Annotated in this window: 67 protein-coding genes and 6 pseudogenes (1 of these 73 running past the window's edge); 65 read left to right on the plus strand and 8 right to left on the minus strand. The window is 33.6% G+C overall.

Features of this window, described 5'->3' with window-relative positions:
- The 15 genes from QO263_RS07995 to QO263_RS08065 all read left to right on the plus strand — a co-directional run.
- A protein-coding gene (locus tag QO263_RS07995; RefSeq protein ID WP_285628584.1) for an AAA family ATPase crosses the window boundary here: on the plus strand, positions 1 to 436 show its end. It extends 1,604 nt beyond the left edge of the window; only the last 436 of its 2,040 coding nucleotides appear in the window; its start codon lies beyond the left edge, outside the window; its stop codon occupies positions 434 to 436.
- Positions 437 to 469: 33 nt separating this feature from the next.
- Complete coding sequence (locus tag QO263_RS08000; protein WP_285628587.1) at positions 470 to 1,048, plus strand: helix-turn-helix domain-containing protein; 579 nt, start codon at positions 470 to 472, stop codon at positions 1,046 to 1,048.
- Positions 1,049 to 1,493: 445 nt separating this feature from the next.
- Positions 1,494 to 2,711 carry a macrolide efflux MFS transporter Mef(A) gene (mef(A), locus tag QO263_RS08005; RefSeq protein ID WP_285628589.1) on the plus strand — a complete coding sequence of 406 codons (1,218 nt, stop codon included), beginning with the start codon at positions 1,494 to 1,496 and terminating at the stop codon, positions 2,709 to 2,711.
- 19 nt (positions 2,712 to 2,730) lie between these two features.
- Positions 2,731 to 3,570 (plus strand): nucleotidyltransferase domain-containing protein, encoded by an 840-nt coding sequence (locus QO263_RS08010; protein ID WP_285628591.1) that lies wholly within the window; start codon positions 2,731 to 2,733, stop codon positions 3,568 to 3,570.
- Complete coding sequence (locus tag QO263_RS08015) at positions 3,567 to 4,202, plus strand: Vat family streptogramin A O-acetyltransferase (protein WP_130806157.1); 636 nt, start codon at positions 3,567 to 3,569, stop codon at positions 4,200 to 4,202. The genes QO263_RS08010 and QO263_RS08015 overlap by 4 nt, the downstream gene beginning before the upstream one ends.
- A gap of 12 nt (positions 4,203 to 4,214) precedes the next feature.
- Positions 4,215 to 4,709, plus strand: coding sequence for an HD domain-containing protein (locus QO263_RS08020; protein ID WP_285628593.1), 495 nt, complete (start codon positions 4,215 to 4,217; stop codon positions 4,707 to 4,709).
- A 348-nt stretch (positions 4,710 to 5,057) separates the two neighbouring features.
- Complete coding sequence (locus tag QO263_RS08025) at positions 5,058 to 5,528, plus strand: NUDIX hydrolase (RefSeq protein ID WP_285628595.1); 471 nt, start codon at positions 5,058 to 5,060, stop codon at positions 5,526 to 5,528.
- 655 nt (positions 5,529 to 6,183) lie between these two features.
- The gene (locus tag QO263_RS08030) at positions 6,184 to 6,657 is read left to right on the plus strand and encodes a helix-turn-helix domain-containing protein (protein WP_285628598.1); all 474 of its coding nucleotides are present in this window, start codon (positions 6,184 to 6,186) and stop codon (positions 6,655 to 6,657) included.
- Between the two features lie 196 nt (positions 6,658 to 6,853).
- Positions 6,854 to 8,002, plus strand: coding sequence for a YecA family protein (locus QO263_RS08035; RefSeq protein ID WP_285628601.1), 1,149 nt, complete (start codon positions 6,854 to 6,856; stop codon positions 8,000 to 8,002).
- A 396-nt stretch (positions 8,003 to 8,398) separates the two neighbouring features.
- Positions 8,399 to 8,566 carry a hypothetical protein gene (locus QO263_RS08040; protein ID WP_285628603.1) on the plus strand — a complete coding sequence of 56 codons (168 nt, stop codon included), beginning with the start codon at positions 8,399 to 8,401 and terminating at the stop codon, positions 8,564 to 8,566.
- A 66-nt stretch (positions 8,567 to 8,632) separates the two neighbouring features.
- Complete coding sequence (locus tag QO263_RS08045; RefSeq protein ID WP_502928706.1) at positions 8,633 to 9,172, plus strand: hypothetical protein; 540 nt, start codon at positions 8,633 to 8,635, stop codon at positions 9,170 to 9,172.
- A 123-nt stretch (positions 9,173 to 9,295) separates the two neighbouring features.
- The gene (locus QO263_RS08050; protein ID WP_285628606.1) at positions 9,296 to 9,460 is read left to right on the plus strand and encodes a hypothetical protein; all 165 of its coding nucleotides are present in this window, start codon (positions 9,296 to 9,298) and stop codon (positions 9,458 to 9,460) included.
- Entirely contained in the window at positions 9,423 to 9,737 is a 315-nt protein-coding gene (locus tag QO263_RS08055; RefSeq protein ID WP_285628608.1) for a hypothetical protein, read from the plus strand. The genes QO263_RS08050 and QO263_RS08055 overlap by 38 nt, the downstream gene beginning before the upstream one ends.
- Positions 9,738 to 10,846: 1,109 nt before the next feature.
- A complete protein-coding gene (locus QO263_RS08060; protein ID WP_285628612.1) occupies positions 10,847 to 11,887 on the plus strand; it encodes an FRG domain-containing protein in 1,041 nt (346 codons plus the stop codon).
- Between the two features lie 663 nt (positions 11,888 to 12,550).
- Positions 12,551 to 13,036, plus strand: a complete 486-nt coding sequence (locus QO263_RS08065) for a GNAT family N-acetyltransferase (protein ID WP_285628615.1) — start codon at positions 12,551 to 12,553, stop codon at positions 13,034 to 13,036.
- A gap of 127 nt (positions 13,037 to 13,163) precedes the next feature.
- On the opposite strand, the gene QO263_RS08070 is transcribed toward QO263_RS08065, so the two are convergent.
- Positions 13,164 to 14,105 (minus strand): IS982 family transposase, encoded by a 942-nt coding sequence (locus QO263_RS08070; RefSeq protein WP_285628618.1) that lies wholly within the window; start codon positions 14,103 to 14,105, stop codon positions 13,164 to 13,166.
- Positions 14,106 to 14,304: 199 nt separating this feature from the next.
- Between QO263_RS08070 and QO263_RS08075 the strand changes: the two genes are divergently transcribed.
- The 8 genes and pseudogenes from QO263_RS08075 (at position 14,305) to QO263_RS08105 (ending at position 19,125) form a co-directional block, all read left to right on the plus strand.
- Positions 14,305 to 14,637 carry a hypothetical protein gene (locus QO263_RS08075; RefSeq protein ID WP_285628621.1) on the plus strand — a complete coding sequence of 111 codons (333 nt, stop codon included), beginning with the start codon at positions 14,305 to 14,307 and terminating at the stop codon, positions 14,635 to 14,637.
- Positions 14,638 to 14,704: 67 nt separating this feature from the next.
- Positions 14,705 to 15,825, plus strand: a protein-coding gene (locus QO263_RS08080; protein WP_285628624.1) for an IS3 family transposase whose coding sequence is annotated in 2 segments (ribosomal slippage) — positions 14,705 to 14,954 and positions 14,954 to 15,825 — 1,122 coding nt in all. Because the reading frame shifts where the segments join, the coding sequence is not laid out codon by codon here.
- A 371-nt stretch (positions 15,826 to 16,196) separates the two neighbouring features.
- Positions 16,197 to 16,508, plus strand: a complete 312-nt coding sequence (locus tag QO263_RS08085; RefSeq protein WP_285628627.1) for a hypothetical protein — start codon at positions 16,197 to 16,199, stop codon at positions 16,506 to 16,508.
- 119 nt (positions 16,509 to 16,627) lie between these two features.
- A pseudogene (locus QO263_RS19005) lies at positions 16,628 to 17,101 on the plus strand (GNAT family N-acetyltransferase); the annotation flags it as partial.
- Positions 17,102 to 17,136: 35 nt separating this feature from the next.
- Positions 17,137 to 17,277 carry a hypothetical protein gene (locus QO263_RS08090; protein WP_285628630.1) on the plus strand — a complete coding sequence of 47 codons (141 nt, stop codon included), beginning with the start codon at positions 17,137 to 17,139 and terminating at the stop codon, positions 17,275 to 17,277.
- Positions 17,278 to 17,506: 229 nt separating this feature from the next.
- Positions 17,507 to 18,331, plus strand: a complete 825-nt coding sequence (locus QO263_RS08095) for a GNAT family N-acetyltransferase (RefSeq protein WP_285628633.1) — start codon at positions 17,507 to 17,509, stop codon at positions 18,329 to 18,331.
- A 310-nt stretch (positions 18,332 to 18,641) separates the two neighbouring features.
- Positions 18,642 to 18,839: a hypothetical protein gene (locus tag QO263_RS19140; protein WP_285629243.1), complete on the plus strand. Its 198-nt coding sequence runs from the start codon at positions 18,642 to 18,644 to the stop codon at positions 18,837 to 18,839.
- Positions 18,840 to 18,903: 64 nt separating this feature from the next.
- Entirely contained in the window at positions 18,904 to 19,125 is a 222-nt protein-coding gene (locus QO263_RS08105) for a phosphotransferase (RefSeq protein WP_285628635.1), read from the plus strand.
- Positions 19,126 to 20,499: 1,374 nt separating this feature from the next.
- Here the strand turns inward: QO263_RS08105 and QO263_RS08110 are convergent.
- On the minus strand, positions 20,500 to 21,042 hold the full coding sequence (locus QO263_RS08110; RefSeq protein WP_285628637.1) for a hypothetical protein: 543 nt from the start codon (positions 21,040 to 21,042) through the stop codon (positions 20,500 to 20,502).
- Positions 21,043 to 22,213: 1,171 nt separating this feature from the next.
- Between QO263_RS08110 and QO263_RS08120 the strand changes: the two genes are divergently transcribed.
- From QO263_RS08120 to QO263_RS08165, 10 genes and pseudogenes are all read left to right on the plus strand, one after another.
- On the plus strand, positions 22,214 to 22,864 hold the full coding sequence (locus QO263_RS08120) for a TetR/AcrR family transcriptional regulator (RefSeq protein WP_285628640.1): 651 nt from the start codon (positions 22,214 to 22,216) through the stop codon (positions 22,862 to 22,864).
- 122 nt (positions 22,865 to 22,986) lie between these two features.
- Complete coding sequence (locus tag QO263_RS08125; protein ID WP_285628642.1) at positions 22,987 to 23,505, plus strand: GrpB family protein; 519 nt, start codon at positions 22,987 to 22,989, stop codon at positions 23,503 to 23,505.
- Positions 23,506 to 23,638: 133 nt separating this feature from the next.
- Positions 23,639 to 24,112 (plus strand): GNAT family N-acetyltransferase, encoded by a 474-nt coding sequence (locus tag QO263_RS08130; protein ID WP_285628645.1) that lies wholly within the window; start codon positions 23,639 to 23,641, stop codon positions 24,110 to 24,112.
- A gap of 34 nt (positions 24,113 to 24,146) precedes the next feature.
- Positions 24,147 to 24,527 (plus strand): annotated as a pseudogene (locus QO263_RS08135) (LbetaH domain-containing protein); the annotation flags it as partial.
- Between the two features lie 34 nt (positions 24,528 to 24,561).
- On the plus strand, positions 24,562 to 24,690 hold the full coding sequence (locus tag QO263_RS08140) for a hypothetical protein (RefSeq protein ID WP_285628649.1): 129 nt from the start codon (positions 24,562 to 24,564) through the stop codon (positions 24,688 to 24,690).
- A gap of 222 nt (positions 24,691 to 24,912) precedes the next feature.
- The gene (locus QO263_RS08145; RefSeq protein ID WP_285629244.1) at positions 24,913 to 25,464 is read left to right on the plus strand and encodes an NAD(P)-dependent oxidoreductase; all 552 of its coding nucleotides are present in this window, start codon (positions 24,913 to 24,915) and stop codon (positions 25,462 to 25,464) included.
- 47 nt (positions 25,465 to 25,511) lie between these two features.
- Positions 25,512 to 25,646 (plus strand): annotated as a pseudogene (locus QO263_RS08150) (GNAT family N-acetyltransferase); the annotation flags it as partial.
- A 194-nt stretch (positions 25,647 to 25,840) separates the two neighbouring features.
- Positions 25,841 to 26,635 (plus strand): epoxyqueuosine reductase, encoded by a 795-nt coding sequence (locus tag QO263_RS08155; protein ID WP_285628652.1) that lies wholly within the window; start codon positions 25,841 to 25,843, stop codon positions 26,633 to 26,635.
- 37 nt (positions 26,636 to 26,672) lie between these two features.
- Positions 26,673 to 27,155: pseudogene (locus QO263_RS08160) on the plus strand (aminoglycoside adenylyltransferase domain-containing protein); the annotation flags it as partial.
- A gap of 84 nt (positions 27,156 to 27,239) precedes the next feature.
- Positions 27,240 to 27,392: a hypothetical protein gene (locus tag QO263_RS08165; RefSeq protein ID WP_285628653.1), complete on the plus strand. Its 153-nt coding sequence runs from the start codon at positions 27,240 to 27,242 to the stop codon at positions 27,390 to 27,392.
- Here the strand turns inward: QO263_RS08165 and QO263_RS08170 are convergent.
- Together QO263_RS08170 and QO263_RS08175 are read right to left on the minus strand one after the other, a co-directional pair.
- The gene (locus QO263_RS08170) at positions 27,383 to 27,913 is read right to left on the minus strand and encodes a transposase (RefSeq protein ID WP_285628655.1); all 531 of its coding nucleotides are present in this window, start codon (positions 27,911 to 27,913) and stop codon (positions 27,383 to 27,385) included. The genes QO263_RS08165 and QO263_RS08170 overlap by 10 nt on opposite strands.
- Positions 27,914 to 27,932: 19 nt before the next feature.
- The gene (locus QO263_RS08175) at positions 27,933 to 28,460 is read right to left on the minus strand and encodes a helix-turn-helix domain-containing protein (protein WP_285628658.1); all 528 of its coding nucleotides are present in this window, start codon (positions 28,458 to 28,460) and stop codon (positions 27,933 to 27,935) included.
- A 183-nt stretch (positions 28,461 to 28,643) separates the two neighbouring features.
- Here QO263_RS08175 and QO263_RS08180 point away from each other — a divergent pair, with 183 nt between their 5' ends.
- Together QO263_RS08180 and QO263_RS08185 are read left to right on the plus strand one after the other, a co-directional pair.
- Positions 28,644 to 28,793: a DUF3784 family protein gene (locus tag QO263_RS08180; RefSeq protein WP_285628661.1), complete on the plus strand. Its 150-nt coding sequence runs from the start codon at positions 28,644 to 28,646 to the stop codon at positions 28,791 to 28,793.
- Positions 28,786 to 29,505, plus strand: coding sequence for an ABC transporter transmembrane domain-containing protein (locus QO263_RS08185; protein WP_285628663.1), 720 nt, complete (start codon positions 28,786 to 28,788; stop codon positions 29,503 to 29,505). Before QO263_RS08180 ends, QO263_RS08185 begins: the two co-directional genes overlap by 8 nt.
- Before the next feature lie 298 nt (positions 29,506 to 29,803).
- On the opposite strand, the gene QO263_RS08190 is transcribed toward QO263_RS08185, so the two are convergent.
- Positions 29,804 to 30,373: an ATP-binding cassette domain-containing protein gene (locus QO263_RS08190; RefSeq protein WP_352169723.1), complete on the minus strand. Its 570-nt coding sequence runs from the start codon at positions 30,371 to 30,373 to the stop codon at positions 29,804 to 29,806.
- Positions 30,374 to 30,395: 22 nt separating this feature from the next.
- Between QO263_RS08190 and QO263_RS08195 the strand changes: the two genes are divergently transcribed.
- The 10 genes from QO263_RS08195 to QO263_RS19020 all read left to right on the plus strand — a co-directional run bounded on the left by QO263_RS08195 (position 30,396) and on the right by QO263_RS19020 (position 34,911).
- Positions 30,396 to 31,463: a DUF6994 family protein gene (locus QO263_RS08195; RefSeq protein WP_285628665.1), complete on the plus strand. Its 1,068-nt coding sequence runs from the start codon at positions 30,396 to 30,398 to the stop codon at positions 31,461 to 31,463.
- On the plus strand, positions 31,435 to 31,713 hold the full coding sequence (locus QO263_RS08200; protein WP_502928708.1) for a P-loop NTPase family protein: 279 nt from the start codon (positions 31,435 to 31,437) through the stop codon (positions 31,711 to 31,713). Before QO263_RS08195 ends, QO263_RS08200 begins: the two co-directional genes overlap by 29 nt.
- Positions 31,714 to 31,778: 65 nt before the next feature.
- Positions 31,779 to 32,402 (plus strand): hypothetical protein, encoded by a 624-nt coding sequence (locus QO263_RS08205; RefSeq protein WP_285628668.1) that lies wholly within the window; start codon positions 31,779 to 31,781, stop codon positions 32,400 to 32,402.
- Positions 32,403 to 32,837: 435 nt separating this feature from the next.
- Positions 32,838 to 33,023 carry a hypothetical protein gene (locus tag QO263_RS08210; protein ID WP_285628671.1) on the plus strand — a complete coding sequence of 62 codons (186 nt, stop codon included), beginning with the start codon at positions 32,838 to 32,840 and terminating at the stop codon, positions 33,021 to 33,023.
- Between the two features lie 29 nt (positions 33,024 to 33,052).
- Positions 33,053 to 33,256 carry a hypothetical protein gene (locus QO263_RS08215; protein WP_285628674.1) on the plus strand — a complete coding sequence of 68 codons (204 nt, stop codon included), beginning with the start codon at positions 33,053 to 33,055 and terminating at the stop codon, positions 33,254 to 33,256.
- Positions 33,257 to 33,393: 137 nt separating this feature from the next.
- Complete coding sequence (locus QO263_RS08220; protein WP_285628676.1) at positions 33,394 to 33,828, plus strand: hypothetical protein; 435 nt, start codon at positions 33,394 to 33,396, stop codon at positions 33,826 to 33,828.
- A 13-nt stretch (positions 33,829 to 33,841) separates the two neighbouring features.
- Positions 33,842 to 33,964 (plus strand): hypothetical protein, encoded by a 123-nt coding sequence (locus QO263_RS08225; RefSeq protein WP_285628678.1) that lies wholly within the window; start codon positions 33,842 to 33,844, stop codon positions 33,962 to 33,964.
- On the plus strand, positions 33,945 to 34,184 hold the full coding sequence (locus QO263_RS19010) for a DUF4872 domain-containing protein (RefSeq protein WP_352169605.1): 240 nt from the start codon (positions 33,945 to 33,947) through the stop codon (positions 34,182 to 34,184). The genes QO263_RS08225 and QO263_RS19010 overlap by 20 nt, the downstream gene beginning before the upstream one ends.
- A gap of 170 nt (positions 34,185 to 34,354) precedes the next feature.
- Positions 34,355 to 34,630, plus strand: a complete 276-nt coding sequence (locus QO263_RS19015) for a DUF3795 domain-containing protein (RefSeq protein WP_352169607.1) — start codon at positions 34,355 to 34,357, stop codon at positions 34,628 to 34,630.
- Between the two features lie 53 nt (positions 34,631 to 34,683).
- Positions 34,684 to 34,911 (plus strand): hypothetical protein, encoded by a 228-nt coding sequence (locus QO263_RS19020; protein ID WP_352169609.1) that lies wholly within the window; start codon positions 34,684 to 34,686, stop codon positions 34,909 to 34,911.
- Positions 34,912 to 35,138: 227 nt separating this feature from the next.
- Here QO263_RS19020 and QO263_RS08235 read toward each other — a convergent pair whose 3' ends face one another.
- Positions 35,139 to 36,464 carry an alpha/beta hydrolase family protein gene (locus tag QO263_RS08235; protein WP_285628680.1) on the minus strand — a complete coding sequence of 442 codons (1,326 nt, stop codon included), beginning with the start codon at positions 36,462 to 36,464 and terminating at the stop codon, positions 35,139 to 35,141.
- A gap of 143 nt (positions 36,465 to 36,607) precedes the next feature.
- On the opposite strand from QO263_RS08235, the gene QO263_RS08240 reads away from it, so the two are divergent.
- From QO263_RS08240 to QO263_RS19145, 5 genes and pseudogenes are all read left to right on the plus strand, one after another.
- Complete coding sequence (locus QO263_RS08240) at positions 36,608 to 37,192, plus strand: TetR/AcrR family transcriptional regulator (RefSeq protein WP_285628683.1); 585 nt, start codon at positions 36,608 to 36,610, stop codon at positions 37,190 to 37,192.
- Between the two features lie 215 nt (positions 37,193 to 37,407).
- Positions 37,408 to 37,863, plus strand: a complete 456-nt coding sequence (locus tag QO263_RS08245; protein WP_285628686.1) for a group II intron maturase-specific domain-containing protein — start codon at positions 37,408 to 37,410, stop codon at positions 37,861 to 37,863.
- 123 nt (positions 37,864 to 37,986) lie between these two features.
- Positions 37,987 to 38,199 carry a hypothetical protein gene (locus tag QO263_RS08250; RefSeq protein WP_285628689.1) on the plus strand — a complete coding sequence of 71 codons (213 nt, stop codon included), beginning with the start codon at positions 37,987 to 37,989 and terminating at the stop codon, positions 38,197 to 38,199.
- Positions 38,200 to 38,365: 166 nt separating this feature from the next.
- On the plus strand, positions 38,366 to 38,824 hold the full coding sequence (locus tag QO263_RS08255) for a helix-turn-helix domain-containing protein (RefSeq protein WP_285628692.1): 459 nt from the start codon (positions 38,366 to 38,368) through the stop codon (positions 38,822 to 38,824).
- Positions 38,817 to 39,755, plus strand: a pseudogene (locus QO263_RS19145) (HipA domain-containing protein). Before QO263_RS08255 ends, QO263_RS19145 begins: the two are co-directional and overlap by 8 nt.
- Positions 39,756 to 40,729: 974 nt before the next feature.
- Here QO263_RS19145 and QO263_RS08270 read toward each other — a convergent pair.
- Positions 40,730 to 41,167, minus strand: a complete 438-nt coding sequence (locus QO263_RS08270) for a GNAT family N-acetyltransferase (RefSeq protein ID WP_285628696.1) — start codon at positions 41,165 to 41,167, stop codon at positions 40,730 to 40,732.
- Between the two features lie 541 nt (positions 41,168 to 41,708).
- On the opposite strand from QO263_RS08270, the pseudogene QO263_RS08275 reads away from it, so the two are divergent.
- From QO263_RS08275 to QO263_RS08310, 8 genes and pseudogenes are all read left to right on the plus strand, one after another.
- Positions 41,709 to 42,288 (plus strand): annotated as a pseudogene (locus QO263_RS08275) (BRO-N domain-containing protein); the annotation flags it as partial.
- A 340-nt stretch (positions 42,289 to 42,628) separates the two neighbouring features.
- Positions 42,629 to 43,336: an S-layer homology domain-containing protein gene (locus QO263_RS08280; protein WP_285628700.1), complete on the plus strand. Its 708-nt coding sequence runs from the start codon at positions 42,629 to 42,631 to the stop codon at positions 43,334 to 43,336.
- Positions 43,337 to 43,501: 165 nt separating this feature from the next.
- Complete coding sequence (locus QO263_RS08285; protein ID WP_285628703.1) at positions 43,502 to 44,557, plus strand: helix-turn-helix domain-containing protein; 1,056 nt, start codon at positions 43,502 to 43,504, stop codon at positions 44,555 to 44,557.
- A 556-nt stretch (positions 44,558 to 45,113) separates the two neighbouring features.
- The gene (locus QO263_RS08290) at positions 45,114 to 45,632 is read left to right on the plus strand and encodes a hypothetical protein (protein ID WP_285628706.1); all 519 of its coding nucleotides are present in this window, start codon (positions 45,114 to 45,116) and stop codon (positions 45,630 to 45,632) included.
- Between the two features lie 849 nt (positions 45,633 to 46,481).
- Positions 46,482 to 47,591 (plus strand): TolB family protein, encoded by a 1,110-nt coding sequence (locus QO263_RS08295; RefSeq protein ID WP_285628709.1) that lies wholly within the window; start codon positions 46,482 to 46,484, stop codon positions 47,589 to 47,591.
- Between the two features lie 933 nt (positions 47,592 to 48,524).
- A complete protein-coding gene (locus QO263_RS08300) occupies positions 48,525 to 49,430 on the plus strand; it encodes a helix-turn-helix domain-containing protein (RefSeq protein WP_285628712.1) in 906 nt (301 codons plus the stop codon).
- A gap of 94 nt (positions 49,431 to 49,524) precedes the next feature.
- On the plus strand, positions 49,525 to 49,728 hold the full coding sequence (locus QO263_RS08305; RefSeq protein ID WP_285628715.1) for an N-6 DNA methylase: 204 nt from the start codon (positions 49,525 to 49,527) through the stop codon (positions 49,726 to 49,728).
- 29 nt (positions 49,729 to 49,757) lie between these two features.
- Positions 49,758 to 50,504 carry an SDR family NAD(P)-dependent oxidoreductase gene (locus tag QO263_RS08310; protein ID WP_285628718.1) on the plus strand — a complete coding sequence of 249 codons (747 nt, stop codon included), beginning with the start codon at positions 49,758 to 49,760 and terminating at the stop codon, positions 50,502 to 50,504.
- 499 nt (positions 50,505 to 51,003) lie between these two features.
- On the opposite strand, the gene QO263_RS08315 is transcribed toward QO263_RS08310, so the two are convergent.
- Positions 51,004 to 51,306, minus strand: a complete 303-nt coding sequence (locus QO263_RS08315; protein WP_285628721.1) for an LPS biosynthesis protein — start codon at positions 51,304 to 51,306, stop codon at positions 51,004 to 51,006.
- A 212-nt stretch (positions 51,307 to 51,518) separates the two neighbouring features.
- Here QO263_RS08315 and QO263_RS08320 point away from each other — a divergent pair, with 212 nt between their 5' ends.
- The 7 genes from QO263_RS08320 (at position 51,519) to QO263_RS08350 (ending at position 56,902) form a co-directional block, all read left to right on the plus strand.
- Positions 51,519 to 51,689 (plus strand): AbrB/MazE/SpoVT family DNA-binding domain-containing protein, encoded by a 171-nt coding sequence (locus QO263_RS08320; RefSeq protein ID WP_285629248.1) that lies wholly within the window; start codon positions 51,519 to 51,521, stop codon positions 51,687 to 51,689.
- On the plus strand, positions 51,679 to 52,335 hold the full coding sequence (locus QO263_RS08325) for a DUF998 domain-containing protein (protein ID WP_285628724.1): 657 nt from the start codon (positions 51,679 to 51,681) through the stop codon (positions 52,333 to 52,335). Before QO263_RS08320 ends, QO263_RS08325 begins: the two co-directional genes overlap by 11 nt.
- A gap of 60 nt (positions 52,336 to 52,395) precedes the next feature.
- Complete coding sequence (locus QO263_RS08330; protein WP_285629250.1) at positions 52,396 to 52,539, plus strand: cysteine-rich KTR domain-containing protein; 144 nt, start codon at positions 52,396 to 52,398, stop codon at positions 52,537 to 52,539.
- Between the two features lie 802 nt (positions 52,540 to 53,341).
- Positions 53,342 to 55,054, plus strand: coding sequence for a P-loop domain-containing protein (locus tag QO263_RS08335; RefSeq protein ID WP_285628727.1), 1,713 nt, complete (start codon positions 53,342 to 53,344; stop codon positions 55,052 to 55,054).
- Positions 55,055 to 55,103: 49 nt separating this feature from the next.
- Positions 55,104 to 55,334, plus strand: a complete 231-nt coding sequence (locus tag QO263_RS08340; protein ID WP_285628730.1) for a hypothetical protein — start codon at positions 55,104 to 55,106, stop codon at positions 55,332 to 55,334.
- 117 nt (positions 55,335 to 55,451) lie between these two features.
- The gene (locus QO263_RS08345; protein ID WP_285628733.1) at positions 55,452 to 55,958 is read left to right on the plus strand and encodes an AAA family ATPase; all 507 of its coding nucleotides are present in this window, start codon (positions 55,452 to 55,454) and stop codon (positions 55,956 to 55,958) included.
- Positions 55,959 to 56,125: 167 nt separating this feature from the next.
- Positions 56,126 to 56,902 carry a GNAT family N-acetyltransferase gene (locus QO263_RS08350; protein ID WP_285628736.1) on the plus strand — a complete coding sequence of 259 codons (777 nt, stop codon included), beginning with the start codon at positions 56,126 to 56,128 and terminating at the stop codon, positions 56,900 to 56,902.
- Positions 56,903 to 57,671 lie beyond the last annotated feature (769 nt).

Below are 57,671 nucleotides of genomic sequence, written 5' to 3' on the forward strand. Positions count from 1 at the left end.
GGTCTACGGGGATACAGCAGACCGCTCCAAGCTGGAGCAAATGTCTGTCTATTCCTATGTAGACTTTGAAAGCAAAGATGCAAATGAAAAATATGCTCTTATGAACATTCAGGCTCGCAGCAACAATCGGGATGGTATGGCATTGCGCATTATTTCCGATAGATTGCTTTATGCGCCCCAAAAATCCAAATTAATAATCAGCATCAGTGACGGGCAGCCTAAGGCTATGCCTGATTATTCAGGTGAAAAGGCAGCGTATGATATGAAAGATACTTTGCAGGAATTTAGGCGAAAAGGCATCCAGTTCCTAGCTGCAGCTATTGGACAGGATAAGGAGGCTATCCGAGAACTTTACGGTGCTGAAAACACACTGGATATAACCGATTTGAAGCAGCTTCCAGCAAGATTGGTACAAGTAATCGCAAGGTTCATGTAGTATGATATACTAAGCAGAAATGGAGGTGGTGGCATGGATTGTGTGAAAATAGGCAATTTAATTGCCAAGCTACGAAAGGAAAAAAACCTTACCCAGAGAAATATTGCAGATGCACTGGGTATTCAAAATAAAACTGTTTCAAAATGGGAATGTGGTTTAGGATGTCCTGACCTATCGCTGTGGCCAGAACTATCTACTATTTTGGGTGTTGATATGAAACAGATGATGGAGGGTGAAATCACATCAAATAAGCCGGATAGCGGCAATATTGATAAAGTACGTTTTTACGTCTGTCCTTCCTGTGGAAATATTTTGGTGAGCACAGGAAGTGCCTCTATCTTCTGCTGCGGAAGAAAGTTAGAACGTATCTTGCCTACTGTTGCAACTATTGCACCAAAAATCACGGTAGAGGAAATAGATACTGATTACTTTGTCACATTTGACCATCCAATGACCAAAGATCATTATCTTTCTTTTGTGGCCTATGTTAAAAGTGACAGAGTATTTCTAAATCGCTTGTACCCAGAACAAAGTCCAACTTGTAGGTTTCCTATAACTACCGGTGGCAAACTATTTGTTTATTGTATTAAGCATGGCTTATCGGTATATTAGGTAATCTATAATTAAATCAATATTATCTTCCTGGGATGTATATGTTTGTTGTACTGTCCGTGGCTTTTTTTCAATTTTAAACGTTGTTTAATACAACTTATTGTGTTAAAATATATGTTGATACAAATAAGAGTTTAGGAGGAACCGAAACTATGACAGCCTCAATGCGTTTAAGATAAGCTGGCAATAAAAAAAGCAGAATCTATCCCCGATGATAGGCTTTTTTGTTGTGCTTATTTATACGATATTGAGCATTCATTAGTTACGGTGAGATATAGACCATTTAACTATAGTCTTATTTAACTATGTCTTTAATATGAATGTTTCCAAATTGTATGTATGCAGACCAAAAGCCACATTGTGGATTTAGGCCTGCATTTTTTATTGCCTAGAATGCTATTCAAAATAGAAATTCAAGCAAAATAATATGCAGGAGATAATATAAATGGAAAAATACAACAATTGGAAACTTAAGTTTTATACAATATGGGCAGGGCAGGCAGTATCATTAATCACTAGTGCCATCCTGCAAATGGCGATCATTTTTTACCTTACAGAGAAAACAGGATCTGCGATGGTCTTGTCTATGGCTTCACTAGTAGGTTTTTTACCCTATGCGGTCTTTGGACCAGCCATTGGTGTATTAGTGGATCGTCATGATAGGAAGAAGATAATGATTGGTGCTGATTTAATTATCGCAGCAGCTGGGGCCGTGCTAGCTATTGTTGCATTGTATATGGAGTTACCTATCTGGATGGTTATGGTAGTATTGTTTATCCGCAGTGTTGGAACAGCTTTTCATACCCCTGCTCTCAATGCGGTTACGCCACTTTTAGTACCAGAAGAACAGCTTACGAAATGTGCAGGCTATAGTCAGTCTTTGCAGTCTATAAGCTATATTGCTAGTCCGGCGGTTGCAGCACTCTTATACTCCGTTTGGGAACTAAATGCTATTATTGCCATCGATGTATTGGGTGCTGTGATTGCATCTATTACGGTAGCAATTGTACGTATTCCTAAGCTGGGTGATCAAGTGCAAAGTTTGAAACCAAATTTCATAAGAGAAATGAAAGAAGGAATGGCTGTACTACGGCAAAATAAAGGATTATTTGCTTTATTACTCGTTGGAACATTATATATGTTTGTTTATATGCCCATAAATGCATTATATCCTTTAATCACTATGGAATATTTTAATGGTACACCGATGCATATTTCTATTACGGAGATTGCTTATGCCTCTGGTATGTTGATAGGGGGTCTATTATTAGGGTTATTTGGGAATTACCAAAAGCGAATCTTATTAATAACGGCATCAATTTTTATGATGGGGATAAGCTTAACCATTTCAGGATTACTTCCTCAAAGTGGATTTTTCATATTTGTAGTCTGCTGTGCAATAATGGGGCTTTCGGTTCCGTTTTACAGCGGTGTGCAAACAGCTCTTTTTCAGGAGAAAATTAAGCCTGAATATTTAGGACGTGTATTTTCTTTAACTGGAAGTATCATGTCTCTTGCTATGCCAATTGGGTTAATTCTTTCTGGATTCTTTGCAGATAGAATCGGTATAAACCATTGGTTTTTAATATCAGGTATTTTAATCATTTGCATTGCAATATTTTGCCCAATGATAACTGAGATTAGAAAATTAGATGCAAAATAAAATAAAGGAGTGTGTTCGTATGATAGATAATATTATTCAATCAGTGACAGAAAAATTATCCTCTTTGCCTTATATAGAAGGCATCGTATTAGGGGGTTCCCGTGCAAGAGGTACCCATACAGAGGATTCTGATATAGATATCGGAATCTATTACAAATCAGAATCATTTGACATTACAGCGATTAATCAAATTGCTACAGAGTTGGATGATGAGAATAGAAATAACCTTGTTGTACCTCCCGGAGCGTGGGGTGATTGGATTAATGGCGGCGGATGGTTAGTTATAAATGGGTATCATGTTGACTTGATTTTACGTGATATAAAACGGGTGGAACAAATAATCAAAGATACGGAGCAAGGAATTGTTACTGCTAATTATCAGACGGGGCATCCCCATGGATATATAAGTGCTATGTATCGAGGAGAATTAGCGATTAGCAAAATACTATATGCTAAGAATGAAAGCTTATGCGAATTAAAAAAGCAGGCAGAACGTTATCCAACCGCTTTGCAGAAGGGATTAACTGAATTTTTTATGTTTGAGGCAGGTTTCTCTTTAATGTTTGCTGAGAACAATATTGATAAAGACGATGTATCCTATGTTTGTGGACATTGCTTTCGAAGCATATCTTCCCTTAATCAAGTCTTGTTTGCAATAAATAAAGAATACTGTATAAATGAAAAAAAGGCTGTTAAGATGATTGAAGGTTTTAAGATCAAGCCAAGCGATTACAAGGAAAGGGTCGATAAGGTTATTTCCTTAATATCAACTGATGTAGATTGTACAAGAAAAGGAATAGAGATTCTTCAAAGACTAGTAAATGAGGTTAAATACCTGAAAGGAGACCATGTTCAATGACTGGACCAGATAAGAAAAAACTTTATCCTAACGAGAATATAAAGAGCGTTTGCTATATAAGTAATTTGCCTAAACGCCCTAATGTAGAAATTGGCGAATATACTTATTATAGTGATAACAAAAAGTCACCTGAGAAATTTTATGATAATATTGAGCATCATTATGAATTTCTGGGGGATAAACTGATAATAGGTAAGTTCTGTGCGATTGCAGAGGGTGTTAAGTTTATTATGAATGGAGCAAACCATAGAATGGATGGAATTACAACCTATCCCTTTAATATCTTTGGCTGTGGATGGGAAAAGGTTACTCCTACAATAGAACAACTTCCTTTTAAGGGAGATACTGTGATTGGTAATGATGTGTGGATAGGTCAAAATGTAACCATTATGCCAGGCGTTGTAATTGGTGATGGTGCGATTATTGCCGCTAATTCAACAGTAGTGAAAAGTGTTGAGCCATATACAATATATGGTGGGAATCCAGCTAAGTTTATCAAAAAACGCTTTAGTGACGAAAAGATTGAATTCTTGCTAAAGCTTCAATGGTGGAATTGGAGCGAAGAGGAAATATTTAATAATCTTGAAGAGCTAACATCAGATGTGGGATTAGAACAATTAATGGGAAAATAGGAGGGGCAATCAATGTATATGGAAAAAATTATTAAAGAGATGAAAGAAATCTTCAAAGAAATTCCTTTTGGAATTGACCATACTCTCAAGGTTTTACAAAATGCAGAAGAGATAATGAAAGGTGAAAATGTTGAAGCAGAAGAAAAAGAATTAATTAGTATTGTTGCTATACTACATGATATTGGTGCTGTTGAAGCACAAAAAAAGTATGGTTCAATAGATGGATCCTATCAGGAGATAGAGGGACCAACAGTAGCAAAAGATATATTAAAAAAAGTAGAATATGACAAAAATATTGATCGAATATGCTTTATAATAGGTAACCATCACACTCCTTCTAAAATTGATGGCCCTGATTTTCAGATACAATGGGAAGCAGATTTGCTTGAGAACTTAACGGTTATGGATAAAGAAAAGGAACAGCAAAAAATAAAAAGATGTATAGATGAGAATTTTAAAACGTCTACAGGAAAAAAGATAGCTTATGAACGTTTTATCATAGGTTAAAATTTTGCTATACAGATGTGCATGATGTAAAACTATTGTGTGAGGGATTTAATATTCCTGTTCCGAGTGAATACAAGTAACCAACAGATTCCGGTTTATATGAAAGAGCGCATTAAGTTTAATTGTGAAGTGTAATGGATATGTTCCCGTCTACCGATAGTCCCAAAAACACAGTAGATATGTTTCTGAGAACGGACATACACAAATGACATTCATTCTATCCTCTCAAGCCATTGCGAGGTGGTCTGCCTGTTGTCAAAAAAATAGTGTTGTGATTCTTGTATAATAGATTATTAATTGAGTAGAGATTTGTAAAGAGAGATAAATTCAAACTTGTGGAGGAGAGATATGATGCCAAGGGCAAAGTTTCAAATATTAGTAATACCATATGTTATACAAGATGAGCAAATTAAATATTGTATGTTTTTGAGGGCGGATATGGATGTTTGGCAATTTATTGCAGGTGGTGGAGAAGATGATGAAACTCCCATAGAAGCTGCGAAAAGAGAAGCTAATGAAGAGGCAAATATTGCGTATACAACTTCATATTATATGCTGGATACTTGTTGTAGTATTCCTGTTGAATGTTTCAGTGAAAATGATAGACAGCGATGGGGAGAGAAGTGTTTTGTTATTCCAGAATATTCTTTTGCAGTGAATGTAAATGGAGCAGACTTAAAATTATCACATGAACATATCAAACATGAATGGCTTGATTATGAATCATCAAGAAAATTGTTGAAATACGATAGTAATAAAACTGCCCTTGGTGAATTGAATACCAGAATTAAAAAAGGATTACTTGGTGAAAAGAAATAGCATAACAAATTTCTTTTAAATAATATACAAAGAGTAATAATAAAAATGTGATTTTGCGAATATGCAGAAATAATGATAGAGAGAGTAGTATTGACGATTATATAAGAGGTTTTAGTTATAATTATTTTTCCTAAAACGAAGATATTATATAAAGGAGTATAATATCTAATTTGGCAAACTCTTATTGATATTTAGCATGATTTGAATAGAAGAAAACAGGTTTAATTATAAAAGTTATTAGCATGGATTATATTCAGAAAATGGCCAGAAGCTGGATTTTAAAAAGTAACTTTATTAGAAACCTTTCCACTAAGGGGTTACTATATACATACAACATCTATATTGTCACCTCAAGGTATTGTAAGGTAGTAGTATTGATGACAAGAAAGTAAAGTTAAGTGTAGTAAAAAGGCTTGAAATAAATTTATATAATTTCACCTATATATACAGGTAGTGCTTTATGCAGAGTAACGGCGATTTGAATTTCAATAAGCGAAATAAAACCAGACAGCATGAAGTCTGTGATTATTGAAATCAGTGCTGAAATGAGCAATGACAGTGATTATGGCACTGAAAATGGTCAATGCAAGAGCTGCTTGCTTGATTGAGCGGCAGTGAGATACTATGATTAAAGAGAAAGCGGAGGTGTTATAAAATGGATTTTGGTGAACAGTTAAGAAAAATTCGAAAGGACAGAGGGTTGACCCAAGAACAGGTAGCTTCAAAATTAAATGTATCTAGGCAGGCTATCTCAAACTGGGAAAATAACAAAAATCTTCCAGATTTAGAAATGGTTGTGGAATTATCCATGGCGTTTGACCTTTCGCTCGACCAATTAATCTTAGGAGGAAAAGATATGAACAACATGACTGAAAAATTGATCAAAGACGGAAGCGAAACCCGAAGAGCAAAAATGAATTTGATTGCTATCATCATCGGTGCTGCACTGCTGTCCTTTGGTGTGGCTTGTATTCTGATAAAAGCAAACTCTGTGGAATACATCGATGCCGAAGGATTTCTGCACGAGAATTTCTTTTTACTGCCGATAGGATTCTTTTTTATATTTAGTGGACTAGTTACATTTGCAGTGACAGGAATCAAGGATATTATTACGAAGCTCAATAAATAAAAGAATGAGCCAAGGGGACAGGAAGAGAACACTTTTTCAGCGGTCTCGGACGGGAACCCTGGCTTTTCAAATGGAAGTCATCGCAAATGCATTAGTATAGTATGCGATAAAAGGTAATAAAACCATATATTACAGAATATGAAATGTCATTTAATAATAATCAGAAACATGAAATCATTAGATAAGAAGGATTGTTATGAATTCATTTTTAGAAATATCAGAAGAAATTCCATGTCAATGCGGGAGTGGAAAAAAATACGGCGATTGTTGTAAGAATAAAAGATTTAAAATTGGGACAAAAGATGATGACTTGGTAAAAGAAACTACCATAGACGAAGAAGTAATGAAAACTTTAGAAGAGATAAAAAAAATATTTTTTGAAGATTATGGTATAAATCCTGGAGAAAATGATTTTGTTGCTTGGAATATTCCTATTTATAATCATGATATGTTATTAGAAAATGTATATCTTTTTCGTGAATTAGGATTTCAGGAAAATCATATATATGCATATTATAAAAGCGATGGACTATTACCGTGTGATATAAATACTGATTTATTATCCCAAAGTGATATAGAAGAGTTTGAATCATTATGTAAAGAATATGATGAACTTTTAAATGAAGAGCTTGAGGGGCATATTAATAGCATCCAATATGTAATTAATTCAGATACATATATAAATGAACAAGTAGAATATGCATTAGAGGCAATAATATCTAGCCTAAATGACCTTATACGTAGACATAGTGGGACTAATTCTATACGTGAATATAAAATTACTACGGAAGCAGATTATTGCATTTTTTCTGCCCTTAAAACAGTTAGAACATTGCAAAGTATAAATAAACTGAGGGAAACCCATTTGCCGGAGTGTATCTATGCCTTAAGCCGTGGAATTTTTGAAAATTATATGTATATTTGCAATATTAATATGGACAGCAGTTTATTTAAAGATAAAATTTTACCAAAGGTAGATGAAGTTAATTACACCTTTGACCTACATCCAGATGGACGAATTAATTATAATAAGGTTATTAACAGAAAAACTAAAATAAAAACTCCTATAAGGATTATTATTAGTAATTTGAAGGATAATTTACCTTATGATGAAATTGATCCTTCGTTAATTGCGAGTCTTATAGCAATAATTTTAGCAACTCTTTTATTATCTAAAATTAGCCAAAATAGAGAGATACAAACTCAGTATACAAATGATGTTTTATATTTATGCAAGAATCTTAGTTATAAATTTATTAACTGCTTAGAAATTGCAAAATGTGATGAAGAACATACTAATGAAATTTTTGACTTATTGTTAGACCGATTAAAAGAGCAGTTTTGATCTGATTTATAGTGTTTCTTCACCAAATTTTAAAAAGAGAATCGTGTCAATGGTAACTAATATATTCGGTACAATGTATATACAGATTTTAATCATATTGTCACTATATTTCTAGATCATATAGAAGATATGTCAAGAGATAAAACATCTATAATAATGAATGATTGGGAAATTCACTTAATGAATTTTTACAATCTAGATAGAGAGAAAATCCTAGAAGTTAAAGTGTCTCGTAGGAAATGAAACGAAAAGTATTAAAGAAATATGATATTTACAATACTAGAAAATTAAAGATACTACCAGAAGATGAAATAGCAGTGAATTATCAATAATTGAAGAAAAATATTTAAAATAGTCTTGTATAAACATCAAGATAATATGAAAGGTGAATTTATTATGAATAGCTTATTATATTATAATGAAAGAGAGTTAGAGTTTATCAATGAAACAGAATTACAAAAAATTGTAAAGATTATAAAATTATTTATTGATGAAGCAGATAAAGATTTTAAACTATGTTTGAAAGATAGTATGTTTAGCTATCAATGGACAATTAATCTTTGAACAGAACATATTCTAGAACTTTCAAAGGAGGCAATTAATAATATAATTATTGGAAACTTTTTTTCATTGGGTTCCTTAAATAGAACTATAATTGAATGTTATGTATATAGTTATTGTATAAAGTATTTTAAAGAAGAAAAATTATGGGAAAGTTGGGTTGATTATAATATAAATAAAAAGTTAGGCGATAAACTTCCAGATAATTTAAATAAAGATAATATCAAAGTAATTTTCAATAAGATTAAAAGTTATAGCAATAGAAAAGGTGAGAATGAGTGGTTACGGGACGTGATTTCAAAACATAAAAATAAACGGATATCATTTAGAGATATTTGTGATTTAGTCCAATCTAAAGAGGAGAATAGCAAATATATTTATAAAAATTATCAGGAAATGTGTGATTACGTACATGGGACAGACATGACTATAAAATTATTTGATTTTACATTCTATGATAAATATTATCAACTGATTGTAATAATGTTTGAATACCTTTCTAAAAGCTTGTTAAGTTTATCTGATAATCAAGCATCAAAATTGAAACTAAAAAGTATTGCATATGAATTTTATGCTTTCATTTACCAAGGGATTTCCAGGTCTAAGTGACATCATTATTGTCATCTCAAGGTATACAGAAGTTGTAGTCCTGTTGCAGAAGAATTTAAATATAGGAAGATAATTATAATAGGTATTGTATTTATATAGGTATCTTGTTAAGTGGAGGTTAGTATGAAATATAAAGAAAAGATAGTTGTGTTTATTGATATACTTGGATTTAAACGCCTTGTAAATGATGAATCTAAATTTGATGATAGTGGTACTATCTTAAAACTACCCTACTTTATGAGCCAAGATGATGAAGCTAAAAGGTGTTATGATGACTTCTATTTCTGATAGTCTTGTATTTTCTATAGGATTGAAAGAACGAGGTGCTATTAATAAGATTACTAAGCTTCTTTCTGTGTTTACCCAAACTCTATTATCACAATATGGATTATTATTAAGAGGAGGAATTGCGGTGGGTAAACTATATCACGACAGTGAAGTTGTATATGGTCCTGGATTGGTTAAGGCGTATGAGCTTGAAGATAAAGTTTCTATTTATCCCAGAACAATTATGAATCCTTCTGATTTTGAACGCTCTATTTTATCTTGTAGTGATATCTCCTAATCAATTTTGAGAGAAACATTTGTCATTAATGATGATGGCTTTCTTGCATTAGATTGCTTTCGTTACGCAAACCAACAAACACTAGAGCTATGCTATTCCAATTTAGCGCAAATGGAAACATTAGATTTAAGAGCGCAACAAAAAATTAATTAGATGAAAATTGCGATAGATAGAAAGATAAAAGAAAAAAGCCAATGAGATAAAGAAATATTGGCAGTACAAAAATTATTCTATGAATTAATGCACTTAAGAATATTAGGATAAATATAGACATTATATTTCTGGTTTCATAAATTATTTAGAAAGATGAGGTATTAATGTTATCCTGTTGCTAAATAATTATCTAAAATTCATGATTATCGATAATGTAATAGTATTGTCGTACGAGAATATAGATACTTTAGGTTTGAGTAATTGGTATTATAGGAATACCATTTGACATCGATATCGGAGTAGGGAATATTATTATTTATATACCTACATAAAAGAAAAATAGAAGTTATATTACAAGATTTTAGCAAACTAGAAATCCTAACATATTCTTTAGAATCTACGATTGCCGAAAAAAAAGGGCACAATAATAGATCAGATGGAGTTTAATAGCAAGATGAAAGACTGCCATGATATTTATTATTTGACAAGCAATTATGACTTTGAAGGAAGAAGGTATATGCAAACTTAGAGCAAAGCATGAGCCTAAAAACACTGTATTTAACCCATGTCATTTAAGGTGAATTATAGTTGGTATAGGGAAAATTTAAATTCATAGGACTACAAACAGGAATTTATAAAGGAGATTTGTAATATGAAAAAGAAAATTTTAGGAGCATCTATGTTGTTAAGTGGGTTAATTATTGGAAAATAAGAATTTATGGGACAAGCATGCTTTAATGAAAATTTATACATAGCTAACAATCCATATTTTGATTATTTAGCCTATATTACGATTAAAGGGTGAGGATAATAAAGTAAGAGAATATTATACTAAATGGTTTATAAATCAATCGACGATATGTTTGGGGATAAATATTTTTCGGATTGTAAAAAAGCTCTTAAAAGGTCGTCTATATAGGTTATTTGTTTAGTGTATGAAGGAGATGATTCTAAGAATGAAAACGATAAAAAGTGTTGAAGAATATATAAGTATTATCAATAATATAAATAACGAAAATAGTTTGTTTAGGGGTGAATCTAAAGAATATAATACTTTAGAAGCTTCAGCATTTAGAACAGTGAGAAAAGGTTTTGGTAGCAAAATTGAATATCCATTTATTAAAATGAAGGAAGATTTTAAATACGAAGTATGGAGTGAAATAAGCACAGATATACGAAAAAATTTTTTATCTTTTTGTCAACATCATGGTATGCCTACAAATTTGCTGGACTTTACTAATAATCCCCTTATAGCCTTATATTTTGCTTCTTGTCATAATTTAAATGATAGTGGTTATATATACATTATAAAATCACCCACAATAGATATAACTCCTATAATTGAATTTATTGAAGATAAAAATCTTTTAAAAATGATATTATCAGATGATATGAGATTTTTGGGAGCGTTTTTGAATTTGATAATAGAATTTGAAGAAAAATATGTAGATGAATTTTATAAAATTTTTAATAACCTTCACACAGATATCATAGAAGTCTTAGAGCATAACTTTATTGAACATGATTATTTGGAGAAAAAGTTTCCTAATCATGAAGATTTTAAAAAAGGATATTCCTTACCTCTTGAAATTTTAAATGAAGATAAGGATGTATATTCTGAGTTAAGCAGCCATCATTCTTTATCTAGAGCTATAGATTATTTAATTTATTTGAGGTATTTTCTTAAAATAATAACAGAATATACAGCCTGGTTAACGACCATGAATGGTTTAATTCCTATGATATATAAGCCTGTTATGTCATTTAAAAGGGGTGTAAATCAAAAAGGTTTATTTGTATATCAAAATTATATTTCATATAAGGATGCAACATATGATTCACATACCTTGGCAATACAAAAAGTAAATGCTGATGTAGTTATTAAAATTGAAGATAAACAAAAGATATTAAAAACTCTAAACTTATTAAATATTAACGAAAAGTTTGTATATGGAGATTTTGATAGCATAGCAAAATACATAAAATCAAAATACTAGTATTGACTAATGAGTGAAGAATTTATGAAAGGTTGTTTCAAAATGCAAATTATACCATATATTAGGTTGAGTAAAATGAAGAAAGTTAACATACCGTTTCTCAACTTGTTTCATAATAGTGAATATAAGACTTTCATTTGGATAATATCCAAAGAAAAAAACCAAGAGATAATGCAGATATTTAGTAAAGAGAAATAATGCGTCAGAGATGTTTTAATAATTGAAACATACCCTGCCGCTAAGGGGGTACCGGGCTTGATGGTCATCAGAAATACAGAAACAAGGTATGTGGAGACTGTGATAATGATGACGTATTGTGGTCAAAGGGAGAAAAAATAGAGTCTTATCACAATGTGCTGTGGCTCGAGGATGAATTTGAAGCGGAAAATGGGCTAAAAAAATCACTTTTTGCCCATTTAAAATAGGCAAAAATATAGATGCCATAGTAGATTTTAAAGATTAAAAAGAGTTTTGAGTGGATTTGGACAAGGAAAAGAGCATGGCTTTTCTGGATATACTGGAATAATTATAAAGGTGGAAAAATGACTCTGTAGTCCATCTAATATAAATTTGTATTGCAGATTCAAGCTGTTGATTATTTATATGCTCCTTAAATATAGAAGTAGGACTATGATGATGAAAATTTGAGAGTGAGGTATAATTATGAATATAGAATTTAAGAGTTTCAGTGATTATACAAGAGGAATATTATATAAACAATTAGTAGATAGTTATTCTTTTGATAGCAAATGGCAAGAGTATTTTGATAAAGATTGGAAAAGTTATGATGATTTTTTCTACGATAACTTACAATTTACTAATAAATGCGGTTTTATTACCATTTTGAACGGTGAACCAATAGGACATATATCATGGGATCCAAGAAATATGCCTCGATATGTAGAAATTGGGCATAACTGTATTGTGACGAAGTATAAAGGAAATGGCTATGGAAAAAAACAACTTCAAGAAGCGATCAATAGAATTGCCCAATATGATGGCATTCAAAAGATAGTTGTTACTACAAATGGAAAATTAATTCCTGCACAACACAATTATGAAAGGATTGGCTTTAAACTTCATCAGAGGAGAGAAAATAAAGATACTTTTTTTTCTGGTGAATATATCGACTATGAAATTATTATGTGATTTTGGCTTTATATAATGATAAGCTCACCTGTTGTGCTATATAAAATTAACAACCAATAGGAAAAATATGGCGATTCATTTAGTTAGACTTATTTTAGGAAATTAGAATCGATTGTATATGGGTTATTTATCCAAATACTAATTCTTTAATATTTGCTAAGTTAATATCCTTATTTAGGCATTTATTAATAAAGTAGCAAATATTATGACCTAAAATTTTAGTTCGTAATCTTGTTATTAAGCCCCATAGGGACTTAGCTTTAACTTTATTTATATTAAGCTGTTCAGTTAATTGGGAAAATGAAGTTTCTACTCTTCTTCTAGCTTTAAAAATTAACTGCCTAAAGAACTTTGGAAATTGAATTTTACTTTTATTCCTTTTCATAGAGATTAAGTCTATTTCTTTTTCCTGCTTTAGCTCTAAAGCTAGTTTTTCACCTATATAGCCTTTATCCCCTATAATAGTTAAAGAGTTATAGCTAGAAGCTAAGTCCCAAACAGCACTACGATCATCTTTACTAGCATCAGTTAAAACAAAGTCTGTAATATATCCATCTAAAGTGGATAGCATATGAGCTTTAAAGCCAAGATAAGTTTCTTTTTTAGATGGACATTTGCCATAAGTGGCTATGCCCCTAAAAGCTTTATGAAATACAGCTCTACCAAATTTACAAACTGGTATAGGTATGCTATCAATTATTCTATGAGGATCATCAGTGTAGCCGAGTTTAGAAGAAAGCTTTTTTCTAATTTCGTCTATGATGGAATGTAGATTCCTACGTGTTCGATTAAATCTAGTTCTATCGCAAAGTCTAGGGAATAGATCAGCTAGATTCTTTTTGCAAAAGTTAAACCAAGCTTTCTCAGAATCTATAGATAGCAATTCCCCCACAATACTAATGGTGATGATTTCGCTATCAGATAAAATTGAATACTCGACATTTTTACGGAATTTAATGTATTCTGGAGTAATTTCTTGGTATATGTCATCAATAATTACATAGGTTACCAAGAAAAAATCCTTTAAATTTTCTATTTCTTTGATAGAATATTTATATAGCTCTGGCATATGTTATCCTCCTATCGTTATTTCGTGATGGTTATCAATGATAGATTAACATAATTGTCAGAGTTTTTTTATTAGTAACTTTAGTTCTGCAAAAATAAAATTGTAATTGGTAATGCTTCCAAAAAATAAATATGACATAAATCCTCAACCTATGTTAAATAAAAGTTACCACACCATTAAAAAACGGAGGTTGAAAACTATGCCATATACAACTACTAATATTTTATATCCAAACCGTGAGATTTACAACTATATTGAAGATGTAAATTATGGAATGACTAAGCCACAGTTAAATCATTTAAGCAATTTAATGTATGGACTAATAGTCGTTGATGGAAATAAATCAATACATTCAGTTTCTAAAGCTGTTTTATCTGCTAAAGATAGTAGCAGTATTTACAAGTTCCTAAGCAAATCTGAGTGGGATGATAGCCTAATCAATCGCAACCGTATATCGTACCTGAATCTAGTTTTAGAACAACATGTAAAATCTAATTCTGTAGGGTTTCTAATCACTGATGATACTGGATAGGTTACAATAAACTAGACAATAAAAATAAGGTAATGTAAGCTATTAATAGAAAAAGGAGAGAGTTTATATGATAAAACGAGAAAGAAGAACCTATACCGAAGAATTCAAAGATCAAATGGTAAAACTATACGAAAGTGGTAAGTCTAAGAATGATATTATAGCTGAATATGACTTAACACCCACCGCCTTTAATACCTGGATAAAAAGAAGCCAAACAACTGGATCTTTCAAGGAAAAAGATAATCGTTCCCCAGAGGAAAATGAACTAATAAAGTTAAGGAAAGAAAATCAACAGCTAAAAATGGAGAATGATATTTTAAAGCAAGCAGCGCTGATATTAGGACGAAAGTAAATGTGATTAAGAGTAATACCCACAAATACAGTGTATCAGCAATGTGCAAAGTCCTGCAAATTTCTAGAAGTACTTATTACTATGAATCAAAAGCTAAAGAATCTACAGATGAAATAACACTAAAAGTTATAGATATATTTAAAGCAAGTAGAAATAACTACGGTACTAGAAAAATTAAAGTCGAGCTAAAAAAAGCAGGCTATATAGTATCTAGAAGAAAAATAGGTAGAATAATGAAGCAAAATGGCTTAGTATCAAACTATACAGTTGCCCAGTACAAGCATCATGTGGATAAATGTAATGAATCAAAGATTGCTAATGAACTAAATAGAGAATTTAATACAGATGAACCTTATGCAGCTGTAGTCAGTGATTTAACATACGTTAGAGTTAATAAAAGATGGAATTATGTATGTTTCTTAGTCGACCTATTTAATAGAGAAATAATTGGTTATAGCGCTGGTCCTAATAAAGATGCACCTCTAGTTTATAGAGCATTTGCAAGGGTTAAAACTAAATTAGATAATATTACACTATTTCATACAGATCGAGGCAACGAATTCAAAAATAAAATAATAGATGAAGTCCTAGATACCTTCAAAATTAAGCGTTCTTTAAGCATGAAGGGCTGTCCCTATGATAATGCTGTAGCTGAAGCTACATTCAAGATATTTAAAACTGAATTCGCTAATAACTATCATTTTGAAAGCCTAGAGCAGTTAGAAATTATGTTAGCTGATTATGTAAATTGGTTTAATAATATTAGGGTTCATTCAACACTAGGATATTTAAGTCCTAGACAATATAAATTACATAACCTTAAAAAAACTGTCTAAATAAGTGTTGACTATCCATACTATTAATCCCAAATCTTCCGCTAAAAAAATGGAAGGACTTAATTATCATTTTTCTCATATAGAAGTTAAAAGCGTATGGTCTCATTGTGTAGTTACTTCATGTAGTTACTTCAAATTTTGTAGTAGGGGACATATCTACTCCTATAAAGTACCAACCTTACTATAGAAAAGACCAATGTGATGACATTAATAAAACCTTCTTAAGCAAAGTAGATATAGCTAAAAGCTTTATTGCTGACTTCAATGAGCCATCAAAGTGTAACAAGGTTTATGTCCTTACGGACTCTTGGTATAGCAATCAAGACATAATTTATACCAGTTTACAAAAAGAGTACCATTTTATTGGAGCAGTGAAATCAAATAGACTTATAGAGCCTAAGGGAATAAAGCTTCAGCTTTCCCAATTTGCAGAGTATATAGATCCTTCTACCTTGGACTTAGTGACAGTCAAAGGTAAGAAATACAGGGTATATGTTTATGAAGGACCTGTGACAAGACTAGAAAATGCCTTAGTAGTTATCTCCTATGAAGTTGATGGTGACGGCTTTAAAAAACCAATTTATTTAGTTTCTACAGAAAAAGAATTATTACTATATATCTACAAAGCAGCCAAGAAAAACAAGCCAATACAAGATATCTATAGCTATCTTAAAATAGCCTGAAATTTTTAAATTGCAAATGTTCAAATTGTATATTTGTATCCGTTTTTACTGGATAAATTTTCATTTATATCAGAACTTAACCAGCATTACCAATCAAGCTTTTAAAATTGCCTAACTAAAGTTTATTAGTACAATCTTTTAAGAGCAAGTTCTGCCGACACAAAAGTTAAGTAATAATGATATAGAAAATATTTTATACGCTTCTTGGCATCTCAAATCTGATGATCTCGCATATCTTCATTTTGTAGCTAAACAAAATGAAAAGGTAGTTGGCGTAATTCTAATACGTTGCAGAAAAACAGAAAATGCAAATAAAAACATTCCTATTATATCGCTATGCAGGCGGGATGGTGTCTACAATGTTATAATGATGTACACCAAAATGGCACTGTTAGAAGGTTACAAACTAAATGAAGGAGAATGCTACATAGAACACATTTTATACATTAGCAGTTGCTGGAGGGAATCCTGCAAAACACCTTTATTGCCGATTTGGTTTTGAGGATATAAAGAGGACAAAAAGTGGCTTAAAGGGATACTTTATTGGGGAATCCCGATGGACTATAGTGAAGAAGGTTTATAATCATGAGTAGCGGTAAACAATAAACGGTGATTTTTTAGAGGTTGTATGATTTATGGAATAGTCATAATAATTGGGTTAGTAGTTACTTCGGTTCAGAATGATTTTTATATAATAGAAAAATTCACTGAAATAAAGATTTCAAGTGGAAGCTTAAATGGCACTTTAGTCTTGCCGGAAGTTATATGATTTTAATTAATGATGATATCAATTGTAGTGGTGAAATAAAATTTGAAGACTTATTTGATTCTAATATTGAAAATAAGTGTTAAATAAGTTAAAATTAGGTCCGTATGGAAGAAATCACTGATATATTAAAGCATTCGCCTCAAATAGATGCTTTAATAAGCGTATTACAGAAAATTTAGTAAGAGACTACCTATGCAGATAATGATATTGGGGTAGAGGAACAGAAAAAGTGAAATTAGATCTACTAAAAAATTACTTAAGAGTGCAAGTAAATAAGTATAAGGAAGTGAATAAAATGACGAATCAATCAAATCGAGTAGGAAGTATACCTTTATTTTCACAAACGGTAACTGACTTTTGGCGGACGACATTTTTGAACGGAGATGTCCTCTATAGCGACGAAGTCTTTACTATCGTTATTAACCCTGACCTGAGCGAAGACCGTCGGTTCATGGTGCTAGAAACCACTGATGGTCGAGTTATGGCGGTTTTGACGCCGGAGCTGGCCGATAAGTTAGACCTTTATCAGCGACAAGACCTGTCTGAGCTGACCTTTCGTCAGAAGTTGGATGAAGTGGGAGTCACTCTGCATGGTGCAGATTATCTTTTTTATTTTACAGAAGCCGATAAGAACGTATTGTTGCAAGAAAACTTGGAAGGTGTTTTGCGCCAGCTAACAGAACAAGATGATGTGATTTTTTCCGAGTTTCAGTCCTTCGCCTCGGAACAAGACTTGGATGACGCTTATGTGGAATTAGATCATTGGGCGGTATTTGGTTCTTTTGAGCAAAACCGTCTAGTTAGCGCCACCAGCATGTATCCCTGGGATAATGCGCAAATTGCGGATCTCGGCGTACTGACTCTAACGTCCTTTAGGGGAAAAGGTCATGCTCGCAAAGTGGTGCGTTCAATTAGCAAGTACGCTTATGATCAGGGATACGAACCTCAGTACCGATGCCAGCTTGATAACCAGGCATCTACGTTGCTGGCTAAAGCGGCAGGATTGACACTGTTTGGAAAGTGGGAAGTGATTTCTCCTGACTCCACTGACTGAGAGTCCGACTCAAAATTAAATTCTTTTTATTGAAGCTCTTGTGACGTGGTGCGTCATGCACCGAATAGCTACCATAAGCAAACAGACTTCAGAGGGTACTAATCACCTTAACTCTATTGATATAGGAATATGTTGTAACAAATCAGAAGGTTTTAAATTCAGTAATATTGACAAATTATTTATGTAATACGCTTATAGACAGAAATTTATCATCTGGATAAAATAATTTGTGTAATGAAGACGAGCTTAAAATTTATAAATTAGAGGGTAGTCTACGTTGAAAAGATCGATATATTTAATCACTGGTGTTATGGCATCAGGAAAATCAATAGTTGCTGAGTTGCTCGCCTCGGAAATGGAAAAGGGAGTGCATCTGTGTGGTGATGTGTTTCGCAGAATGATTGTATCAGGACGTGCTGAGATGTCTGAGCAGCCATCCGATGAGGCTATCCGACAGTTGCATTTACGTTACCGCCTAGCCGATAGATGCTGTAAAAACCTATTATGATAACGGATTTTCCGTTGTTTTACAGGACAACTACTATGGTGAAGAAATTTCCCGGATATTGGATATGTTGAAACATTATCCAGTTCATGTAATAATACTCTGTCAGAATGCAGAAACAGTAAAAAAGCGTGAAAAGATGAGAGGAAAGGTCGGATATACTGGATTCACGGCAGGTACTCTATATGCAGATTTCATGAAGACGACTCCAAAAATAGGTTTTTGGCTGGATACATCGGAACAGTCTCCAGAACAATCAGTTGAAGACATCTTGTTATACTTTAGGTAGTTATAGAATTCTATATACTACTGGTTCACTGTTCTGGCGTACTGTAACTCACGTGAAATGCTGGGCGTTACTACGTCGAGAGAACAAATAAAAAAATTATTAATCGCTTATATTAAGTAATGTTTCTTATATACTTTATAAATTTATTTCTGATATATTGACATCAGTTTAATACTAAAATTTTGAAAGATAAGAACATAAATGTGTCAACCATTTTTAAAAATGTCCCATAATTATTAAATTATTAGCACCAATTTTTAAAGAATTGGTGCTATATTTTTGATTTATCTTAGATAATTAAAATATTGACTGCAGGAACCCATATATACGCTAAAACAGGCCTGGTAACAGGCTTTACTACCCAGAAAAATATCCTGGGTGACAAAGCCTGTTGGCATATTTGTGCAGCCTAGCATAATACCCCTACAATAAAGACACGAAATATCATGCGAAATCAAATTTGTGGATATGTGTTAAATTAGGGTATGCACAATAAACCTTCAAACTTTTTGACTCAAGGTTCCTTAACTTCATTAATCTTGGAGGTGGTTTTTAAGCTGTTAAATTTTTCCTATGAGCTTGTTTCCCTGGATGACTCATTGGAGAGATATGTCTCTTTTTTAATTTTTCTACTGGTGTATCAAAATCAAAGTTTTTAGATTTGCGCTCATGAGATGGAACTTAAAAACAAGAACGATAGTGGAGGTTACATTATGCTACCGGATTTCTACATTCACAGGGAACACTGATATTGCATTTGGGGCAGTCATACCGCGGAGCCCACTTGATAGGATTTCCCTTCTATATGTTGAATACATGGGGTTATTATAGCGCTGGATTCTTAGATTCGCAGGGTACACTGATACTACATTTGGCGCAGCCATACAGAGGGGCAAATCTTGACAGAATTTCTCTGTCGATTATTCTTCACAGATTTGATTGTCCTTGCCTTTGTCGGTAATAGCAAGAGGCGAACATCTGCACATGCAGGCCCCACATTCTACCTGTGTGAGATATATGCAATACTCATCGTAACTTTTGTAAATCCGCTTTGTAGGTGTAAGCTCCAGTGTGGTGACCACGCTGCCTAAGCGTCCGGCTGATCCTTTTTCTGTGATGAGCGCCCGGTGAAGTCAAAATATTCCAAGACCAGCTGCATAGCTCTTGTTTTGATAATGTTATCTTGATTCTCATTCATTTTTAACTTCTCCATCCGTATGTGCCATAACAATGAAAGGCATTTTCTTAGTTATCGCAAATGTCCTCTGTGTTTTGCTCAAACTGTTCCGACGCAAGAGAAAATTCACTTTAAAGAGATTTTTTTGATAGCATGAACAACACTGTCTATTTTTCATCTTGCGGGTATTTCTTTACTCATTTTATCTCCTGTACGGAATTCATTACTAAATCCATCAGATGAATGCTGTTCGCTCCTCCGATTGATAATCCCTCCAAGCAGCCTGTACAATAGCATACAACTTTATTAGTCTTAAATTGAGCACAGTGTTTTTGCATAAAAATTCTCTGTTCTTCTTCGGTGTGAGGAACAAATTTATCCCCTGCATTCTCAATAAATCGCACTGGGGCAAAACGCTCATAACGAGGAGAGTACGGCTTTAAAAGAGATATTCCACAATAATCAACTTTGTCATATGATGCTTCAATTTCTTCGGTTATAATATTCATGCGACTTAAGATACTACGGACAGCATTTTGTAGTGTACGATTATCATAGGTCCTCCAACAATCCTGTACAGTAATCACTTCGCCATGGTAATCAGGCCATGGAAAATCACTATCTTCATCTAAAATCTCCCACACACTGATTGACTTTATTTGAGAGGAATGTTCTTGTAGAAAAGCCCCGCACGTAGGACATATATATACTGCTATATCTTCATCCGATACTTCGCTCATATTTGTACTGCAACATCCTGTAATGTGCATATCAAATCGTTTTTTGAGATAGTTTTGAATTTTATCACTATTTATGGGTGAATGTGCAGTGTATTTGCACCCCGGAAAATAAATTAATGAGATAATAACCCCTCTTTTATCAACATATAGGTCCCGACTATGTTCATAATTGCATTATGTTATATCAATCTGCTTTCTACTACAAAGACCTACTATAGATATTATTATACATCATTTTAGTATGGAAGCAAAACAAATCCCACTTGCAATAGCACATGAGACAGTTTTTCAGCTTCTCCTAAAGAGCGGTTATTGACACTCTGAGTCAGTAGCCATAATAGCTACTGATTTTTATTACTAACGTTAAAAAACCAACCTCTATGATAATAGCAGATACAATATCCTATATGCAGTTTCTGTATTTTAGATAATTAAAAAACTGTTTAACTGCCAGAGAAACAGTCTTTCTGTCTTTCATAGCAATGCCGATTTTTCGATAAGCTGGGACTTTAAGTTCTTTTGAAATAATCTTATATGGTATGCGCTGTAATATCAGCTCTGCAAAATGCTAATACTCAATCTACTTTTCACTATAGACATGATTGCACAAGTGTTCCATGTGGAGCCGAAAAGTGCATTTTTTTAGCCTGGTTTTTGAAGACATTTTATAGTGGTAAGAGAGCGAGTAAACGTCCATCATTGCCTGAGCATCTCACGCTCTAGCTTACCGATTCCTCTGGATTATTAGACGCCACCTACGAACAGAAGAAGTCTTACGTAGCCATTCGCCAACGCACCAATCTGCAGTGCAAGTTGTCTCATTATGATTGTACTCAAGTAGAGGTCTATGTGAAACGGCATTTGGTGTATGCAGGGACGGAGTAGGGAATTTTTTCGGACAGAACGATCGATAATATTTACCACTTTTACAGTGGCTCAGCGAGATTGATTAATAGATAGGGTCTTCTGTACGCACTGTTTGATCTACAGATCACAGAAAGGACATTGTATCATTGGTGAACACGTTATCCGATGAAGAGTGGTCTAACAATCTGAGAGGTATAAGGCCTTTAAGCAGGATTCTTGATTAAAGTATTAAAAAGGATTGACAGAGCTAAGCTCTGTGAATTATAATAATGACAGAGCTTAGCTCTGTTAGGAGGTTATAATTATGTCAAGAGTAGTAAAAAAACCAGATGAAAGAAAAGATGAGTTATTGGATATTGCTACAAAGCTTTTTATTGAGAAAGGCTATGAAAACACTTCTGTAAGAGATATTTACACACAAGTGAACGGTTCTTTTGGTATGTTTTATCATCACTTTAAATCAAAAGAAGAAGTATTAGAAGAAGTAAATAAAAAGATGATGGCACAGAGATTTGAACCTATAAAGTCAATCATAATTGATAGCGATTTGTCTGGAATAGAAAAGCTACGCAAAGTATTATCGCTTGCTATTATATCTTCTAAGCAAGAAATTAACACTCACTCGAATAATTCATATCAAAAAAACCCTCAACTATTGGTAATGCATATGCACGATACCCTTGGCGTTGCATCTGACTTACTTTCCAGTGTTATAGAGGATGGCATAAAAGACGGTACGATTCAAACTGAACGTCCTCACGAGCTATCACAAATGATTTTATTATTTCTAAATGTATGGGTAAACCCATGGCTATACCAATGGTCACCAGAAAAATTGAGAAACATCTTCGTTTTTATGAAAGATGTTTTCGACAAAATGGGCGTTCCTGCTTTATCAGAGGATATGTTGCAAGGTTTAAATGAGTTATTATTGCTTGTGCAAGAGGACAAATAGTTGCTTGGTATATTAAATTATAGTGTAGATAAATACTCGTTGAATAGAATGAGCATAGTTTCATGGTAATCATAATTGGGGAATAATAAGGGAAATTATATTTTGCTTAGAAAGGAGATTATATGAAAGTTAAAGTCATAGAGTATAACAGCGAATGGAAAAACTTATATTTGGAAGAGGCTGAAAAAATTAGAAATATACTTGGAAATGAATTGGTTGATATTTACCACATTGGAAGCACATCAGTGGAAAAATTAAGAGCTAAACCCATCATTGATATTATGCCAGTGGTAAGGGACATTACAAAAGTCGATGATTACGATAGAGAGTTTGAGGCTCTGGGTTATGAGGCAAAAGGTGAATTTGGTATGATCGGCAGAAGATATTTTAGAAAAGGGCTGGAAAATAGAACCCATCAAATTCATATATTTGAAAGAAGTAATTCTAATGATATTGAAAGGCATTTAGCTGTTCGTGATTATTTAAGAACACATCCAGAAGAGGCATTTGAGTATGGAGAACTAAAGAGCAGATTAGCCACTATGTTTCCTTCGGACATTGAGGCTTATTGCGATGGTAAAGATGACTTTGTTAAGGAATTAGAAAGAAAAGCATTAGAATGGTATCATGATGCAAAATAATCAAAAGTCAAGATGGATTTACCTATTTGGAAGTTTGGGCAAATGCTTCAGAGAAGAGGTGTTTTTAAATACTTAATTTTAGTTGATTTGCAAGGATATAATGAATATTTTAGCATAAGGAGAAGAATAAAGCATGGATAATATTATAATAAGAAACTACAATCAAAAAGATTGGTCGCGCATTGAAGAAATACATGATAGTGCTAGAAAAATAGAACTTCAACTGGCGGGTTTAGATGATGCATTCGTGCCACTTGCACAGGCAGCCGTTAATGAAGGATTATTTGATTACACGGTATGTGTTGCACTTATAAATGACAATGTAGTAGGGTTTGTGGCATATTCAGAGGAAGAAATTGCATGGCTCTATGTGGCTCCCGATTCTATGCGTCAGGGAGTCGGAAAAAGTTTGGTTATGCATGTAATAGAAAATACTACCCAAAGGCCACTTGGGCTGGAGGTTTTAGTTGGAAATAATCCTGCACTGCATTTATATGAAGCAATGGGTTTTGAAACGACTGAAACATGCTCAGGCGCAATGCCTGGTAATGAATCGTTTGAAGTGACAGTATATTGTATGCAGCAGAAAAGCGGTCAAAAAAGATAAGAAGTTTTAAGAACTAAAAAAGGAGGAAATATTTATCCAATATGGACCTAATCCAAATACAATATATCCAAACGAAGCAATAAAAAATATTTGCTACATAAAAAATGTCATAACCCGTTCGAATATTATTGTTGGCGAGTATACCTATTATGATGATGTTAATGGAGCAGAAAAATTTGAAGAACATGTTACACATCACTATGATGCGCTTGGAGATAAGTTAATTATAGGGAAGTTTTGCGCAATCGCAAAAGGAGTAGAATTTATAATGAACGGTGCGAACCACCGAATTAACTCAGTCACCACCTATCCATTCAATCTCATGGGTGGGGGCTGGGAAAAGAGCATGCCTACAAAGGAACAGCTCCCTTTTAAAGGGGATAATGACAACATTGTTGTTTTCAATATCTGGATCGATTCGCTAGAAAAGTTAAGGAAGGTAATATATTTTGATTAGCAACATTAAGGGCAATGATACATTGAGGCGTATTTATAACAGTTTAGATGAGGAAACCTTTGACTTGCCCTTTGAGGGATTTTATCAGAACGGATATTGGACAAATAAATATATTCCATAGTTGTACCTAATGTAGTTATAGAAGAATGTCAAAGAATTCATGGTAATTGGTGCATAGTAATCAAGGTTAGAGCGAAGTCTACTACATATATTACAAATTTCATTGATCAACTATGGATACCTCTACCACATTTATTTTACCAACAATAATTGAAGATGGTATAAAGTAAAAATTCAATGAAAGGACTAGAAAGGATTAATTGAATTCATTATTAATGAATTAATAAGATTACTTAAGGGGTTAGGAGAACACCAGTGGAAAAATGAAGCTGTAGAGATAACACAAAGGAAAATGGGGATAATCGGAATGGGCACAACAGGTAGAATGTTAGCGAAAATGACATCCGCCTTTGGGATGAAGGTTTATTATTTTAGTAGAAGTAGAAAAATGGACATTGAAAAGGAAGGAGTAGAATATCTTCCGCTTAATGAAATGCTAAAGACAGTAGAAATTATATCTATTCATTTGCCTAAAAATACAGTGATACTTGTAAAAGATGAATTTGATTTGTTTGGTGATGGGAAAATATTGATTAATACTTCTTTAGGTACTCCACTTGAAGTTCCAGCATTTTTAGAATGGATACAAAGAAAAGGAAATTACGCAATTTATGATGAAGATGGTGCTGGGAGTTATAAAAATGAATTTGAAAAATACTCTAATGTAATCTTGTCTAAAAAAGTAGCTGGTTGGACAAAAGAAGCAAGAGAGAGATTATCTATTAAAGTTCTAAAAAATATTCAAGAAGTCTTGAATGAGCTAAATGTTCAATAATCATATATTTGGTAAGTATAAGATGAATCTTATCATACATGGCGATGCTAGTAGGATTTGTTTTAAATGGATTTCGAAGTTGGAATGGGAAACCAACTGTATATGACATTGGGACAGGAGTTATAGTTGAATATAGAAGACAAGGTGTCACAAGCAATATGTTTCTCATATACAGAAAAGTATAGCCTTTTTTCTATTGTTTGGCACGGCAAATTTTATTATAATGATGAAAAATGGGATTGTTCATAGCATTCCATAGTGAGAGTTTTAGACAAAAAACAGAACTAATAAGACAAAGTGTGAATAAATTTTGTTGGTCAGATAAACAAGAATTTGAACTATTAATTATTTATATAACAGGATGGAGGAGTTAAAAATGGATGAGAATCAAGATAACATTATCAAAACAAGATTATCCGAGTTCATCGAAATGAGCCTACGAAACTCGCTTTCCGCCCACGATGGAATGAAAATATATGACATGCCTCTTATGGGCATTGCTTCTGCAGACGATCCTTTCTTTCAGAAATTTCGTGAGCCCGGTATAGTAGGACCGGGTTTTATTCTTCCGCAGGAATGGATACCGGGTGCGAAATCGGTGATTTCATATTTTCTTCTGTTCACAAAGGAAGTGCGCGATACGAACCGGGCACCGGGCCTTCCTTCTGAAGAATGGGTATCCGCGAGAATCGATGGTGAAGTTTTAAATAATGAAGTTCGATCTTTTCTGGTTGAAATGTTGAAGCAAATGAGTGCCGATGCCGTTGCACCTTGTCTTGATCCCCGGTTTAAAGTTGTAAACCGGATTTCAAATTGGTCCGAACGACATGTTGCATATGCAGCTGGTCTTGGAACATTTGGACTTCACCGGGCGCTCATCACAGAAAAAGGATCAGCCGGACGCTTAGGCAGCGTGGTCACCACACTGGAGCTTACACCTACAAAGCGGAATTACAAAAGTTACGATGAGTATTGTTTATATCTCACACAGGGAAAATGTGGGGCCTGCATTCGCAGATGTCCACCTCTTGCTATTACCGACAAAGGCAAGGACAATCAAATTTGTGAAGAATATATCGACAGAGAAATTCTGTCAAGATTTGCCCCTCGGTATGGCTGTGCCAAATGTAGTATCAGTGTACCCTGTGAATGTAGAAATCCGGTGGCATAATGTAACCTCCATTATCGTTCTTGTTTTAACGAATAATGGAGGTTTACGCATTAATAGCGATTTAGATATTTTGGTGGTAACAAATCATGGCTTATCTGAAAAAACTCGAAGAGATCTTACAAATATGCTAATGCTTATATCTGGCAAAATAGAAAACATAAACGCTATAAGACCACTTGAAGTTACGGTTATCAATAAAAATGATATACTTCCTTGGCATTTTCCGCCTGAATATAAATTTATGTATGGGAAGTGGCTAAAGGAACAGCTTGAAAAGGGAAAAATTTCTAGACCAACTTATGAACCAGATTTAGCAATTCTTTTAGCTCAGGCAAGAGAGAATAGCATTACTCTTTTTGGAGTAAATGCAGCAGAAGTACTTGAGCCTGTACCAATAAAAGATATTCAAAGGGCTATTAAAGAATCTTTACCTGGGTTGATTAGGGATATAAAAGGTGATGAACGCAATGTCATTTTAACTTTAGCTAGAATGTGGTTTACAGCTTATACCAGTGAAATTATGTAAATATGATATAGTTATCATTAGTTAACTGAAAATGTAATTTATGATGACATATTTTTAATATTAATGGGAGGGTTAAATATGTATACTTGTGCTATGTGTAGTGAAAATTATTGTAAAAAGAGAGAACTTGAAAAATTACCCCGTAATTGTCCGTGCAGTGAAAAAGAAGAACAAGAAAAAATAAAGAAATTATATATAGATAAGCAAGTTCAAAAAATAAACTATTTATAATAAGACCTAGCATTAACAAGAGATTTGGTTTCAGCTTTATTAGAATTCGCGTGATTAAAGTGATTTGAAATAAAATCCTTAATCTCATCAATAGAAGATCGTGCTTTATATTCATAAAAATAGGATTTTAGCTTATTCCACACATTTTCCTGAGGATTTAACATTGGCGAATATGGTGGAAGATTCAATATAAATAACGTATCTTCATTTTGTTTGATAAACTTTTCAACAGCTTTTGAGGTATGAATTCTCGCATTGCCCCAAATCATAAAAACTATCTTATCCTTGTTAATGTCTAGCAAGTCTTTTAAAAACTTAATAATTTTATTAGATGTAATTTTTTCATCAGAAGAATATAAATTCACAATAGAATCAAAGTTCTTACTAATTTCAGTGGCACCAATGATATTAACTCCCCTGCGAGTACCATTTCTTTCTATTACAGGGTGTTGCCCTATAAGACTCCAACTGCGGTAGTTATTAGATTCTACTCTGATTTTAGTTTCATCTTGTACATACAATACTGTATCTGAAGTGTTCTCAATTATGTCTAGTAAACCAACAGCTTTTTTTAAAAGCTTCTTGAAGCTCAGGATCTCCTTTTGTAGGCATATATTGTCCTCGTTTATATGAGAATCCTAATTTTATTAGCATTTGTCGAATCCATTCGGAGGAGCACTCTTTACCAAATGTATCAACAATATATTTAGAGAGCATATGGGTATCCCAAGTGGAACTTAAGAATCCGAAATCTTTAGGTGATTTATTGAGCACTGTATCTTTTAAATCTTCTAGCATTTCATCAGTGAATGTGCTTACCGAGCCACCACGATTATCTACTAGAGCCTCTAGCCCATATTTGTTCCATTTGTTGATATATCCAGTAATAGCTGGGCGAGACTTACCAAGTATATGCTGTATTTCTTCGGTATGAATACCGTTATATCTCATAATTACAGTACGCAATAGAGCTTTTAAAGACTTCTTTTGATAGCTCTCTTCGAAAGCAATCAGTTCATCTATTGTGAAACCATGTAAAGTAGTAATTTCTAATAGTTTTCGTCCCATTTTGATATCTCCTTTTTCTTATCTAGATTTACTCTTAGTCTTTGGAAATTTCAAAATGAAATACATTTATTATTTTTTAATTATTCGTGTTGCTTATCTATAATATAAAATGAGAGCTTACTTAGCTGTACAGTTGTAAATTTAAGTGTAGCTAATAATAAGATTATATCAGGGGGAAAGTTTATGTTAGAAAATGCTTGGGTTCTAACGGGATTAATAATAACCATAACCTTTTTGCTACTTGGACTTATATTTGCGATTATGAAAGAAAAAGGGGTCAGTTTGATTGCAGGATATAATTTTAAACCAAAGGGGAGAAAAGAAAATGAATAAGCAAATTATGAAAGAACTAGTACCTAGGCTTAAAATATATTCAATCATATCATTTGTAATTGATCTTATTATTAGGCTTTTATACCTAATACCACCTATTCTAATGAAGAAAATTGTTGATGAATACATACCTAGTAATAATAGTACTGCAACTTTACGGACAATTGCATTCTTTGCTATACTTCCTGTGATAATAGCTATTTTCACCACACTCTATAATTATCGAGTTTCGGTCATTGGCCGTAATACAGGAAGAAAAATAGCAAGTTATGGGTTTAGGAACTTATTAAATCAGCCACTAAGTTATTTTTATGATAAAAACTCAGTGGAGTTAGCAGAATATTGTAGTACAAATGCAACTGAGTACATATTGCTTTGGATTACTGATATTCCAAAATTGTGTGCTTCTATTATTGCATCTGTTGTAGCTTTCGCTTACATACTTAGCTTGAGTGATTCTACTGGGTTAGGTCTCTTACTTTACATTCCAGTACTACTGATACCTAGCTTCTACTTATCAAAAAAGGCACAAAAATACGTCAAGAAAATAATCGTTAATAGTGGTAAATCAAAACAATTACTTAGTGTTGCTTTTAAGAACATTAAGTTTGTTAAGACAATGAATTTACATAAAAATTTACTATCAAAAATTGATAGTATTAATAAGGACACTGTATCAGCATGCCTTGAGAGTACAATAATGATGTCATAGCTTGATATTACCCCCTGGTAGGGTGTATTTCTGCCTAGAAACTATAGTTATATTCATTTTGACAATATAATAATGGACATTATCATCTAACCTATGCTTACTGTTTATTTTTGGTACACTTTTAGTTTAGCATTAGCATTAACCAATAGAAAAAGACAAGGATAAAAGAATGATAATAATATATTCAACATTCCTTTATCCTTGTCTTTTGTAGTAAAATAGAAAAGAAGAAGTCACCGTCCAAAGTTCTTCTCCAAATCTTGGGAGGATCTATTAGACTAAAGCTTCAATATCAACACTAAATAGAAACCAACTTCCCATTCTCCATTTTCAATATCCTATCTGCAAACTCAAAAAACTCAGGCTTATGTGATATTGAAATTACAGTTAAATCTTTTTCTTTCATTATTTCAAGAATGTTTGTTATAATTTTCATCTCATTTTCCCTATCAACATTTCCCGTTACTCCATCAAGCAACAGTATTTTGACCCCTTTAAGAAACCCTCTAGCTAATCCTATTCTTTGTTTTTGACCACCAGATATAGTAACACCATCTTCTTCAATATCTGTATCTATACCCTGAGATAGCTGACTAATAAATTCATCTAAGCCTGACAGCTTGATTACTTCATTTAATTCATCATCTGTTGCATCCTCTTTAACAATTAATAGATTTTCTCGGATTGTACCTGGAAATAAAAACGTGTTTTGTGCAACTCTACTGATTCCATTTACCAAATCATCACTTGCAATATCATATAAAGAAACTTCATCGATTTTGATTGAACCTTTTTCTATTTCTAGCAATCGTAATAGTACGTCAAATAAAGTTGTTTTACCTGAACCACTTTTACCTACTATTCCAATCCTGTAAAGACTGCGATCGCAAGTGGATAAGCATAATTATTATTACATTGATGGGACAGTTAAGGATAGTGGTAAAATTCCGTTGTTGGTATATGACGCTGATGTAAAGGAGTATTTTGAGATGAGGTTTGATTTGAATTATTGTTTTCTGGGAGATGTAGGATGTGGTAAGTTTAGTGAGGGTTCTTTGTCAATGGTAAAAAAGTGCCATCACAATAATTCGTTTGAGATTAATCGTAAACCCTATAAAGATCCTGATAGTCATAGTGAAAAACTCTATGAATATCACAAAGAAATTTGGAATAAGACATTTCCTAATGGAGAGGAAATGTCTAGCGTTGAAGCTTATAATAACAATCATGAATGGAAAATACTTGTTCTGGGATCAGATTATATTGGGTTTTCAAAGAATTGGATTCCAAATAATATTGGAGTGGATTTTATAGAAGAATCTTTAAAAACCACAAGAACATTTGGTGGGCATATTCTATTTCCAAAAGGGTTTTATAAAGGATGGGTTTTGTGTAAAAAAGATAATAAAATTTATTATACCAAAGATAATATTTACGATTGGTATGAAGATAAATATCCACAGGATCCAAACAAGTTTAATAACCTAATTATTTATACCATAAACATTTCAAAAGGCGGTGAATATAGCTTTTATGACCGCTTTGATTGGACATTGCAAATGATTAAACTTTACTACGCATGTATTAAAGAAGAAAATGATTCTCTGCAAATATGCTACTATTTGCACAAAGCAAGTGATATGTTGACAAAAATTGTGACTGACTTAAAATATGAAAATGTTCAAGAAGTTTCTACTATGACAAGTCGCTTTATTAAGATGTATTATGGTCTAGATAATTCAAGAAAATGGTTTATGTTTTTCGAAGACTTCTTAGGATTTGTTGAATATTTTTGTCTACAAGAAAGCTTTGTTGATAAAAATAATCAAATAATGAAGTCAGCAGATTGGTTGCCACTTCTGCCAACTGATTATACTCAGTATATGAACGGAACAGTTATACAAATAGAAAAAAGGAACGAAAAACTTAATGATAGACTTAATATGCTTATCAAATAATGAAATTATAAGATTGTTGCTAGCTAAAATGCTTATGGGTAGATATAATATCTTGTTAACGGATGAACCGAGCAACTTCCTTGACATACAAAGCTTAGAGGTTTTGGAAATACTGATGAAGGAGTATGCTGGCACTATAGTATTTATTACCTATCACAAGCAGTTGCTTGATAATGTAGCCGATATAATTTATGAAATAAGTGATAAAAAATTAAATGAAACAGGTAAATTTATAGAAAGAATGGCTTAATAACTGTATAATGTAAATAACAGGATAAATTTCGATGGAATATAAAATCAGGGGGGTAGGCTTTAATGATAACAAATGATACTGATGAAATAATATATACTATTGATAGAGCAATAAAAGAAGCATGGATTAATGAAATAAGAGAGGATTTGGATAAGAGTTACATTTTATATGAAGACACATTAAAAAATGCTTTCTATTTTCATCTAAGAAATAAGTTAAAGGAACTGCTCGAAAATAACAATATTAGGATATTTACTGAATTCCATGATGGAGAATTATCGGGCAAAGGTGTAATAGCGGACATTGCAATTGTAAAAATTGGGGACAATGAAGAAGGACATATTAAAGATAATATTGACAAGATATATGCTATCATAGAGCTAAAGCATAAAGGAGCACAAGTACCTGTAAATCCTTTTATTGCTGATGTCGAAAAGTCAATAAAATACATAAAAGATAAAGCACTTGAAGGATGCCAGTTTTATTTAGGATTTATTCATGAGGGAGAATTTGATATAAAAGAAATATCGTGGCTTCAAAACAAGAAACAAGAGAGATTAGCACAAGGGAGATTAACAGAACTTTCAGCATGTTACTATACAGGTGAAGATGAAATGGTATATACAATTGTCTCATATAATGATATGAATAAAGATTTAGATATTTATGTAAACCAAAAGAGGTGAGGATAATGTCAAGATATAAATGTCCTGCTTGTGGGTCCAGGGATACAGTAAGAATCTTATATGGTGGGCCACCTATGAAGCTTACCTAGCATCGAAACAAGGAGAACTCATATTAGGTGGATCTGTTTTTCGGATAGTAGCCCAACCAAGCACTGTAAATCTTGTGGACAAGACTTTAGTAGCAAGAATTTATTTCTTTTACTTAAAATGACATCTTTTGAATTCTTAGCTGGAGGGTATTTTGGCACATCCTATTTTGTTTATATTGATGGAAAACGAGAAAGTCAATTGATGAGATGTGCAAAAACCCCCTGGGGTATGTATATTGACTTAAGGAATCCCTAAAATGAAATAAACTTTCAACCAGATATTTTGATTAAAGAAATACCCCTAACATCGGAACAATGGTTTGCATTTATAAAAGAACTAATTTTTTTGGAGATAGTTAATTGGAAAGATAAATACATTGATAAGGATGTTTGTGATGGTACACAATGGGGGATTTTAATTAGATTTCCTAAACGCAATAAAATAAAAAAGCATGGCAGTAATGAATATCCGCCTTATTGGAGTAAGTTTATAAAAACTATGAAGGCTTATATAGGAGAGGATATAGATTGAGATTATAATTATACATGGAGGTAAGTCAAATGACTATAGATATTAATGCAATACAAAAATGGAGTAAAATTCCTAAACATATACAGGAGAAACTATTAGAGAATGTATTTTGTTCTACATGTGGGACAACTACTATTGTTGATTATTCTATTCATAATGATAAGGCAGGAATTTTATTTAAAGGAAAATGTAAAAAGTGCAATAAGGCGGTAGCAAGATTAATTGAGGATTGATAAAAAAGCTATTTATAAGATTACATAAATATAGAATTATTTGTGAATTGACTCGCTATCAAAGCTACATTGTATTATTCGTTATAATGATGTAATATGGGAGTAAGATTATTTAATAAAGAAGAAAGGGATTGCTTATGGATTATGTTACAGCAAAAGACAAAGCTAAGGAATGGGGAATATCTTTACGGAGAGTACAGACTTTTTGCGAGACCAATCGTATTGAAGGCGTGATAAATATTGGTAAGGAAGATAGATTCAAAGGAGATAATATTGAATGGATATTTTATCTTGTAGGAAACAAGTTTAATAGTGAGATAAGTGGAGAAATTGAAAATGCCAAATCACATGGAGAGCGATCTTTAGCCTATAATGTTAATAGAAAAAAGATTTATGTAAAAACATGGAGTGAAATTTTTACTGAACAGGAGATTAATTATAATTTTTTGCAAGAAAAATTAATGTTGCAACAAGAGATATTTATAAAAAGAAGTAGAAATAAAACAGCAAATGAAATAGCTACTAAACAAAAAGATAATACTGCAATACGGCCAAAAGAAATTGTAATATAATTGAGGACAATCAATGCCGACTTTAAATTGGATAGGAAAAGAAAAGGTAATCAACCATCATCTAGATGTACCATATAGAGTCTTAGATCAGTACGGACGGTCCCTTATTCAGGAATATGTACCGGGATTTTCTTAAGGAATTCGGTGACTTGTATCCTGATTTGGGGCTTCATGCGGCGTATTTAAAATTTGCACAAATTGCTCCCTTGTGGAGAGCGGTATCGAAACTAATTTGTAGCGCTGGAGAGAATTCAAATGAGCAACAGCTTAAAGAAGCTTCCCATATATTACTGGAGATTGCTTCCTTGGAAGAAGAAGCAACGAAGCTACTTTTTGAAAACACCTCCGTTTTATAAATTATAAGGTTCTGTAACATGTTATGGGTTTGAAGTGATTTTGAAGCTTAAAAATAGGCAAAAAAGAGAAAGAAATTCATTTGTTTGCTACCTTAATATCCTTCACTTTTTATGAAAATCACTATGCCATCTACTAAAGAGAACTTATATCCCATGTAAGGAGGGTAAATGTGAAAAACTTTCAAAGAAAAGACCTAATGTTTTCATTATGTGGTTTGAATTGCGAACTTTGCACTATGAAATTGGATAATTATTGCCCCGGCTGTGGTGGAGGTGCAGGTAATCAAGGCTGTTCTATTGCCAGGTGCAGTTTACAGCACGGAGGTATTGAATACTGTTACCTATGCAATGAATATCCCTGTGAAAAATACAAAGGCATAGATGAATTTGACTCTTTTATTACCCATCGCAATCAGCTTAAAGATATGAAAAAGCACAGAAAATAGGTACAGAACAATACAATTCTGAATTAATAGAAAAAGCCGAGATACTAAAACATTTGCTTGCAAACTATAACGATGGACGCCGAAAAAGCTTTTTTGGTATAGCTGTAAACCTTTTAGATTTGCATGATTTGAAAAATATTATAGAACAAATTAATTCCAAGACTGCATATGAAAATTTAACGCTAAAAGAAAAAGCAAATATAGTTGTAACGATTTCTCAAACTGTTGCAGAAAAGAAAAATATTGCCTTAAAGCTTAATAAAAAGCAAGCAAAGAAGTAATATATTTCAGATAAAAATGTTCTATTTGGTTAACTATTAATAAGAAATCAAATCTTCTCCAATTAACACAAATGGTTCAAGAACCTGCGAGTTTATTTTTGAAGGATTAAGTCCTATTTAATATAGAACTCAATCCTTATCAGCAGCTTAATTTAATGTATCCAACTTTTTGGGGCAGATTTAAATAAGGCTATTTTTTCTTGCATATAATCGCTATATATAAACGTTTAATCGATAAGGTGGGCAACTTTAAGCAGTTGTGCTGCTTTTTCCGCAGAACCCTTTCCGCCATACTTACCGAAAAGCTCGACGAACATTTTGGCTCTTTTGGCATTGCATGCATTGAATAGCGGTTCGTCGCGAAAAACATGGTTCAGCCAGTTGAAGATAGACGCATTGGCATATGTCAATCCGCCCATCTGACAGTGGCTTGAGGCTCCCTCCTCTTTTGTGAATAACCGAATGTATCGATCGCATTTAATCGAAAGCATAAAATCTAGCAATCCTGTTACAATTTCAGGGTTGGGGGCCGCTGCATCGATAATGTCGTCTTCACTGAATAAGAACAGCATCGGGTTCTTGTATTGATCCTCATGGCCTTTAACAGTAAAATCCTCGTAAACTTTTACCCACTCATGAGCATTTTGAACCCCCAATGTCCATTGGGAATGCTGAAAGCTCCAGCGTGCGGGGGTATTGATCTTTAACATTAAGCCAAAAGCTTTGTTAAGAAATATATCGTTTTTCATAAGTCCTTTCATGCCGGCTTTGGCTGCCGCACCGCAATCGACAATCAATGTATTTGGAATGCAAGCTTTTATCCTTTGATCCAGAGCTCCCCGGGTTGATAGATATCCTCCCATGGAATAGCCGATCAAAGCAATTTTGTCCGCATCAACATCGGACCGTGTCAGAAGATAGTCGACCGCGGCGCCGATAGGTTTTTCATAGTCTGGCCGGAAGTGGAGCCCAGGATTGTTCATCAGAGCGCCCCATTGACCTGGGCCTTCAAAAATCAGGCAGTTCCAGCCATACTCTTTCGCTGTCGAACCGACCCAGAAAAACACTTCCTCCATAGTGGAGTCAAAGCCGCCGATAGCAATCAGCGTCGGTCTTTTGCTTTCTCCGCCCGATATAAAATACCCTGGCAGCGCAGCACCTTCAAAAGTGATGTTTATACATTCTACAGGGTAGTCCATGAGTTTGAGCATGTTTTGAAAGCATTCTTTGCTGTGTGACCATAGTTCTCTGTGCTTCGGATCGGAATGCGCCGCATAAAAGACAGCCATCCTGTAATAATTGCTGGCTCTCATGAATGCTTTCTCTGCACTGATTTTATCCCCGTTTTTCAGCTGATTTTCCGCATATTCCGATACTCGGTCTGCGGTAGATGTCCATTCTGATATCCAGCTGTTAAAATTGTTGTTCTCAATATGCCCCATGGTTTCCATACATTCGCCAAATTCAGCAGCTCCCGACTGCTGAACAGATAATCCGCGGACAAATTCATATGTGAAACCACCGACTGTCTTGTCATTAAAATCGATTTTCATATTTTTCAACCACCTTCCAATAGTTTTGAAATCTAGCACTTTATATTTCAAACTATATTTTAAATCTTATTGCTTGTCAATATGTTTTGAAATATACGTTGTTAAATTTCAAAGTATAATGTATAATACTTATGGTGAGAAATATGAATGGATATGAAAGAAGGACCAAAGCAAAAAAAGAAGCAATAATCAACGCCGCCCGAGAGCTTTTCAGTGAACGGGGCGTAACAAATGTAGGAATAGGTGAGATCGCTAAAAAAGCAAAAGTATCACAGGTAACAATATACAATTACTTTGGGGATAAAAACACGCTTGCCAGTGAAGCCCTTGCTTTTTATATTGATGATGCTATCCGAGAGTTTGAGGTTATACTTGAGAGGGAAGTACCTTTTTCTGAAAAACTGAAAAGTATTGTCGAAATAAAACACGATATGATGCTTGAGGTAAGCAGCTCTTATTTTAGTAAACATGCCTGGGAAGATAAAACCTTGCGAGAAATATTGAATGAAGCGGCAACCAAAAGAGCGATTCATCTCTACGCCGGATTTATTGAATTAGGAAAGAACGAGGGTGCTATCGATCAAAGCATCCCAAGCGATGCTGTCCTGTCTTACTTCCTGTCATCTATATCAGTCATGCAAAATCCTAAATTTTTTAAAACCAGCAGCGAATATAAAACGGGGTTCTTGAAATTGTTTCTCTATGGGATAATAGGAAAGGAGCACTAAATGGTGACTTTTTGAAATATATTCTGCCGCCAAGGGGATACCAGATTGATGCGACATCATTATTGTATCCTCAAGGCATACAGAAGTTGTAGTCCTGTTGTAGCGTCATGAACATTAATACTTTAAAATAAATGATAATCTATACACCATGAGCGTGAGAGCGATTTGTTTTGCGCTCTTTTTCTTTGAAAAAAATTAATAAAGAGGATATTTTTATGAAGAAGATTATATTTATTCCTGCTAAGAAATCTTTGGAAAATAATGGGAAATTAAAGGTTGCTGCATATTGCAGAGTTAGTACAGAGCGAGAAACTCAGAAAAGTAGCATTGATACTCAAATTAAATATTATATTGATTTGATTCAGGAGAATCCAGAATGGGATTTTGCAGGTGTGTTTTATGATTACGAAAGCGGTCTCAGAAGAGAGAAACTGTTTAATAGGCAGATACAGGGATGGATTAATTATTACACTCATTTTTACAAATCCGAGATATACAATGAATTAAGGTATATCAATAGATGTCTTGTTAATTGGGTTCGTAGGAAATATAAAAAGCGAAAGTCAAGGCAACGTGCAGAATATTGGCTTGGGACAATAGAAAGACGTGATAAGAATCTGTTTGCACTGGAGTACTACCAACGGCTAGATAATGGGAGCCGTATGAGCTGAGAGGTTCACGTACGGTTCTGAGAGAGACTTAAGGGAAGGTTCCTTAGATCTACTCACTCATTCGATAAAGAATATCGCATCATCGCGGATGAAATCAAGGAGCTAAGGAAGAAAAAAGCAAAGGTGCTTCAGGAACAATATCTGGCGGAATTCTATGAACAGCGTCTGCAGGAGATGGATAGCTACACGAAAAAAGTTAACTATTTAAAACGAGAGTTTGACGATGACCTTGTCCGCAGACTGCATCAAACCGTCAGTGTTATCAGTGAGAGCAAAGTAGAAATTCAATTTCAATCGGGCATCGTCATCCGGCAGGATGTCCTATGTGCTGATTAAATGACGGCAGGAGCTGAAAAAACAGCGGTTCCTGCCAGCGATGTATGTATGCTGGTAAGAATAAAATCCCTAGACAGTGGGCTGAGAGTTTTATTGTCGGCAGCGCTATTCTATCGTACCTTGACATCGTATCGGAACACCGATATAATGAAAACAGGTGATGAAAATGACAATACAACAGCTTATGCAGGACATGAATATGTCCCGCTATCGTTTATCAAAAATTAGCGGGATTCCATGGGCGACTCTCGCAGACATATATTCCGGCAAAACACATCTCCACCGATGCGGTGCGGGAACACTTTCCAAGTTATCCAAGGCCCTTGGCCTTTCCATTGAGGAACTGCTGGAACTGGAATCTGAACCTGCAGAAAGCACACCGGATGGTAAGCCCAATAAAAAGACGTATCTGGAAATCGGATTATCCAGCAGCATTCAAAAGGCGATTAAGGATTATTTGCAAGGTGAAAAAGAACAGGTGTTACACCTTGATTGCCTGTTGGATGAATTATATGGAGCCATTAACGCCGACCTTTGGTCTGGTTTAATTACGGAGGAACAGGCCGGCTATCTGCGCGAAAAATATCTTGGGATAGGTGGAAAGGAGGATGGGATACATGATTGATTTTACATCATGTGAAGTGAATAAATTCAGAGCCTACGGCGGGGCAAACGGGAACAAAATTAATATACTTTATGAAGACAACAGTTATATGCTAAAATTCCCCCCGGCGTACAGCCGCAATAAGGCGATGAGCTATACCAATGGATGCATCAGCGAATATATCGCTTGCCATATCTTTGCTTCTCTTGGGTTTAAGACACAGGAAACATTGTTGGGAACCTATACCGATTTGCGAGGAAAAGAAAAGGTCGTGGTAGCTTGTAAGGATTTCACCGAAGGTGGTAAAAGACTTCTTGAGTTTGCTCACTTAAAGAATACCTGTATCAACAGCGAACAAAATGGGTATGGCAAAGAACTGTCTTCCATCTTGTAGGCAATTGACGAACAGACACTTCTGCCACAGGATCAGCTTCGGGATTTCTTTTGGGATATGTTCATTGCTGATGCACTGCTTGGCAATTTCGACAGGCACAATGGAAATTGGGGTATTCTTGTAGATGAGCAGACTAGGACTGTTGAAATTGCTCCTGTTTATGACTGTGGCTCCTGCCTCTATCCACAGTTGGCTGCCAATGATATGGATGCTGTTCTGAATAGTGAAGATGAGATTAACAAGCGTGTCTATACTTTTCCGGCCTCATCTATAGAGGAAAACGGAAAGAAGATATCCTACTTTGACTTCATCTCTTCTCTGAAAAATCTGGATTGCACAGAGGCATTGAAAAGAGTTTCCGCACGGATAGATATGGAGAAAATCAAGGTACTCATTGACGAAACACCGACACTGCTTCCTGTACAAAAGGAATTTTATATGGTCATGATCTCAGAGCGAAAGGCAAAGATCCTGGATTATAGTATGGAGCAGCTCATGAAATTTGACAGGCAGGAATACACGCAAGATGAAGACTTAGGACAGCAGTTTACCGTGTGATTGAGGTGTAATTGCAGAAATAAATGTTATGAATTATCACTGATTGCTTTTAATGAAGTTATCTTGGTGTGTAGGAATGCACGCCAAGATAACTTTGAGCAGTTGGTTTTGTTATAATAGAAGATATAAGATATGAATTTTCTCTAATCAATAAAAAGAAATTATTTTTAAAATTTGTGCCATATATTTTTATTTACTACACTTTTAACAAATTGGGAGAAATGTATAGGTGGTTGTAATCAGATAATTTCTTTATTACTATTTATCAGATATTGCTTTACATAGGACAATTATTCAAACCGCCCTTTCCAAGTTTTTATTATAAAGGTATAGATTTTGGAATAGCAGGGGTATTTGGAATATACTCAGTAGTTTATTCCAAATCTTAACGAAAACTGAAAGGTTAATGATGAATGGAAGGGAAATACGAGATGGGAAAGGGAAAATTATTTATTAAAGAGATAAAATAGGAAAGATAATATACGAGCCATATAGAATCAAAGTATTAAATGCTATTAACTTTAAAAAGTCTATGCATTATAACTCTTTTGGGTAAAGGCAGAAAAACTATATTACACAGCCCTAATAGGATATATTTTCTATAAAGCTCCAAAGGAAGAACAAGAGCGGTATATTGAATTGGCTGATGGAGGGTTATCGGCTGATGCTGGAAACGAGGATGGATGTGTTGTAGTGTGAGGCAAATCCGCATGGGGACGATATCGGCGAGAAATTTCCGCTGGATTAAGATTTGTGGAGCTGACCAGATTTATATATCATATGTGTCATGTTCGTGGAAAAATATGTACCTGCATCAGGTCGTCCTGCGCGAGTATATGATACATGGTTTGGTGCGACTCCGCATTTTTCTTCGCTGCCAGTGAAAGGGGCTGGATAGTGGCGATAATGAAGGGGTATGGCGGTTTGAGGGTGAGTTGTGTTATGCTTATTAGGAACGACACCTGACTGTAAACTTAATATTTTGGTATGTATAAACGCATAAAAAGATAACCGTCCTCCATATCGTCTGTCATTTCAAAGCCTACGCTACTCCATAACCTTTGTGCAGCTATATTTTCCGGCTCAACTGGTAAAGAAATTTTACTTGCGTTGCATTCTTTACACAAATATTCAACACAAAGCCTAGCTGCTGCCACTCCATAGCCTCTTTTCTGAAAACGGCTATCTATCATGAAATTTATGATTTGATGGTTTTCTTCGCCAATATACATTAAAACATAGCCCACCATCACATCATCGGCATAAATTGCAAAGGGGCGAGAATCATCATAAAATACCCACGCCTCGGCTAAAGACCACGCAACAGGGTCTACAAAGTCTGCATTGGCAACAGATGCGCTCAAATTCAAACACTCTTCATAATTATCTTCGTTAATCGTTCTTAATTCCACCAAAAGAATTCTCCTTTCTTAAACATAGCTCACAAACAGTATAGCAAAATCCGATGCGAATTGCTATGTCTTTTTATTTGCGGAGCCGATCAGGTTTATTTATCATAAGTATAATATATCCGCGCTGGATTATCCTACGCGGGTACATTATACTTATGAGAGATATGATACATGGTTTGGAGCGGCTTCAATAAAAAGAAGGTATATAGATTATGTTAAGAATCAAATGTGCTAAGACTCCAAAGGATTGTTAAACCTAAGTATCCAAGGAAAATAGTTCAAAATAGAGACATTACAAACTCTAATTGCCTTTGGGAAGTAGATATTAAATATGATTACATCCATGGTAAAGATAGATTTTTTTTATATAGCCTCTTCTCTAGATGTATATGATAGAAACATAGTAGAATATCATTTAAAACCCCAAATAAAAATGCCCGTATAGAATCTTTCCATAGATTACTAGAGGATAAATATTTATGTATAATAAAAGAAGCGAGAAACATTAAAATATAGATAATCTAAGAAAAAGAAAGTATTCGTGAGCTTTTGTCCAACATTAATGGGTCAATCCGCAACAATTGATAGGAAAATCAAAAATTATGAGTTAAAACTTCGAGAAGTAGATTTGAATAAATCTCGCCTAGGAAATGAACTGTACGATAAAATCGTACAGTTGAAAATGGCAGCAGCAGATGGTAAAAAAAGAATGATGGATGTTGCTGATACAGAAGAACTTTTGCGAATCATACAATCAATTCCATCCCCGAAAGCAGGGCCTTTTAAAATGTGGCTTGCTAGGGTGGGCAGTGAAAGAATTGATGAGACTATTGATCCTGAACTTACCATTGACAGAGCACTGGAAACACATCTTAAAAAAGGATATTCACGTGAATAGATAAATCAAAGATTACAAGCCATTCAAGTACGTAAAGAATTAACTGATGAATGGAATAATCGAGGTGTAAAATAAGGAATTGAATATGCAATACTTACTGATGAAATTACAAAAGCATGGATAGGATTAAGTACAGGACAATATAAGAATCTTAAAGGATTAAAAAAGGGAGAACTTAAGAGATAATATATCTACATTGGAGCTTGTACTAAATATGCTAGCTTGGCATGGTTTGGGTGAATGGCGTGAAAGTATATCCTACCAGTACTACAGTCTATTCAGTCATAGTACAAAATGATGGAAACGGAACGGGAGAGGGGAAGTAGTATTAGACCTTCAATCAGTAAAAAATGCAACAGCGGTTAAGATACCAAGTGTTCCATTGAAAAAGCAGATTCTGATATAGCAATAAAATTACCGGAAGGCACAGCTACTATAGATAATAAAGCCTTAGTATCTATTTTAGATAAGTCTGCAGGAACTGCTGATATGAAGCTTGAATTAAAGCAAATATTAACAAAGAACCTTTCGTCAGCTCAAAAATAATCCGTTAAAAAAGAGATTTGGTATTTGATATTAATATCTTAATGGGTACTAAAAACATCACTGAATTTGATGGGGAATTAACCATAGACGTACCATATAAGGGAGAATTACCAGTAACAGTATGGTATCTAAATGATAAAGGAGAACTGCAAAAACTAGAATCACGCTATAAAAATGGAGTAGTAAGCTTTGTCTTAAATCATCTTTCACTTTATGTAATAGGAGGAGATGAAGCTAAGGAAGAAACTGAAACAGAAGTTAAATGGGTTAATCCTTTTGTAGATGTAAATGAAGATAGCTGGTTCTATGAAGCAGTAAAATATGTATATGAAAAGGACTTAATGAAAGGAACAAATGCCAACACATTTAATCCTAATGGAGTCACTACAAGAGGAATGATTGTAACAATCCTTCACAGATTAGAAGGCTTACCATCAACAAAAACCAATAGTTTTAGTGATGTTAAAACGGATAAATATTATGCAAATGCAGTAGCTTGGGCATCAGAGAGCAAAATTGTAAATGGTTATGGAAATGACAAATTTGGTTCAGAAGATCCAATCACCCGTGAACAATTAGCAGTAATCCTAATGAACTATGCTAAGTACAAGGGATATGATGTAACGGCTAAGGATAATCTATCCAAGTATGAAGATGTAAAGGATGTTTCAAATTGGGAACTAGCTGCTATTCTAAATCGTTTTGTGGAAAGAATCGTAAAGTAATAGAAGTAAAGACTATTTGCACAAGGAATACGCTCTGATATGAATAAGAGTTATTTTTATTGAGGAATAATTAACGAATATTCAATTGTTAGATATAATGATTCTTGATATGATTAAAGTAGCAAAGGCCATTGCTTATTGAAACAGAATCAGGAGGTTATTTACATGCAGATAGGTGAAGTAATACGAGAATACAGAAAAAGAAAAAACATGACTCAGGAGGAAATGGCAAATCGCCTTGGAGTAACAGCTCCAGCAGTCAATAAGTGGGAAAATGGAAATTCACAGCCCGATATTATGTTATTGGTTCCTATTGCCAGATTGCTCAACATTACTCTTGATACTCTATTGTCCTTTCAAGAAGAACTTACAGCAGAAGATATAAACAGCATTGTTTATGAAATTGACGCCAAATTAAAAGACGAAACCTATGAAGATGCGTTTCAATGGGCAAAAGGGAAAATCGAGCAATACCCTAATTGTGAACAGTTGATTTGGCAAATGGCACTGATTTTAGATGCATGGCGTTTAGCAAAAGATATTCCGGATTCAGAGAAATATGAAGATTATATCAATGATTGTTATGTACGTGCTTTGGGAAGCGAGGATGAGAATATTAGGAATAGAGCAGCTGATTCTTTATTTGGATTTTATTCAAGAAAGGAACAGTACGAGAAAGCAGAGGAGTATCTGAATTATTTTTCTAGCCAGAATCCAGAGAGAAAGAGAAAACAAGCATTTATTTATAGCAAGACAAATCAGGTGAATGAGGCCTATAAGGCATACGAGGAATTATTGTTTTCAGGCTATCAAATGATGAATATGGTATTTCAAAGTATATATACATTAGCTATGCAGGATAAAGATAGGGAAAAAGCTTATATACTTGTTGAGAAGCAAAGAGAATTAGTGAATATTTTTGAAATGGGCGAATACCATGAGGCATCGTGTAGACTTGATTTGGCAACAGCAGAGAAAGATGTGGAAGCAACTATAGAAACGATGGAGGGAATGCTTGCAAGTGCTGATAAGATATGTGATTTTACGAAGGCGAATCTATATGAACATATGGAATTTAAAAAACCAGAAGAAAAATTCATTACAGAGCTTCATAATAGCTTGCTGACTTGTTTTAGAGATGAGGAAGCATATAGCTATATGAAAAAAAGCAGACGTTGGCAGGAGTTGGTAAGCAGTAATTCAAATTTGTTGAAAGACTAACTTAGTGATAACTTTTAGTAATATGTGTGTTTAATTGCATAACAATCATAACTATTTTAGTGAATAGTGTCGAAGGCTACTATCATGGCGAAAAATCTTTCTACAGACTGAGATTCCAAAAATATACTCTCCCGCCAAGGAAATGCCAGAGGTGGACAACATCTTTTTTGTATCCTCAGGGCACATTGAGAGTATAATTCTGATAATGAACTGTGGTTCGGAGGGCAAAAAATAGGGATTGACCACAACATGTATCGGTTCGAGGACGAAGTTCAAGTCAAAAATCGGAGAAAAAATACCGTTTTTTGACCATCAAAAATAGGCTAAAATATAGAAGACATAGGATGATTTAGGTGATGACAGAATGAAATTGGGAAAAGTAGAGTTTAAAAGATGAGATTATTAGTTGAGATATTGGTAGATGAATTATATACTATTGATGTTAGTATAATATATACATATGCCCTATGTGTGATTAATGTGACGTTAATAAAATCTAAATATATGAGAATTACTTTTATTTCCCATTGATTTAATAATGAGAGGAGATGAATACTTGAGAAAAAAATTATTAAACCGATTTTCATATTTATATACTGGCGAGCTAATGTCAGTAGTAGGGTTTATTGCTTTGAATTTTTTACTTAAAAGAGTCTATCCTCAATTACGGTTGTATTCGCTAACTTCTTTTTGGATTTCATTTTTTCTTTTAGAATTTCTATTAGTTCAGGGGAGTATCTACTGGTATGCAAAATGGAAGAGATTAAAGATAGAGAATACAACAATAACTTCTATCAAAATTATAAATAAGTATAAAAATTTAAAAAAGTTGAATATCGTTCTGATAATTTTCTTGATTTTTATTTTTGTTTTTGATTTTTTCAAATGGTATCCATCAGTACCTTTACGCAGTTTAGGCATTGCAGGCTTTATTTATATATTTGCAGTACTTGAATATATTAACTATTTTCATCTTCAACTTTCGTATGACAATCTTTCTGATATTAAGTATTTATTAAGAGCAAAAAGATTAAAAAAATCATGTCTGAGCAAAGATTTTGACAGTATAGTTTAAATCTCAATTTGTTAATGAGATTTATAAATATAATCCATAGTTTTACATAGTGCTTATAATTTACATTTTATTTATCTAACAAATAAGAAACAATCTAAATAATATATATAAAGACTTAGTAATGAAAATTACAAATGCATTAGAATATCAATATCTTAATGCATTTATTTTTTATTCAAATTTTAAATTTAATATAGAAATGCAAAGTAAGTGGAAAGAGTTTATTCGTCGACTTAAACTGACAGAACTTGAATTCAGTGAAGTTTTGAGGATGATGAATGGTTTTCTTTAATCTGTATGGGATGAAATTATTAATGAAAATGATTCGGTCATACTTTTAATTTGTGTACAGGTTTAGAGCTTGAAATCCAACGTGATAGTGGTGAATATAAGTGGATATTCAGAGAAAGTTGCATTTATATTTTGAGCCAGTTGGGATTGAGTGATATAATCCTAGCTGGCTTTGTTTTATTGATAGTTTATTATAGAGTATAAGAACTGACTATTCAAATATTGTGTTTTATTCTGATAATATAATTGATAAGCTTTCTAAGGTATGTATTCCAATTGTGGGCATAACCAAGTAAAAATGAAAATAGATTTATATTGTTAAAGAAATTGACATCAAACTAGTTGGATTTAAAAACGAAGAAACACCAAATACATAAGCTAACAAGAAGTGATAGAGACATAACCCTTAAACTGTTTGTTCCCAGCCAACATGGGTAATTATTTAATAAAATGATAACCAGAAATACTAATGCAAGTAAAAGATAACACTGAAGAGAAGATTTGTGATAGTTAATATTACAAAAGCCTTATAAGGTAAAATAGAAGGAGATGATTCAGTTGAAAATTAATAGAATGAAGATAATTATAGCAACCATTGTAGTCTTATTAACTTTTAATTCTTGCAGTTTGGTTCAGAAAGAAAATAATACAGAGATTAAAGAGGAAGATAAAAACAATACTATTATTGAAAATGAAAACAACGATACTGATAAACCTTCTATTACGGTAGAAAAAATAGATAAATATGAGGGAATGGAAATTACTGATTGGTTAGATGAACAGACTGTTATCCTTTCAAAGGAAAACCCTGAACTTGGAAAGATGACTTTACTAGAAAATTTAGGATTCTACCCTAGAAGTATATATCTATACAATTTAAACACCAAAGAGTACAAAATAGTTAAAGCTCAAAAAGATATGTTTCTTGGCGGGGCTACATTATCACCTGATAAAAAGAACCTGTTGTACTATGAATACTCTATAGGAGATATAGCCTATTATCTGATGAGTATGGATTTAGTGGAAGAACAATCAGCTATTAAAGATGATGTAATTGGAATTGCTATTTCAGCTCAATGGACTGACAATGAAAATATAATAGGGATTTCATATGCCGGAGGTGCATATTTGTCTGATACAGACAGGAATATCATCCATATTCCAGAACTGCAGGGAGAGCAATTGTATAGTGTAGAAAAATCAGATGATAAAGTATATTATGTCATGACAGACGGTGATTTCTCACAATTATATATGTTTAATATGTTAACTAAAGAAAAAAAGAATCTGAAATTAGAAAACACTGTTGGAATCACACTATCCTCTGATGGAAAACTACTGCTAATTACTCAATGGACTGGACACTCTAAAAAGCTTCTTATTGCTGATACTGAAGGGAAAATCTTGGAAACCATTGCAGAAGGAAATGAGTTGACTGGTGTTTCATGGTCTCCTAATCAGCAAATGATAGCATTCCACCTTAAGTCAATTGTTGATGGTGTAGAAGGTAGTGGAATCTATTTATATGATATATCAGCTGGTAAATCTATACGAATTGCAGCAAACATTGACAACGCAAAAATTAGTTGGAGCCCTTCAAGTAATAAAATTGCTTTTACTGAATTTCATGAAAGTAATTATAATAGTAGCATCATTTATTTAAAATGATGGATATCCACATATAATTAGCTATAGTAAATAAAAAATGATTATGGAGCAAAGGAAGTTCAGCCAGTTGATATGTTTCTTCATAAGGGTCACGTTTAAGTCGTAGTTAGAATCAAAAAGCAATGAAACTTAGTGATATCAATAGCTTAAGCCATTGAATATATAGAGGACATTCAATGGCTTTTTGTTTATGTGAACATATCTACTTGATTTTTTAATCCGTGGCGATGAACTTCTAAGTCTAACTGAAGCAAGTGACAAAGGTAAATTGTAAGCACTTACCAGACTTTAAAGAAGAAATATTGTATGATACCATTATTGTTTTAAAGAGTGTATTTCCAATGTGATGCCTGTGGATATATTCATTCTAATACCATGCTTAATGTGAATAAGAAAAGGAGGATATATCAGACAGTAAAAACCATATGGAGAGAAAAATGATATATGTAACTGGCACGTGCAGATAGTGAAATAATAGTGATTTATTTGGGAAAACCAATGTGATACAATAATTATAAAGATGGTATAAAAGGCTAAATAAAAGTTATATTAATTGATTATGAATTTTTGAATGTGAATATAAAATAGATGAACGAAGTTGTTAAAATAAATTTATTTACATCAAGGGGATAACATCTACTTTCGATATCATTATTGTAATCTCACCGCATATTAAAACGATAATAATGATGACGAAATGTGGTTAGGAGGGCAAAAAGTAGACTTTTACCACAATACGTTGTGGCTTTGGAGCAATTTCGAGGCTCGAAAATAGACAAAAAGGTGCTGTTTTTGAGCCTCAAAAAACAGTAAAAATATAGATGACATAGGGTATTTGGAGTGATGACAGTTTATAAATTCTTTATAAACGCAACAGAAGTCAAGAAATAAAAGTCTTTATGAAATATAATTTAGACACAAGGAGGTGTGAGAATGGATGAGGTTGAAACTATTATGGCGGTACAACGAATGCAAGAATATATAGAGGATAATGTCTTAAGAAAAATTACGTTAAAAGAAATAGCCGTAGCAGCAGGATATTCACCATGGCATGCCGCAAGACTATTTAAAGAAGTTATTGGTAAAGCACCATTTGAGTATATTCGTGCATTAAGACTTACAAAAGCAGCATTAACACTACGAGATGGAAATGAAAAGATAATAGATGTAGCAATGGATTTTGTGTTTGATTCTCATGAGGGATTTACAAGAGCTTTTTCAAAGGAATTTGGGATGCCACCAAGTAAATATAGTCAATACACGCCGCCAATTAAATTGTTTATGCCTCAGAAAGTTTTTGATACCTACCGAGCATTTCATAAAGGAGAGAAAATGATGAGTGAAAAAAGTAATACCAAATCAGTGTTTGTACAGGTGATTGAACGTCCTATACGAAAAGTTATGTTAAGGAGAGGGAAAAAGGCAACTGGATATTTTGCATACTGTGAGGAGGTAGGCTGTGATGTATGGTCTGTACTTTCAAGTGTAAAGGAAGCTATGTATGAGCCTATTGGAATGTGGCTTCCAAAACATCTTATAAAAGAAGGAACATCACAATATGCGCAGGGTGTTGAAGTTCCGATAGATTATGCTAATTCTATACCTGATGGGTATGAACTTATAGAGCTGCCACCTTGTAAACTAATGGTGTTTCAAGGTGAAGCTTATAATGATGACGATTTTATGGATGCAATTGGCGAAGTTTGGAATCATATTGAAAAGTTTGATCCTTCTATTTATGGATATCAGTGGGCACCAGAAACTGCGCCAAGGTTTCAACTTGCACCAATGGGGTACAGAGGGTACATTGAAGCACGTCCCGTTAAATCTATAAACTAACAAACTTTATAAAAATGGAGAAAAAGGTTTACTTGGAAGGGTTTATGAATATTTCTTAGGTCAATTTGCAAGTAGCTAAGGAAAAAGTGGCGGAATGTTTGTCCAAACAGAAAAGTTCATGGAAGAGCATCAAGGAAAGGTTGAAAATTTATCAATATATGGACAAGAGTGTAATTCAACTACATGGAAACTATATAAGATGAGTATTGTCATAAAGGATATAGATGAAAATCTAGGGCACTTTCACGCATTTAGTGCTTATAGGTTGAAATGTTTATCTTTTATTGATACTATATAAAGAAACTTAAAAATTAGGAGGTATTTGACATGAGAAGAGTTGAAGGAAAGGTTGCATTAATCATTGGTGCAACTTCTGGTATTGGAAAGGCAACCGCTGCACTATTAGCTAAAGAGGGTGCACAAGTTATCTTTACAGGTAGACGTGAAGATGTTGGTAAAAAGGTTGAAAAAGAAATTGCTGCACAAGGTGGACAGGTCGAATTTTTCAGATGTGATGCAACAGATGAAGAAGAATGCAAGGCTTTAGTTGACCATGTAGTTGAAAAATATGGTAGAATTGATGTTCTGCACAATAACGCAGGTATTCTTATTGACGCAGACTTCTTAAATATTGACCTGAAGAATAACTTTGATCGAACAATGAACACAAACTTGAGAAGTCAAATTGCCATGATGCAATTAGTACTTCCAGTTATGCTAAAACAAGGCAAGGGTTCTGTAATCAACACAGCGTCAGTTGGTGGTATCGTAACGATGCCGATGAATATTCCTTACTCAGCATCTAAGGCTGCAATCATCCACATTACCCGTACATTGGCTAAAACTTATGCGAAAGATGGTATTCGTTTTAACGCTGTATGCCCAGGCTTAACCTATTCTGAAATGGTTCAACCAGGTAATGATTTTGATAACGCTGTATTACCAGGTGTTCCTATGGGACGTGGTGCGCAACCAGAAGAAATTGCAAACGGGATTCTTTTCTTAGCAAGTGATGAATCTTCATATTTTACTGGGCAAGCATTGGTCATCGACGGTGGTTTATCCTTAGCATAGTTTTTGAACCGCCTGTTCTTGTACTGAGTTTACTATGAGAACAGGTGAATTCGAGGATAATAGGTTATTGTGGTTAGCAGGTAGCTAATGAGAATACTCATTATCATTCAAAAAAATCAATAAAGAAAATTTAAAGGCATTAAGATGAAAAATCTTAGTGCCTTTGTTTTCATATAAGCCAAAAAAATTAAATGAATTTGTGATCAGGCATATGATTTATGAGCTATTTGAAAGCTTAGCAGGAAGATATGAATATCCAAGAATTCTTCGACATGATCGCACCTTCAGTCGTCAAATTCAACACTGATTCTCATTTGTGGAAACACTTACCCATGCGTGTGGCACCCTGTGAATATTCTACCTGTAACTTATAGATGATAAAAGCTGCGAAAAATGGCATGTCAAATGGGAAGCGGTGAGCTAAAAACATCTCTGCTTCCCATTATGCTGATGTCTAATAATAATGTAAGGCCTTTCAGTTTCTTTGTTTAAGAAAGTACTACTTCTTTAAATCATCGATTATCGTATGTTCTGTCAGTTCGGATATTTTTAAAATCTTTTGATTCACCATAATTCGGAAACAGTTTGGCAAATGATCCTGATGCGCTCTATGTATTGCTACACATTCTATACATTTACCATGAAACTTGCAGGCCTTTTTACATGAACAATGGTCTTGTGTTTTCATAGCATCACGTAAATCTTCAATAAACTCATCTTGAATTTTCAATCCCTCTGCTCTATTGCCTTGGTGAAATGCCTCCATTGCTTCTTTTTCTTTTGGATGCCCGTCAATTATCATTCAATTACCTCCTAAATTTTAAAATATGGAATAGATACTTCTTTTATAGTTTAGTTTATCACCATTCGCAAAGTATTGACTATTACCTTTGCTAATAGATATAATAATATCATCTTTTTATCTTGATTAATACACATATATAAGCGGATTAATATAATAATATTATCAAATACAAGGGGGGTTGAAATGATGGATACACATGCAGGGGGCAAATTGTAATTCCTAAAGAAGCAAGAGATCTGTTTGATATAAAACCAGGAGACACTTTATTGGTTTTAGGAGATGAGGAACAAGGAATTGCTATTGCAAAAGCAGATGTTATGCAAGAAGTTGCAGTAAAAATCCTTAAAGGGTTAGGAGGGTTTAAGGCAGATGATAAATAATATGGCAAAATCCTTTGGCGTGTCAGATGTAGGCTTTATTCGTTTACTCATTGCAACGATTGGCGATTTGGTTATACCTTTTTTTCTTGCGCCATTTTGCAAAAAGTATAATCATTTGACAATGGTAATGAGTTTGTTAGGTAATCGCAATTCCCCAGTACATTTAATATATAACTTGTGGCTCATTGCTGCGGGAATCATGCTTATTCTTGGCAGTTCAAAATTGTATGCAATGTATTTACCTGCTTCAAATATGCTTTCAAAAGTATTGCTATTTTTTGTAGTGTTTTATGCTATCGGAGCTTGTATATTATCAGGTATATTTTCAGTTGGTGAAACAAAGGCACTTACAACTCTACCTGAAAAAATACATGGGTATGGCTCTGTTTTAGGATTTTTTGTTTTAACCTTTGTTCCTTTGATTATTGGGATTATTTTTATGCGCTCAAACGAGATAGTTTGTAGCGTTATGTCGTTTATGTTTTTTGTTTTGGCTATACTGTTTTTTGCTTTGTTTGTAATGGCTGATAAGGCAAGGTTTGAAAATACTATAATTTCCAATGAGGGAATATGGCAAAGATTAAGTTTGCTTTGCATGTATGCACCGATCATTATGGTTTCATTCAAAAATATATTTATGAAATGAGGTGCTGAAATGGTAAATACCGAGTGAACCTTATGTCCTATCTGCTGAAATAAAACCTAAATAAAATTAAGAGAAGATACTGAATTAAAGCATTTCCCGCTATTTTATCCAAAATGTAAACAGGAAAATCTAATCAATGTAAAACAACTAAATATGTCAGTTGTTAGAGACAAACCCAACAATTTATATGGAGAATATAGGTGATTTTTATTGAATTATTTAGCAATTAGGCATAAAATACAAATATATTTATTAAGTGGAAAGAAGCTGTTCTAGAAGCAGTTAAGTTAGTTTTGTGGATATTTTAGTTATTATGGATAATAAATATTGACATCTATTTATTCTGATTTTGAAGGAGTATAACGACTGAAGAAGTAGATGTACGTCTCATATCAAGAATGTCCAAGAACACGAGAGTAGTGAAGTGTGATTGGCAACATTCTACGGCGGAGAGTATAATTCTGATGACGTATTGTGGTGACAAGGAGAAATAAGACGGTTAAACCACAGCATGTAGTGGTTGGAGGACAAATATTGGGTCAAAAATCAGTGAAAAAATACTGTTTTTTAACCCTTTTAAATAGGCAAAAATATAGATGACATTGGATAATTAGAGTTATAACAATGGAAAAATGGGTCTGAAATTAGGTAAAGTGAGTTGACAGAGAAGATAACGGCCTTTTTGTAGCGGTGAGGAGATAAGTTGAATAAATCTGATTCCCAATGGATTCCCAATACATATTTAAGCAAATTCCATCTATTGACTATTAGCATACTTTATGTTATAGTAATTATAAATTTAAAAGAAAAGAGGTGGACAATATGACAAACAGATTAATTAATGAGCTTTTAGTGTGTTATATTGTCTGCTCTGAATAATTGCAGATATTTATGCGTATGTGTTAAGCATTTATGCACACCGAAAGCGGTGTGTTTTTTTGTTTCCTTAATAATCTGTTTGTCTCGCTTTATGAAAAACAAAAATAATTTAAAAGGAGCAAACTAGATGAAACGACTAAGAAAATATCTGCTTTCAATGGACCCCAAAAATTCTACATACAACGATATGTACGAAGGGCCGTATTATGTCCCTGAGCTTGATGAAACACTTTATGATCCCACTTATTGGCGTGACGACGTATCATATACGATTAGCAGAACGCACAAGCTGACACTTGATAAGCCTAGTATAGAAATTAGCATACCGTTTCTGCGCTTAAGTTTAACAGAAAAGGAAAATCATCTCGTAACGGCAGATTTTGCACTAAGAGAATTTAATAGTTATATTGATGAATTAAATGCAGAGATTTATAATCGTTCAAGACCGGATAAAGAGAATGGGGTGTTTTATTCCTATAAACCTACAGGCGAGGTTTTGTTGCGCAATGCTTGTTGTGTTTCAAAAAATAGTCAAAATGAGTGTTATTTGAAGATTTTGATTATGGCACAATTGCCGTTGAAAAATCACCGCAAGGCTATGCGTATGTTGTGTAATAGTCTGCCTGATGCAGTAGATGCATTTATACTGAACTTCAAGCATAATGAGCTTGATGAAGCGATACAGTTATATACTTTGCAGGAGAAAATACGGCAATGGCTAAAAACTTCCGAATATTGTTCTTTTATTGCAAATGGCTCTATTTTGCCGCGAAACAAAGGCACACAGCTTCCACAGGAAAATGCTGTACCTTTTAAATCGCCGAAGCAGGATGAAATAGAGATTTTCGGTATCAAGGGCATGGGAATACGCTGTGGCGTTACTGTTATTACTGGCGGCGGATATTCGGGTAAATCAACATTTCTTGATGCTATTTCCGCTGGGATTTTTAACCACATTATCGGTGATGGTAGAGAGCTTATTATTACCGATGACACTGCGGTAGAAATATCAGCGGAGGACGGACGAGCAGTACAAAATGTTGACCTCTCGCCGTTTATAAAATGGCTTCCAAATGGAGATACAGCGCATTTTTCAACAACCCACGCTTCCGGTTCAACATCACAGGCAGCAAATATTATGGAAGCAGTGAATTACGGTTCCAAGCTTCTTTTAATTGACGAGGATAAAAGCGCAACAAATTTTATGATACGAGATAAGCTAATGAAAGTGCTTATCAAAACAGAGCCGATAACGCCGTTTACAGGGCGTGTAAATCAACTTTTTACCGATGCAGGTGTATCTACAATCCTTGTAATCGGTGGCAGCGGCGAATATATGTCTATTGCCGATAATGTAATTATGATGGACGAATTTATTGCCTGCAATGCAACCGCCAAAGCCAAGGCGTTGAGTGGAATTGCGGATCATCTGGATGATTCCCCTAATTGGAATTTTGACAGACAGCTCCACAGCAAAGGGTTTACGTCTTATCCTAATGGTTCGGGCACAGAAAAGCTTGTTATATCAGATATGGGCTTTATCTTAATTGGTGACGAAAAAATCGACATACGGATGCTGCATAACATTGTCGGAACACCACAGCTAAATGCAATAGGTTTTATACTTCGTCATATCATGGTTAAAAACAACGCTGAAATCATTGATATAAAAAGAGCAATTTACGATGTGCTTGAAAAAATTAAATCTGATGGGCTTGATAGCATTTATTCAACTTTTTTCTTAACCGATAGATGGCTTGAACTACCACGGTTTTATGAAATATGTGCGGTTATCAGCAGAATGAGGAATATAGAGTTTTTGAACGGTATGCTTGCTTGAACGTGGCTGAAAGTTTGATAAATAAAGAAATGTAAGTGAAAGGAATATTATGTGCGACTTATTATTAGTTGAAGTATCAAAGAAATATGAGAAGCAAGCTATGGAATACAGACAAGACTATATATCTAAACATATAAATGGTAGCAGTGGATTTATTCACTATCAAGATTATGATGAGTGGTTAAGGAAAATTGAGCTTGAAAAATGTAAGGAGCTTCTCAGGAAGATACGCCTGCCACGATATATTTCACAATACGTAAAGAAGACAATAAAATCATAGGTTCTATTTAATTGCGTCATCATTTAACAGAAGAACTAAAGGTGGTAGAGAGTTTATATAATGTATGTAAGTAGAGTAATGTAAAGTAAAGATTATTTTATAGTATGGAGGATAATAATGAGTTATTTATATCTTATCACAGGTCCAGCAGGTGTTGGTAAATCAACAATTTCTCAAGCTTTAGCAAAACTAAAAGAAAAGTCAGCATTGATAGAAGGAGATGATATTTACCACCTGGTATGTGGGGGTTATGTGAAACCATGGATGGAAGGCAATCATTTAGATGTGTTTTGGGAAAATTGTGTGGATTTAATTAGGAACTTCCAAAATAGAGAATATGATGTTATTTTTAATTATATATGTACGCCTAAAGATACAGAATATATAAGGAATAATTTTAAGGATACAAAGATAAAGCTATGTATTTTATTGACGGATGAAGAAACTATAATAAAGCGTGATAAAATGCGCCCATCTGATTGTCAAATGGGCGAACGTTCCATTCTACTACTAAATGAATTCAATGAAATGGATTATGATAAAAGATACTATCTTGATACGACGTCATTAAGTATAGAAAAAATTGTTAGAGACATCATTCAAAATGATAAATTTTTGCTATGAGCATAATATTTTTTTGTTTTAAGATAAGGTGCAATCCTCTTATAACAGAGGTCTAACAGATATCGGGTTATACTTTGGGTTATAGTTTGAAAAAATAAGATATTAAGTAACTGTAATTTTATGTTTAGTAAAGGTTTTATTAAAGATGGAGAAATCGGGGGGTTATTATGCTAATAGATAAGAAAATTATAGAGTGTGAATTAGAATATACCAAGTGTTTTTCAGAGGTTTACGAAGATGAAGAGATAATTAGATTTTCTGATGATCAGTTATATGATATGTATTATCACAACTTTACATATATAAAAAAAGCAATGAGTGATATTGAGTTGAAACGAATTATACAAAATGAAATTTCCTTGCGATTATCTAAAAAAAGTAATTTTTGTAATATTATTTTAAATTCTGCAGTCAGCAGTTCTCTGTTGTCTATGCTTAAATGCAAGCCTGAAATATCAATAAATGGGTATTATTCTTTTGATATTTCTAATTTTTCAAGACTAAATGCTCTGACTGATTGTACAATAAAGAAGGTCAACAATCAAGAAATGATAGATGATATTTTATTTTGTGATTTGCAACACGATGAGGAGAAGCTTGGGAAGGATTTTTGTACAAGGAGATGCTACAGACGTGGGAGAGTATATATTTCTGACAATGGAGTCAATTCTTATATTTGCCATTATAACGGATATATAATTGGAAATTGCGATTTGTTTATGCACAATGGTATAGCAAAAATCGAAGACTTTGCTGTAATTCCTACTTACCAGCGTAGGGGGTACGGAACAACTATTTTGAATGAACTAATTGATATTGCAATTAAAAATAATTCTCATACTATTTATCTAGTTACTGATGAGGACGATACCCCAAAAGAAATGTATAAAAAAATTGGGTTTAATAAAATAGGAGAAAGAACTGACTTATTTTTCAAATTATAATAACTTAGCCTGAATTATGAATTTGATCTTCCTCACATGCATCTTAGACAAATCAGTACAGAAGGCTATGCCATACAGAAGTCGTAACATTGCTTGTGAAGGAGTGAGATTGGGAATACTCTACGGTGAAGTGTATAATACTGATGACAGGATAAACGGGGAGAAGTCAGAGATGATAAGATGAAATTATATACTATAATGTACATAAATGTTATTATATACATATGTAATGAAAATTATATTTTATTCATAAGGTGGTAATTGGGTGAAAAACACTGAGAGCAAAAATATATGGTTACTATTATTATCTTTGGGATTGTGTTCATCGGCAATTTTAATTGACCGTTTTGTTGTAGGTATACCTGTCTGGTTAGGAATTATATTTGCTTTGGTCGCGATTATTTCATTAATAGGATTTATTTTCACAAATAGAAAATTCAAAAAATGACACAGCAATACAATAGGACGTCAGACTGTGTGTAAACTGTCACCCTGAGCGAGGCGAATGGGTCTCTAATAGCTTCAAATACAGATTCTTCACTGCGTTCAGAATGACACGTATAGAATGTGAATTTTCACACAGTCTGACGGTTCTATTGTGCTGTGCATAAGGAGTTATATATTTAAAGATAATCTCTAGAAGGGGTAGAGTATTATGGATATTGGTCGTATATTAGTTTTTATACCTTTAGCTACATACTTTTTATATCTTTTTTGGAAATCCAAAAAAGATATTTATTTAGTATTTGGGTCTTTGAGTTGGGTGTGT

This window comes from Proteiniborus sp. MB09-C3 (assembly GCF_030263895.1).
GTDB lineage: Bacteria > Bacillota > Clostridia > Tissierellales > Proteiniboraceae > Proteiniborus.

Excerpts from the sequence above, each read along its gene's own strand:
- QO263_RS08000 (WP_285628587.1), top strand. The coding sequence starts at position 470 with ATGGATTGTGTGAAAATAGGCAATTTAATTGCCAAGCTACGAAAGGAA.
- QO263_RS08010 (WP_285628591.1), top strand. The coding sequence starts at position 2,731 with ATGATAGATAATATTATTCAATCAGTGACAGAAAAATTATCCTCTTTG.
- QO263_RS08015 (WP_130806157.1), top strand. The coding sequence starts at position 3,567 with ATGACTGGACCAGATAAGAAAAAACTTTATCCTAACGAGAATATAAAG.
- QO263_RS08020 (WP_285628593.1), top strand. The coding sequence starts at position 4,215 with ATGTATATGGAAAAAATTATTAAAGAGATGAAAGAAATCTTCAAAGAA.
- QO263_RS08025 (WP_285628595.1), top strand. The coding sequence starts at position 5,058 with ATGATGCCAAGGGCAAAGTTTCAAATATTAGTAATACCATATGTTATA.
- QO263_RS08030 (WP_285628598.1), top strand. The coding sequence starts at position 6,184 with ATGGATTTTGGTGAACAGTTAAGAAAAATTCGAAAGGACAGAGGGTTG.
- QO263_RS08035 (WP_285628601.1), top strand. The coding sequence starts at position 6,854 with ATGAATTCATTTTTAGAAATATCAGAAGAAATTCCATGTCAATGCGGG.
- QO263_RS08040 (WP_285628603.1), top strand. The coding sequence starts at position 8,399 with ATGAATAGCTTATTATATTATAATGAAAGAGAGTTAGAGTTTATCAAT.
- QO263_RS08050 (WP_285628606.1), top strand. The coding sequence starts at position 9,296 with ATGAAATATAAAGAAAAGATAGTTGTGTTTATTGATATACTTGGATTT.
- QO263_RS08055 (WP_285628608.1), top strand. The coding sequence starts at position 9,423 with ATGAAGCTAAAAGGTGTTATGATGACTTCTATTTCTGATAGTCTTGTA.
- QO263_RS08060 (WP_285628612.1), top strand. The coding sequence starts at position 10,847 with ATGAAAACGATAAAAAGTGTTGAAGAATATATAAGTATTATCAATAAT.
- QO263_RS08065 (WP_285628615.1), top strand. The coding sequence starts at position 12,551 with ATGAATATAGAATTTAAGAGTTTCAGTGATTATACAAGAGGAATATTA.
- QO263_RS08070 (WP_285628618.1), bottom strand. The coding sequence starts at position 14,105 with ATGCCAGAGCTATATAAATATTCTATCAAAGAAATAGAAAATTTAAAG.
- QO263_RS08075 (WP_285628621.1), top strand. The coding sequence starts at position 14,305 with ATGCCATATACAACTACTAATATTTTATATCCAAACCGTGAGATTTAC.
- QO263_RS08090 (WP_285628630.1), top strand. The coding sequence starts at position 17,137 with ATGATTTATGGAATAGTCATAATAATTGGGTTAGTAGTTACTTCGGTT.
- QO263_RS19140 (WP_285629243.1), top strand. The coding sequence starts at position 18,642 with ATGGCATCAGGAAAATCAATAGTTGCTGAGTTGCTCGCCTCGGAAATG.
- QO263_RS08105 (WP_285628635.1), top strand. The coding sequence starts at position 18,904 with ATGTTGAAACATTATCCAGTTCATGTAATAATACTCTGTCAGAATGCA.
- QO263_RS08110 (WP_285628637.1), bottom strand. The coding sequence starts at position 21,042 with ATGAGCGAAGTATCGGATGAAGATATAGCAGTATATATATGTCCTACG.
- QO263_RS08120 (WP_285628640.1), top strand. The coding sequence starts at position 22,214 with ATGTCAAGAGTAGTAAAAAAACCAGATGAAAGAAAAGATGAGTTATTG.
- QO263_RS08125 (WP_285628642.1), top strand. The coding sequence starts at position 22,987 with ATGAAAGTTAAAGTCATAGAGTATAACAGCGAATGGAAAAACTTATAT.
- QO263_RS08130 (WP_285628645.1), top strand. The coding sequence starts at position 23,639 with ATGGATAATATTATAATAAGAAACTACAATCAAAAAGATTGGTCGCGC.
- QO263_RS08155 (WP_285628652.1), top strand. The coding sequence starts at position 25,841 with ATGGATGAGAATCAAGATAACATTATCAAAACAAGATTATCCGAGTTC.
- QO263_RS08165 (WP_285628653.1), top strand. The coding sequence starts at position 27,240 with ATGTATACTTGTGCTATGTGTAGTGAAAATTATTGTAAAAAGAGAGAA.
- QO263_RS08175 (WP_285628658.1), bottom strand. The coding sequence starts at position 28,460 with ATGGGACGAAAACTATTAGAAATTACTACTTTACATGGTTTCACAATA.
- QO263_RS08180 (WP_285628661.1), top strand. The coding sequence starts at position 28,644 with ATGTTAGAAAATGCTTGGGTTCTAACGGGATTAATAATAACCATAACC.
- QO263_RS08185 (WP_285628663.1), top strand. The coding sequence starts at position 28,786 with ATGAATAAGCAAATTATGAAAGAACTAGTACCTAGGCTTAAAATATAT.
- QO263_RS08200 (WP_502928708.1), top strand. The coding sequence starts at position 31,435 with ATGATAGACTTAATATGCTTATCAAATAATGAAATTATAAGATTGTTG.
- QO263_RS08205 (WP_285628668.1), top strand. The coding sequence starts at position 31,779 with ATGATAACAAATGATACTGATGAAATAATATATACTATTGATAGAGCA.
- QO263_RS08215 (WP_285628674.1), top strand. The coding sequence starts at position 33,053 with ATGACTATAGATATTAATGCAATACAAAAATGGAGTAAAATTCCTAAA.
- QO263_RS08220 (WP_285628676.1), top strand. The coding sequence starts at position 33,394 with ATGGATTATGTTACAGCAAAAGACAAAGCTAAGGAATGGGGAATATCT.
- QO263_RS08225 (WP_285628678.1), top strand. The coding sequence starts at position 33,842 with ATGCCGACTTTAAATTGGATAGGAAAAGAAAAGGTAATCAACCATCAT.
- QO263_RS19010 (WP_352169605.1), top strand. The coding sequence starts at position 33,945 with ATGTACCGGGATTTTCTTAAGGAATTCGGTGACTTGTATCCTGATTTG.
- QO263_RS08235 (WP_285628680.1), bottom strand. The coding sequence starts at position 36,464 with ATGAAAATCGATTTTAATGACAAGACAGTCGGTGGTTTCACATATGAA.
- QO263_RS08240 (WP_285628683.1), top strand. The coding sequence starts at position 36,608 with ATGAATGGATATGAAAGAAGGACCAAAGCAAAAAAAGAAGCAATAATC.
- QO263_RS08245 (WP_285628686.1), top strand. The coding sequence starts at position 37,408 with ATGAAGAAGATTATATTTATTCCTGCTAAGAAATCTTTGGAAAATAAT.
- QO263_RS08255 (WP_285628692.1), top strand. The coding sequence starts at position 38,366 with ATGACAATACAACAGCTTATGCAGGACATGAATATGTCCCGCTATCGT.
- QO263_RS08285 (WP_285628703.1), top strand. The coding sequence starts at position 43,502 with ATGCAGATAGGTGAAGTAATACGAGAATACAGAAAAAGAAAAAACATG.
- QO263_RS08300 (WP_285628712.1), top strand. The coding sequence starts at position 48,525 with ATGGATGAGGTTGAAACTATTATGGCGGTACAACGAATGCAAGAATAT.
- QO263_RS08305 (WP_285628715.1), top strand. The coding sequence starts at position 49,525 with ATGTTTGTCCAAACAGAAAAGTTCATGGAAGAGCATCAAGGAAAGGTT.
- QO263_RS08310 (WP_285628718.1), top strand. The coding sequence starts at position 49,758 with ATGAGAAGAGTTGAAGGAAAGGTTGCATTAATCATTGGTGCAACTTCT.
- QO263_RS08315 (WP_285628721.1), bottom strand. The coding sequence starts at position 51,306 with ATGATAATTGACGGGCATCCAAAAGAAAAAGAAGCAATGGAGGCATTT.
- QO263_RS08325 (WP_285628724.1), top strand. The coding sequence starts at position 51,679 with ATGATAAATAATATGGCAAAATCCTTTGGCGTGTCAGATGTAGGCTTT.
- QO263_RS08335 (WP_285628727.1), top strand. The coding sequence starts at position 53,342 with ATGAAACGACTAAGAAAATATCTGCTTTCAATGGACCCCAAAAATTCT.
- QO263_RS08340 (WP_285628730.1), top strand. The coding sequence starts at position 55,104 with ATGTGCGACTTATTATTAGTTGAAGTATCAAAGAAATATGAGAAGCAA.
- QO263_RS08345 (WP_285628733.1), top strand. The coding sequence starts at position 55,452 with ATGAGTTATTTATATCTTATCACAGGTCCAGCAGGTGTTGGTAAATCA.
- QO263_RS08350 (WP_285628736.1), top strand. The coding sequence starts at position 56,126 with ATGCTAATAGATAAGAAAATTATAGAGTGTGAATTAGAATATACCAAG.